This is a genomic window from Burkholderia sp. PvR073, from assembly GCF_054055695.1.
In genome coordinates, this window is the sequence record NZ_JBSRXO010000009.1 from 170,203 (window position 1) to 224,382 (window position 54,180).

Consider the following 54,180-nt stretch of genomic DNA (forward strand, 5'->3'; position numbering starts at 1 on the left):
AAGCCGATCGCCATCTCGTCGTCGGTCGACGTGAGCCGGCTCGTGCTGTCGACGCTGCGCGCGATCGGCACCAATGACGCGGTGCCGCTCGGTTCGCCGTATCCGGACCCGAGCCTGTTTCCGTTCGAGAAGCTGAACCGCTATGCGTATGCAGCCGGCCGCGACAAGTCGCTGTGGGGCGTGACGGACGGGCTGCCGCCGGGCCATCCGCGCCTGATCCGGCAGATCGCACGGCGCTATCTGGAAAACGGGATGTCGGTCGATCCGAACGAGATCATCGTGACGGTCGGCGCGACGGAGGCGATCAATCTGTGCCTGCAGGCAGTCGCGAAACCGGGTGACACGATCGCGGTGGAGTCGCCAACGTTCTACGCGATGCTGCACGCGATCGAGCGGATGGGGATGAAGGCGATCGAGGTCGCGACGCACCCGGAATACGGAATCGACATCGCGGCGCTGGCGGCTATTGCGAAGTCGCAGCCGATCGCCGCGTGCATGGTGATGCCGAATTTCCAGAACCCGCTCGGCTTCCAGATGCCCGACGAGCGCAAGCGTGAACTGGTTGAGTTCGCAACCAAAGCCGACATGCCGATCATCGAGAACGGCGTGTACAACGAATTGTATTTCGGCCATGCACACCCGAGCGCGCTGAAGGCGTTCGACCGCAACGGCATCGTGCTGCACTGCTCATCGTTCTCGAAGAGCCTGACGGCCGCCTATCGGATCGGCTGGGCATTGCCGGGCCGCTATCGCGAACAGGTCGAGAAGCTGAAATTCCTGAACACGCTGGCGACGCCATCGCTGCCGCAGCTCGCGATCGCCGAGTTTCTCGAGCGCGACGGCTACGAGCATCACCTGCGGCGGATTCGCAAGGCGTATGCGCAGCAGGCGAACCTGATGCGCGCGATGGTGTCGCGGTTCTTCCCGGAAGGCACGCGCATCTCGAGCCCGGCAGGCGGTTACGTGCTGTGGGTCGAGCTGCCGGCCCAGGTTGACGCAATGCGCCTGTACCAGCTCGCGCTGGAGCAGGGCATCACGATCGGCCCCGGCTACATGTTCTCGATCGCGGACACCTACCGCAATTTCATCCGGCTGAACTACAGCAGCCCGTGGTCGCCGGAGATCGAGCGGGCGCTCGTCACGGTCGGCAAGCTCGCGGCGACCTGCATGGATTGAGGGTGCCGCGGCGCATCACGCGAAGTCACGTCGGGTCGCATCACACATCGCCGCCGGAGCCGGCGAGTTCGCCATCGCGTCGCTCCGCGTGTGACGCGATGAAGGCGGCGGCATGCCGATTGCGCCGGTCGTCGGACCCCGCATATGTTCATCCGGCGTGTTGCGCCGCAACGTGGATGACGTTGTACGCCGGTCGCGGATCGCATACGAGCCACGTTCCGCGTTTGCATGCGCCGCGGAGTCGTCTGTACCTGTTCTTTTCAGGAAGGACGCCGATAATGGGACCGTTACCCCACCTCCCGGGAGCCATGCCATGTCCGCAAGTGACGCCTCGTCTTCACGTCCCGATCTCGCGCAGGGCATCGCGCTCGACGACATCGCCGACGGCGCGATGATCGAAGGCCGGGTCGGCGACGCACCGGTGCTGCTGGTGCGCCGCGCCGACGAACTGTTTGCCGTGGGCGCGCAATGCCCGCACTACGGCGCACCGCTGGCCGACGGGCTGCTCGTCGGCGACACGATCCGCTGCCCGTGGCATCACGCGGCGTTCTGTTTGCGCACCGGCGCACTGCTGCGTGCGCCGGCGCTCGACGGCCTGACGTGCTGGCGCGTCGAGCGCCGCGATGGCCGCGCGGTCGTGCTCGATGCACGGCCCGCCGAGTCGCCGCCCGTCCTGAAAGCGGCCGGGCTGCCCGAATCGGTGGTGATCGTCGGCGGCGGCGCGGCCGCGATCGCGGCGGCCGTGACGCTGCGGCAGGAAGGCTATCCGCACGCGATCACGCTGCTGAGCGCGGACAGCGAGCCGCCGTACGACCGGCCGAACCTGTCGAAGGATTATCTGGCCGGCACGGCCGAAGCCGACTGGCTGCCGCTGCGCGGTGCGTCGTTCTATACCGAGCAGCGCATCGACGTGCGCTGCGGCACGCGCGTCGCGCGGATCGATCCTGCGGGGCACGCGGTCGAACTTGCGGACGGCAGCCGCGTCGGCTACGGCGCGCTGTTGCTCGCGACTGGCGCCGAGCCGAACCGGCTGACCGTGCCGGGCGCCGAGCTGCCGCACGTGCGTGTGCTGCGCTCGCGCGCCGATTGCGATGCGCTGATCGGCACGCTGAAGAATGCGCAGCGCTGCGTCGTGGTCGGCGCGAGCTTCATCGGCCTCGAGGCGGCCGCCGCGCTGCGCACGCGCGGGCTCGACGTGCAGGTGGTCGCGCCCGATGCGCAGCCGATGGCGCGCGTGCTCGGCGAGGCGCTCGGCGACACGATTCGCGCGCTGCACGAGTCGCACGGCGTGACGTTCCATCTCGGCGTGACGCCCGCGCAGATCACGCCGGACCGCGTGACGCTATCGAACGGCGACGTGCTGCCGGCCGACGTCGTGGTGGTCGGCATCGGCGTGCACCCGGACGTCGCGCTCGCGCAGGACGCGGGGCTGGCTGTCGATCGCGGCGTGACGGTCGACCGCTTCCTGCAGACGAGCGCACCGGACATCTACGCGGCCGGCGACATCGCGCGCTGGCCCGATCCGTTGACGGGCGAACGCATTCGCGTCGAGCACTGGGTCGTCGCGGAGCGGCAGGGCATCGCGGCGGCGCGCAACATGCTCGGCCAGCAGCGGCCATTCGACGCGGTGCCGTTCTTCTGGAGCCAGCACTACGATCTGACCGTCCGCTATGTGGGACATGCGGAGCAATGGGACCGCGTCGAGATCGACGGCGACCTGCGCGCGCACGACGGTTCGGTGACGTACTGGCGCGGCGACAAGCGGCTCGCAGTCGCGACGATTGGCCGCGATCTCGATTGCCTGCGGGCGGAAGAGGCGCTCGAGCAGCAGGGTGCGGCAAAGTCGCGCTGACGGCCGCGTTCGGGTGGCATTGACCGCGTCGCGCGGCGGTTGAACCCGCGCCGCCGGGGCCGACCGGCCGCGCACACGCACACGCGCACACGCACACGCGGCAAGCACGCCAAGCACGCCAAGCACGACAAGCACGACAAGCACGACAAGCACGACAAGCACGACAAGCACGACAAGCACGACAAGCACGACAAGCACGACAAGCACGACAAGCATGACATGCGCGGCACGCGCCGACGGGCGAGCACCTTGCTAGCACAGCGCGACGGTACCTGCACCGGTCCCGCCTTCGACAAAGAGGGCCCGACATGAAAGCAGTGGTATTTCATGGCATCGGCGACATTCGCATCGATACGGTACCCGACCCGGAAGTCGCGCAAGCGACCGACGCGGTCGTGTCCGTGCTCACGTGCCGCGAGCCGCTGACGAACGCGATCGACGCGTACCGCGCGTTCGACGCGCGCGAGCCCGGCTGGAGGAAAGTGAAGCCGACGCCATGACGATCCGAACTGGAACGAGGAGCGCTGCGATGAGCGAAACGAATGCTTGCTATGACAACTGCATGGCCGCGTGCGACGCGTGCGCGCAGGCCTGCGACGCCTGCGCGGCCGGATGCCTGGCGGAGCCCGACGCACACAAACTGGCCGACTGCATTGCGCTGGACATCGAATGCGCGCAGCTGTGCCGCTTCGCGTCGGGCGTGATGGCGCGCCGCAGCGTGCTCGCGCCGCGTGTGTGTGCGCTGTGCGCGCAGGTATGCGAGCTGTGCGCGGTCGAATGCCTGCGCCATCTGCACGAACATTGCCGCCGCTGCGCACTGGCGTGCGACGCGTGCGCGGCAATGTGCCGCGCGATGGCTTGAGTGAGCACCTACGTGAGGGCTTGAGCGATAGCGTAAACGTTCATGGCGCGCCATGCACCGTGCGCGCGACACGCTGCAGCAGGGCGTCGAGCACCGCCATCTCGAGCGGTTTCACGAGGTGATCGTCGAAGCCTTCGCGCGCCGTGCGCGCGAGATCCGATGAGCTGGCATGACCGGACAGCGCGACACAGGTCATGCCGCCCACCGTGTCGATCGCGCGCAGTTCGTGCAGCAGCGTGTAGCCGTCGACGTCGGGCATCGACAGGTCGATGAGCATCAGATGCGGAACGGTATCGCGCACGAGCGCCAGCGCGTCGTTCGCGTTGTACGCGACGCGCGGCGCGTGCCCCTTCAGCTGCAGCAGCACGGCGAGCGTGTCGGCCGAGTCGCGGTTGTCGTCGACGACGATGATGTTCAGCGGCGCGGCGGCCGGCTTCCCGGCGCGCGGCGCGGGCGCTTCGACCCGTGCCGTTTGCGCATGGTGCTCGACGGGCAACCGTACCGTAAATGTCGCACCTTGGCCGGGACCCTCGCTTTCGGCGGAGATCCTGCCGCCATGCAGCTCGACGAACGACCGGCAGATCGCAAGGCCGAGCCCGAAGCCGTCGACCGGACGCCGGCCCGGCACGCCGTCCTGGTCGAACAGGTCGAAGATCGTTTCGAGCGAATCCGCCGCGATGCCGACGCCGTGATCGGTCACGCGGATCGCGACGGTGGAACCCTCGCGGTCGGCGGCGACGTCGATCCGCCCGCCGGGCGGCGAGAACTTGGACGCGTTGTCGAGCAGGTTGTGCAGCACCTGCACGAGCCGCGCGGCGTCGCCACGCACCACCACCGGTTCGGACGGCAGTTCGACGCGAAGATGCTGCTGGCGTGTGGCCAGCTTCGGCTGGATGCTCTCCACGCCGCGGCACACGACGTCGCGCACCGTCACCGGCGCGTTGTCGAGCTCGACCTTGCCGGCCGTGATGCGCCCGACGTCGAGCAGATCGTCGACGAGCCGCGTCAGCTGTCCGACCTGACGGTGCACGGCGTCGCGGCATTGCGCGAGCATTGGCACCGGATCGGGCAGCGTTTGCAGCACGCTGACGGAGTGGCGCAGCGGCGCGAGATGGTTGCGCAGTTCGTGCGCGAGCATCGCGATGAATACGCTGAGCCGGTGCGTCGACATTTCCAGTTCGGCGAGCCGCTTGCGCTCGGTCATGTCGCGCGTGATCTTGATGAAGCCGGCCAGCTGGCCCCCATGATCGCGAACGGCCGTGATCGTCACGCTGGCCCAGAACAGCGAACCATCCTTGCGCACGCGCCAGCCTTCGTCCTCGAAGCGGCCGCGCACGGTCGCTTCGTGGAGCCCGAACGCGGGCCGGCCCGCGGCGATCGCGTCGGGCGGATAGAAGCGCGAGAAATGGTGGCCGATGATCTCGGCGGTGCGATAGCCCTTGATGCGCTCCGCGCCCGCGTTCCACGTCGCGACGTTGCCTTGCGGGTCGAGCATGAATACCGCGTAGTCGGTGATCGCCCCGACGACGGTTTCGAAGCGGAACTCGGCGAAGCGGTGTACCAGATCGCGTGCATCGTCGGGGCCAAGCGGCGGATGTAACTCGGATATGGCGTCGTCTGTCTTCATCGAACGGTAAGTCAAATGAGGGTAGCCTCAGGCCGCCCGGCCGCGCCTGGCGGAGCCGGTTGCGGCGATTCGAACCGGATTGAGTCGCTCGAAAGCATACGGGAACCCGATTCACCAGATCAATGGGTGCGCATTGTGCGTGCCGCGTGTCGCCTGATCCGGCCGATCGGGCTGCCGGCGGCCCGATCGCCGTCGGCGCGGCATGCCGATTGCGCGGTCGTCCGACCCGCGCTACACGGGCACATCGGGCACGCCAGCGGTCCTGCAGCCCCGCGGAACACGAGGACATCGATATGAACAGTACACTGAATCCCGACAACGAATCGGCCGGCCCGGACGACGAGAACGCGCGGCGCGGCCGCGACGGCCGCGCGCTGGGGCCGAGCGACTCGTCCGACAGCGGCAGCGACACGGCCGGCGCGCGGCGCTATCCGTTCGACGTCGATTCACCGCTCGACGAGCACGCGCTGGAACGCGGCGACGCGGCGCTCGACAGCGATACGGACCGCGCTGGCACCGGCGAGCGCGCGTCCGCGGACGGCGATGCGGGGCTCGAGGACGCCGCCGATATCGAGCCGGATCGCACCGAACGGCTCGACGAGGCCGGCCTCATTGACGACCCCGACGATCCGGACGAGCCGACCGGCTCGGGCATGGGCGGCGCATAGGGCCCGATACGGCGCCGTTCCGCGCAAAAACTGCAATCGCGTTGCAGATAGGGGCGGCGGCCGGCGCCGGCCACCGGTGCCGGCGACTGACGCTCGACAGGAGCTTCCCAAAGAGAACCAGGAAGGGGCGACGGCGCGAATCGATGAACCGCGCCGCGTCGCCCGCCCGTCTCGCGGTGTCGGCCCCGGCTGCGAACGCGGCACGCGATTTGCAACCGTCCGAACGACGCGCGCCGCGATGCGGCATGGAGCCGTGCGCGGCACTGGGGCGCGCAAGGAGGACACGATGCAACGACGATATCCGGGACGGCAAGCCGAACGCAGCGGGCCGCCCGACTGGCAGGAACGCGGCGAGCGCGACTTTCGAGGCGGCGAATCCGAGCGGCACGACGCCGACTATGAATCCGCATACCGGCGCTTCGCGAGCGAGAACGTCGGCCCGGAAGACTGGGGCAGCGAGTGGAGCGAACGCTCGGCGCGCACGTCGGCCGAGCAGCGTCCGGACTGGCGCGACGCGCCGGGCGGTTCGCGCGAACCGGAGTGGGAAGCCGAACGCGGTTACGGCAACCGCAGTCGTCGCGCGGAAGGCGGCGAGGGTCGTGAAGGCCGGTATGGCAGCGATCAGCCGGGATTCCGCGGTCATCACCGGATGGGCTGGTACGGCGGCGAGCGCGACTATGATCCACGCGATCCGCGCCGTACCGATGCGCAACGCGAGGCCATGCGCCAGCGCCGCGGCCTGAAAGGCTATACGCGCTCGGACGAGCGCATTCGCGAGGACGTCTGCGAGCGGCTCACGCATGCGCTCGACATCGACGTGAGCGACGTCACCGTGCAGGTGCGCGACGGCCGCGTCGAGCTGGACGGCACCGTGCCGTCGCGCTGGATGAAGCACGACATCGAGGACATCGCCGACGGCTGCATGTGCGTGCGCGACGTCGAGAACCGCGTGCGGGTGCGCCGCGACGACGAGCACGAACCGGGCACGGTGCTGCATCCGTCCCAACGCACCGTCACGCCGACGCAGCCCGCCGTGCGCGACCCTGAACCGGGCAGCGGCACCGGCCGCGAATCGCATCATTGACGGCGCGATGCGCGGGATGACCCGACCACGGACCCAGGCCTCGCGCGCATGACGGCCGGCACCGACGAGCTGGCGCGCGACGGCCGCGCGCCGCTCGACGCGCTCACGTTGTCCGGCCATACGCGCGAGCGCGACCGCGACCGCACACGCGCGCTCGAAGGATTTCCCTGCCTACCTGACCCAGCCCGCCCTAGCGGACGACCTGATCGCGGCGCTGCGCGCGCTCGCGTTTTCCTCCGGAGACCTCCATGCCGAACCTTCTGCATCCGACGCCACCCGCCACCCTGACCGAGCGTCGCGGCGGTAGCGCGTTCGCCGATCGCCAGGCCGCGGTCGCGGCCGTCGAGCTGCTGCTGCCGACGTTGTCGGCCGCGTTGCAGAGCGACTTCGTCGGCGACAGCGGCTGTCTGCACATCGTGATCATGGATCCGGCGCTCGGGCCGCGCGACGCCGCGTTCGAGGACGCCATTCTTTACGAGTTCTCGCTGCCCGACCCGAAGGACTGGGATGCCGACTATCGGGCCTACGCACGCGCGAAGGCGCGGCTGTCGTGGGAAACCGGCCGCGACGGCCACGTCGTGCAGGCGCTGGAGCCGTACCGGCTGCGCGCGGGCGACACGAACCTGTGGGGCGGTGTCGCGCAGCACGGGATCGTGGTCGGCGTGTCGGGCGCGCAACCGTGGTTCGACGAGGCGTTCGCGGGCTGCGTCGCGCACTGCCTGCGCGCGCTCGCCAAGCACCGCGCGCAGGCGACGCCGGACGCGCTCGCGATCGGAACGTAGGCGAGCGGGCACGTTTTTACAGCCTGTTATAAAAAAGCCAGCGACCCCGAGCCGGCCCCTGGCACGGCGCGGGCGCGCGCAGACGGGCATGGTTCTCGCTGTACCCCTGTACCGACGCTTGTCGCGACAAGTGTTACGGCCACGAATCCGACGATTCTTCGGACGCATACAGGAGATGCAGGTGAACGCGACTCACGATCCCGCTGGCCCGTCGCTCGCCGGCCGCGCCGCGCTCGTGACGGGCGGCGGCCGCGGCCTGGGCGAAGCCATCTGCGAGGAGCTTGCACAACACGGCGCGCACGTGATCGTCGCCGATCTCGACGGCGATCGCGCGGCGGCCGTCGCGCGACGCCTCGAGCGGCATGGCGGCCACGCGGTCGGACGGCCGCTCGACGTGCGCGACGAAGCGTCGGTGCTGCAGGTCGTGCACGACGCGCGCGAGGCGCTCGGCGATCTCGACGTGATCGTGAACAACGCGGCGATCGACGTGACCGCGCCGATCGACGACGTCAGCGTCGCGGCGTGGCGGCAGGTGCTGATGACCAACCTGTTCGGCCCATACCTGATGTGCCACGCGGCCGTGCCGATGATGAAGGCGCGCGGCAGCGGCCATATCGTCAACATCGCGTCGACGGCGTCCAAGCGCGCGTGGCCGAATGCCTCCGCGTATCACGCGACGAAGTGGGGGCTGCTCGGGCTGTCGCATGCGCTGCATGCGGAGTTGCGGCCGGCCGGCGTGAGCGTGTCGGCGATCGTCGCGGGCGGGATGCGCACGCCGTTCCTGCTCGACCGTTTCCCCGACATCGACGAGGACACGCTGCAGCCGCCGGAGCATGTCGCGGCCGCCGTGCGTTTCGTGCTGACGCAGCCGCCGGGCACTGTCGTGCCGGAGCTGATGGTGTTGCCGATGAAGGAGACGTCATGGCCCTGAAGCGCGAACGGCGGCTGCCCGGCGCCGTGCTGCTCGACAAGGACGGCACGCTGCTCGAGAACGTGCCGTACAACGTCGACCCCACGCGGATGAAACTCGCGCCGGGCGCGAAGCGCGCGTTGCGCACGCTCGGCGCGACAGGCATACCGATCGTGGTCGTGTCGAACCAGCCGGGCGTCGCGCTCGGCCGCTTTACCGAACCCGAGCTTGGCGCGGTCCGCCAGCGTCTCGCCGAACTGTTTGAAGCGAACGGCGCGGCGCTGGCGGGCTTTTTTTACTGCCCGCATCACCCGGCGGGCAGCGTGCCGCGCTATACCTGCGACTGCATCTGTCGCAAGCCGCGCCCCGGCATGGTGCGCCGCGCGCTCGCTACGCTCGGCGCGGTCGCCGAATGGAGCTGGATGATCGGCGACATTCTCGATGATGTCGAGGCCGGCCGCGCCGCACGCTGCGGCACGATCCTCGTCGACCGCGGCAACGAGACCGAATGGCGGCTCGATGCCAGGCGCACGCCGCACCACGTGGTGCCCCGACTCGATCTCGCCGCCGACCTCGTCGTGCGCGACGCCGTGCGCCGTCACGGTTCGTGGGTGCGGCGATGAGCGCGGCATGGGATCGTGCACGCCGGATCCTGTGCGTGCGGCTCGACAGCCTCGGCGACGTGCTGATGACGACGCCCGCGCTGCGCGCGCTGAAGGAGAGCGGGCACGGCCGCCGGCTCATCCTGCTGACGTCGCGCAGCGGCGCCGCGCTGTCAAAGCATCTGCCGATGGTCGACGACGTGTGGGCGTATGACGCGCCATGGGTCAAGCATCCCGGCGCGCGCGGCGATCCGGTCGTCGATCTCGACATGATCGGCCGGCTGCTGGCCGGCCACTTCGACGCGGCCGTGATCTTCACCGTGTACAGCCAGAGTCCGCTGCCGGCCGCGATGATGTGCTGGCTCGCGGGCATCCCGCTGCGGCTCGCGCATTGTCGCGAGAATCCGTATGAACTATTGACCGACCGCGTGCCGGAACTCGAGCCGGAATCGTATGTGCGCCACGAGGTCGCGCGCCAGCTTGCGCTGGTGCGCTCGATCGGTGCGAAGACGTCCGACTGGCGGATGGCGTTCGAGCCCGGCGACGTGGCGCGGCACGCGCTGCACGCACGGCTGCGTGCCGCGTTGCAGCGGATCGGCGGCCCGCGCCGGCCCGGGGCGGCGCGTGCGCGCTGGCTCGTCGTGCATCCGGGTGCGAGTGCGGCATCGCGACGCTGGCCGGCCGAGCGCTTCGGCGCCGCGGCCGCGCGGCTCGCGCCGCTGTTCGACGGGATCGCGGTGACGGGCAGCGCCGACGAGCGCGCGCTGGTCGAGGCGGTGTGTGAACACGCGGGGCCGCGCGCGGTGCCGCTCGCCGGTGTGCTGGCGCTCGGCGAACTCGGCGCGCTGATCGAGACGGCCGATCTGCTGCTGTCGAACAACAGCGGCCCCGTGCATCTCGCGGCCGCGCTCGGCACGCCGGTCGTCGACCTGTACGCACTGACCAACCCGCAGCACACGCCGTGGCGCGTGCCGCATCGCGCGTTGAACGTCGATGTGCCGTGTCGCAACTGCTATCGGAGCGTATGCAACCAGCCGGGGCATCCGTGCCTGCTCGGTGTGAGCGTCGACGACGTCGTCGCGGCGACGCACGCGCTGCTGCGCGGCAACGAGCGCGATGCGCAACGCGCGGCCGCGCGGGCCGCCGTGCGCGGCGTGGAGCCGGTCGCCGCGAACGCATCGAACGTGATTCCCTTCGCGCACGTCATCACCAGGAGCTGACGTATGCCCGACTCCACTTACACGCTCGGCATCAACGCCGCGTTCCACGACAGCGCCGCGTGCCTCGTGCGCGACGGTGTCGTGCTCGCCGCGGCCGAGGAGGAACGCTTCACGCACGTGAAGCACGCGAAGCGGCCGGTGCCGTTTTCGACCTGGGAGCTGCCGTATCACGCGATCGACTACTGTCTCGCGGAAGCGGACCTCGTGCTGGCGGAGGTCGACCATGTCGCGTATTCGTACGATCCGTGGCTCGAACTCGATCGGCACGGCAATGCGCCCGAGCTGACGCTGCCGCTGGCGCCGTCCGCGCACGCGCCGCGCGCCGGCAGCGCGTCGCCGTGGCATCCGCTGTTCCTGTCGTCGATCGTGAACGCGCCGCGCCAGCTCGCGGGCGGCGCACCGCATCACCTGCAGCGGCGCTTTCGCGGCGTCGCGCACGACGGGCCGTTCCGCTGGCACTTCATCGAGCACCATCTCGCGCACGAGGCGAGCGCGTTTCTCGCGGCGCCGTTCGACCACTGCGCGGTGATGACGCTGGACGGGCGCGGCGAACGCGCGACGACGAGCTACGGCGTGTTCGACGGCCAGGCTTACCGGCGGCTCGGCCAGGTCAACCTGCCGCATTCGCTCGGCCTGCTGTACGAGCACGTGACGCACTATCTCGGCTTCCTGCATTCGTCCGACGAGTACAAGGTGATGGCGCTCGCGGCGTACGGCAAGCCGGGGCTCGCCGACGAGATGCGCAAGCTGGTGAGCTACAACGGCGAAGGCCGCTACGAGGTCGTCGAAGCCGATCTCGCCGCGCGGTTCGGCGCGCCGCGCGAACGCGGCGGCCCGATCGAGCCGCATCACTGCGACATCGCGCATGCGCTGCAGGTGGTGCTCGAGGAAACGGTGTTGCAGGCAGTCGACTGGCTCGCTGCCGAGAGCGGCGAGAAGCAGCTCGCGATGGCGGGCGGCGTCGCGCTGAACTGCGTGATGAACGCGAAGATCCGCGATCGTGGGCCGTTCGACGATGTGTGGGTACAGCCGGCCGCTGGCGACGCGGGCACCGCGCTCGGCGCCGCGTTGTGGACCGACTTCCGGATGCGCGGGATGCGCGGCGACTGGCGGATGGACCATGCGTATCTCGGGCCGTCGTACAGCGACGACGCGATCGAGGCGTTCCTGAAGGAGGCGCAGTTGCCGTACCGGCGGCTGGCCGACGTCGCCGCGCAGACGGCCGCGCTGCTCGCGGCGAACCGCGTGATCGGCTGGTTCCAGGGCCGCATGGAGTTCGGGCCGCGCGCGCTCGGCGCCCGCTCGATCCTCGCGTCGCCGATCGATCCGGACATGCAGCGCAAGCTGAACAGGATCAAGGATCGCGAGGACTTCCGGCCGGTCGCGCCGGTCGTGCTCGAAAGCCGCGCGCATCAGTGGTTCAACGGCGGCCGGCGCACACCGCTGCGCGCGCCGTTCATGCTGTTCGCGTACGACGTCGCGCCCGGTGCGGAAGCGAAGATTCCGGCGGTGCGCCACATCGACGGCACCGCGCGCGTGCAGACCGTCGACGAAGCGCAGCATCCGCTGCTGCATGCGCTGTTGTCCGAGTTTGACGCGCTCACCGGCGTGCCGGTGCTCGTCAACACGTCGTTCAACACGCGCGGCGAGCCGATCGTCTGTTCGCCGCGCGACGCGATCGAATGCTTCTGGACCTCGCCGCTCGACGCGCTCGTGATCGGCTCGTTCCTGCTGGAGAAGCCGAGATGAACATGCGCGCCACGCAACTGCCGCCGGTCGTGTCGGTCGTCGTGCCGACCTACCGGCGGCCCGACCTGCTCGAGCGCTGCCTCGACGCGCTGTGCGCGCAGGTGTTCGATCCGACGACCTACGAGATCGTCGTCGTCGACGACGACCCGGCCGGCAGCGCGTGGGCCGCCGTCGACGCGTGCCGTGCACGCATGGCCGACATACCGGTGATCCGCTACATGACCGCGCCCGATACCCAGGGGCCGGCCGGCGCGCGCAACGTCGGCTGGCGCAGCGCGCGCGGCGCGCTGATCGCGTTCACCGACGACGACACGATTCCCGATCCGACCTGGCTGCGCTACGGCGCGGCCGCGCTGCTGGCCGAACCGTCGGCAGCGGCGGCGGCCGGGCGCATCGACGTGCCGCTGCGGCCGCGCCCGACCGACTACGAACGCGACGTGGCCGGCCTTGCGCGGGCGGAGTTCGCGACTGCGAACTGCTTCGTGCGGCGCACGGCGCTCGAACGCGTCGGCGGTTTCGACGAACGCTTCACGCGCGCGTGGCGCGAGGACGCCGACCTGATGTTCGCGCTGCGCGAGCATGCGGGGCCGATCGTCGAGGTCGACGCCGCGCGGATCGTGCATCCGGTGCGCCCCGCGCGCTGGGGTGCGAGCATCGGCCAGCAATCGAAGGTGTATTTCGACGCGCTGCTGTACAAGAAGCATCGCGCGACCTACCGGCGTCATATCCGGCCGATGCCGCCGTGGAACTACTACGCGGCCGTGCTGTTCGCGCTCGGCGCGCTCGGTTGTTTCGCGCTCGGCGCGCTCGGTTGTTTCGCGGCCGGCTGGCGCGCGGCGGGCATCGCGTGCGCGCTCGCCTGGGCCGTGATCACCGCCGCGTTCTGCGCGAAGCGGCTGCGCGGCACGCGGCTCACGCCGTCGCATGTCGCCGAGATGATCGTCACGTCGATCGCGATTCCGCCCGTGTCGCTGTACTGGCGCATGCGCGGCGCGCTTCACTTCCGGGTGTTCTTCCTATGAGTTTCGATTCCGCTTCATCGTCCGGTCCGAGCCGCATCGCGGTATTTCGCGCGCTGCAGCTCGGCGACATGCTGTGCGCGGTGCCGGCGCTGCGCGCGCTGCGGCGCGGCGAACCGGATGCACGCATCACGCTGATCGGGCTGCCGTGGGCACGCGAATTCGCGTCGCGCTTTTCCGACTACATCGACAACTTCATCGCGTTTCCCGGCGCGCCGGGCCTCGGCGAGCAGCCGGACGCCGAGCCGTCCGCGCGCGAGGCGTTCGTCGCGGAATGCCGTGCGCGCGACTTCGATCTCGCGATCCAGCTGCACGGCAGCGGCGCGCAGACCAACGCGATCGTCGCATCGCTCGGCGCGACGCGCACCGCCGGCTTCGTGCCGACCGACGGCGGCACGACCGCGCTCGATTGTCCGGTCGCCTGGCGTGACGGCGAACCCGAGGTCACGCGCTGCCTGTCGCTCACGCGCAAGCTCGGCTATCCGGACTGGGGCGACTACCTCGAATTCCCGCTCGGCGGCCTCGACTACGCGCTCTGGCATGTGCTGTGCGAAGAATACGCGCTCGATCCGGGCCGCTACGTGATCGTCCATCCGGGCGCGCGGATGGCATCGCGGCGCTGGCCGGTCGAGCGTTTCGCGAGCGCCGCGCGGCAGCTAGCGGCCGACGGCTGGCAGATCGTGCTGACCGGCACGCGCGCGGAAATCGCGCTGGCCGCCGCATTCGCCGAGCAGCTCGCGCGGCCGTGCGTGAACCTGTGCGGGCGCACGCCGCTCGGCGCGCTGGCCGCGCTGATCGGTCGCGCACGGCTGCTGCTGTGCAACGACACGGGCGTGTCGCATGTCGCGGCGGCGCTCGGTACGCCGAGCATCGTCATCGCCTGCGGCAGCGACACGGCCCGCTGGGCGCCGCTCGACGCCGAACGTCATCGCGTGATCGCGAACTACCCGGCGTGCCGGCCGTGCATGTTCGACACCTGCCCGTACGGGCACGAATGCGCGAGCGCGATCAGCGTCGACGACGTGATGGATCGGGCGGGCGAACTGCTCGCGGAGGAGAGGCGTCATGTCACGTAAGCGGTTGCGCGTGCTCACCTGGCACGTGCATGGCAACTATTTGTATTACCTGTCGCAGGCGCCGCACGATTTCTACCTCGTGACGAAGCCGCAGCATCCGCCCGGCTATGCGGGGCGGGTCGGGCATCTGCCGTGGGGTGACAACGTGCACGAGGTGAGCGTCGAATGCGTGCGCGACACCGAGTTCGATTGCGTGCTGTACCAGCATCACCGTCACTACGAGCAAGACCGGATGCGACTGCTGAGCGACGCGCAGCGTGCGTTGCCCGCGCTGTTCGTCGAGCACGATCCGCCGCGCGAGCATCCGACCGACACGCTGCATCCGGTGCAGGATCCGAACATGTTGCTGGTGCACGTGACGCCGTTCAACGCGCTGATGTGGGACAACGGCGTCACGCCGACGCGCGTGATCGAGCACGGCGTGCTGCTACCCGACGGCATCGAGTATCGCGGCACGCTGCCCAAGGGCGTGACGGTCGTGAACAACCTCGCGCGGCGCGGGCGGCGTCTCGGCGCGGACCTGTTCGAGGTGGTGCGCCACAGCGTGCCGCTCGATCTGGTCGGAATGGGCTCGGCCGAACTCGGCGGCATCGGTGAAGTGCCGAACCCGGCGCTGCCGCAGTTCCTGTCGCACTACCGGTTCTTCTTCAATCCGATCCGCTACACGAGCCTCGGGCTCGCGGTGATCGAGGCGATGATGATCGGGCTGCCGATCGTCGCGCTCGCGACGACCGAGATGGCGCAGCTCGTGAGGAGCGGTTACAACGGTGTCGCCGATACGCGGCCCGACGCGTTGATCGACGCGATGCGCATGCTGATTCGCGATCCGGAACGCGCGCGCGAGTGGGGCGCGGCGGCGAAGCGCGACGCGTGCGAGCGGTTCGGCATCGAGCGCTTCGCGCGCGACTGGGACAACGCGTTGCGCGACGTCGCGTGCTAGCGTGAACGGGCCCTGATCGACGCGGCGCTTGAAGCGGGCGCGCTTACGCGCTCGGCGGGCTCGCCGGCGTGGGCGCGCTCGCGGCAGCGCTGGTGCTGCTGGTGCTGCTGGTGCTGCTGGTGCCGTTGGTGCCGTTGGTGCCATTGGCGCCACTGGTGCTCGACGTCGGCGCGGCGGCGCCGTTCATCGCGTTGCGCTCGTGTTCGGGCAGCAACGCGAGGCGGTTGTAGAGTGTCTTCAGGCTGATGCCGAGCGCCTTCGCGGTGCGCGGCTTGTCGCCGTTGAAATGGCGCAGCGACGCGACGATGAAGCGCTGCTGCGTATGCGCGAGCGTCGTGCCGATATGCAGCGTCATCGCGTTGTGACGTACTTCCTCGCGCGGCGGCAGGCGGCGCGGCAGCTGCAGTTCGATCTGCTCGTCCGCGAGGATGAACGCACGCTCCAGCGCGTTGCGCAACTCGCGCACGTTGCCGGGCCACGTATAGGTGCGCAGCGCCTTCATCGCCTGCATCGACAGACGCTTGCGCGTGCGGTGCCGCGCGTTCAGCCGCTCGACGATCTGCAGCGCGATGTCGCCGACATCGTCCTCGCGCTGCCGCAGCGCGGGCACGTGCAGCGCGATCGTCGCGATCCGGTAGAACAGGTCTTCGCGCAGCCGGCCGCTGCGCACGGCCTCGACCGGATCGTGATGGGTGGCCGCGACGATCCGCACATCGAGCGGAATCGCTTCGTGGCCGCCGACCCGCACGATCGTGTTCGATTCGAGCGTGCGCAGCAGTTTCACCTGCAATTCCGCGGGCATTTCCGCGATTTCGTCGAGAAACAGCGTGCCGCCGCGCGCGGCTTCGAACATGCCCACATGTTGTGCAACGGCGCCGGTGAAGCTGCCTTTTTCATGTCCGAACAAATGGGACTCCGCGATGTCTTTCGGAATCGCACCGCAGTTGACGGGCACGAACGGGCCGCGCCGGCGCGGGCTCATGTCGTGGATGAGTCGCGCGACGATGTCCTTGCCGGCACCGCTTTCGCCGACCACGAGCACACTCACGCGCGTTGCGGCCACGCGCGAAATTTTCAACATCAAGTCCTGGATTGTTCGCGAACGGCCGAACAGCCGCGTGCCGTCATCGTCGGATTTCGACATGAGTGATATCGCATTTGGGAAGTTTTGACCGAAGCCGTCGAGACAAGATGAAAAAATGACGTGGCATGCGCCGTTTTTCACGTAGAAAGCATACCTCTTATACCGAAGGCCGCAGATTGAATCTGGCAATGCCACCGTCGCGGGCGGATAGATTTATTCGATGAGCGGCGAATGCACAGCGCGCCTCTTCTATACTGCTAGACAGTCGTTTGTCATGGCAGGACTACTTGTCTGCTCGTTCGTATGCGGTGCGATCGTATTGCCGGATGCCCGGCGTCGTACCCCGCATCGCATGCCCGCCGCGGTTTCGGCCGATGCTCCAGCCGGGCCGCATCACAAGGAGCTTCGATGCCTTACGTCCTGATCGTCGAAGACGATGCCGATACGCGAGCGATGCTCGCGGCACTCGCGCAGGCGCAGCAGCTTGCGTGCGACACGGCCGCGACGCTCGAAGAAGCGCGCACGCTCGTCTCGACGAATACCCCCGATCTCGTGCTGTGCGACCTCGTGCTGCCGGACGGCAACGGAATGGATCTGTTCGACGCATTGCCCAAGCGCGCGCATTGCGAAATGGTGCTGACCACCGGTCACGCGAGCCTTGAAACCGCGATCGACGCATTGCGGCGCGGCGCGACCGATTACCTGGTGAAGCCGCTGAACATGCAGCGGCTGAACAGCATCTTCGCGCGCGTGCCGCGCACCACCGCGCTGCATGAGGAAATCGCCGAGCTGCGCTCCGAATTGCAGCGCCTCGGCCGCTTCGGCCGGATGCTTGGCAGCTCGCCCGCGATGCAGGCCGTCTACGACGCGATAGGCCGCGTCGCGCGCACCGAAGCGTCAGTGCTGCTCACTGGCGAATCGGGTACCGGCAAGGAACTCGCCGCGCAAACCGTGCACGACCTGAGCCTGCGCCGCCGCGGCCCGTTCCTCGCGGTGAACTGCGGCGCGATTGCCGCGAACCTCGTCGAAAGCGAGATGTTCGGCCACGACCGCGGCAGCTTCACCGGCGCGGAGCGGCAGCACAAGGGCTTCTTCGAGCGCGCGGACGGCGGCACGCTGTTCCTCGACGAAATCACCGAGATGCCGGTCGAATCGCAGGTCAAGCTGCTGCGCGTGCTTGAAACCGGGCGGCTCACGCGGCTCGGCTCGACGCGCGAGATCGACGTCGACGTGCGCATCGTCGCCGCGACCAACCGCGATCCGGAAGCCGCGATGGCGGACGGCAAGCTGCGGCCCGACCTGTTTCATCGGATCAACGTGTTTCCGATCCCGCTGCCGTCGCTCAGAGAGCGCGGTGACGACATCCCGATGCTCGCCGACGCGTTCCTGCAACGCTACAACGAGGAAAGCGGCCGCAACCTGCGCTTCGCGCCGGCCGCGCGCGACGCACTGAAGACCTACGCATGGCCCGGCAACGTGCGCGAGCTGCGCAACTTCGTGCAGCGCGCGAGCATCTTCAGCGACACCGACGTGATCGACACGTTGCCGCCGCCGATCATGGACGAGTTGTCGAGCATGGTCGAGTCGCACGAAGATCGCGTGACGGTGCCGTTCGGCACGCCGCTCGAGGAGGTCGACCGCAAGCTGATCCTCGGCACGATCGCGCAATGCGGCGGCGTGAAGGCGCAGGCCGCCGAGGTGCTCGACGTCAGCCTGAAAACGATTTACAACCGGCTCGCCCAATTGGAAGACGAAACGGAAAAGCCGGACTCCTGATGCGCCGACCGCCGCGGTCATGCGCGCGTACGTATGCGCCGACGCGCAGCGTCGTCGACCCGGCGACGCAGGCGTTCGACCTTCGGCGGAATCGCATGCTCGCGCAGGATCCACGGCAGCCCGGCGAGCGCATGCGTGACGCCGCGTTCACGCCACAGGCGCGGCAGCATGCGCAGCGTATGCGCGAGCGCGGCGCCGGCCGGCCATCCGAGCCATGCGGTCCGCACCGCGTTGCGGGTCGACACACTCACGCGCGTGTGCACGTCGCGCTGCATCGAAGGGTAATGATGAACCGTCAGGTGCGGTGCATACACGCGCCACGCGCCCGCGCGATACAGGTCGAGCGCGAGCAACGCTGCCTCGCCGCCGAGGAAGTCGCGCGGGTAATAGCCGCCCGCTTTCACGAACACGTCGCGCCGGCCAGCAGCCCGAGGGCATGCAGGCAAGCATGCGGCATGCCGGTCCGTTCACCCGTTGGCGGCCGCCGCCGACCTTCCGGCAGGAGCGTGTCCGATGAGTGAACGTGCACGGCCGCAGGCCGGAAATTACGCAACCGCCGTGATGCTCGTCGCGACCGCGACCGTGCTGCAAACGTTGGCGATCCGGTTCGGCGGCGTGAATCTGCCGCTGATCCTGTACTACCCGCTGCTCGCCGGCGCCGCGTGGGCGACGTCGTTCCTGTTCGGAATCCTGTCGACCGTGATCAGCGGGCTGCTGGTCTGGACGCTATTCCTGTCCGATGCGGCCGCGTATACCGGGCCGCTGCCCGACCGCCTCGTGCGGCTCGGCACCTTCATGCTGGTCGGCGTGCTGGTGTGCGCGGTCGCGGCGATGCTGCGGCACGCGCGGCTCATGAACGAGCGCGCGCACCGGCGCGAGGCCGCCGCGCGGCGGCAGCTCGACGCCGTGCTGCAGGCGTTGCCGCATGGCGTGATCGCGACCGATGCGAAAGGCCGCGTGACCTACGTGAACGCGGTGGCGGCCGCGCTGGCGGGCGGCGGCCTCGACGACGCGACGGGCCGTCCCGTGCGCGACGTGCTGCACGTATTCGATCGCGACGACCGGCGCGTGCAGACGACGCCGCTCGAGCGCGCGCTCGGCGGCGCGCATGCGCTGTCCGACCGGCACTGGCTGCACGGCGCCGACGGCGGCCCGCCGGTACCGATCGTCGAGGCCGCGTCGCCGATCGTCGACGCGCACGGCAACCTCGACGGCGCGGTGCTGTTGCTGCGCGATGCCGGCACGGAGCGCGCGTCGGCGGACGTGTCGCGCCTGCAGCGCGCGGTGGTCGATGCGTCGCCGGACGCGATCGTCGGGATCGACCGGCAGGGCCGTATCGTCAGCTGGAACCCGGCCGCGCAGCGGATCTTCGGGTATGACGAAGCCGACGCGCGCGGGCGTCCGCTCGAAACGCTGGTCGCGATGCGCTGGCTGCGGCGCAACCCGCTCGCCGATTCGTTCGACGCGATGCGCGAAGCGGTCGGCCCGCTCGAATTGCTGTGTGTGCGCCGCGACGGCCGGCGCTTTCGCGCAACGGTGTCCGCCGGCCCGGTGCGCGGCGATGCGCGCAGCTGCGTCGCGCTGTCGCTCACGCTGCGCGAGACGGGCGCGCAGCGCCGGCACGACCTGCGCACGCAGCGCTCGCTGCAGGGCGCGCGCGACGCGCGCGACCGGGCCGATACGTCGAATCGTCTGAAGGACGAATTGCTCGCGACCGTGTCGCACGAACTGCGCACCCCGCTGAACGTGATCTACGGCTGGATCGAGGTGCTGCGCAATACGCGCGACGACGCGCTGGAGCAGCAGGCGATCGATGCGATCGACCGCAGCGCGCGTTCGCTGACGCGCATGGTGGGCGACATCCTCGATGCGTCGTCGCTCGCGACCGGCAAGCTGCGGATCGACCCGATGCCGGTCGACGTGGTGCGGCTCTTCTCCGATGCGGTAGGCGCCTTCCAGACGGCTGCGTCGGCGGCCGGCATCGTGCTCGAATTCGAGTGCACGGCGAACGCATGCGTGGTGTCGGGCGACTCGGAACGCCTGCGGCAGATGCTCGCGAACCTCGTGTCGAACGCGCTGAAATTCACGCCGGGCGGCGGTGCGGTGACGGTCGCGCTGTCGCGCGACGACGCGCATGCGGTGCTGGTCGTGACGGACACCGGGCAAGGCATTCCGCCCGCGTTCATTCCCCATGTATTCGACATGTTCCGCCGCGCGGACGGTTCGCCCGCGTCGCCGCGGCGCGGGCTCGGGCTCGGCCTGTCGATCGTGCGCCACATCGCCGAGCTGCACGGCGGCCAGGTGCATGTCGAGAGCGCGGGCCGCAATCGCGGCGCGACCTTCACGGTGACGCTGCCGGCCGGCTGGCAGCCGACGGGCGTGATGGCATGGGGCATCGCGCAGGCCGATGGCCGGCGCGATCCGCTGATGCTCGATGCGCAGCGCATCCTGATCGTCGACGACGATGCGACCACGCGCGCGAGCCTGACGGCCGCGCTGACGACGCTCGGCGCGGCCGTCGCGATCGCCTCCTCGGGTCGCGAAGCGCTCGCGGTCATCGCCGACCTGCAGCCGACCGTCGTGCTGTCCGATCTCGCGATGCCCGACGGCGACGGCTTCTGGCTGCTCGACGCGTTGCGGCACGGCGGGGCGAACGGCGCGACGCCGCGCGACCTGCGCGTGCTGGCCGTGACGGCGCACGCGGGCCCCGCCGACGAGCGGCGCGCGCTCGAAGCGGGTTTCGACGCCTTTCTGTGCAAGCCGGTCGACGTGCGCGAGCTGGCGCACAAGATCGCGCACGCGACGCAGCGCGACGGCTGACGCGTGACGCGCATCGGCCGTCGCGGCAGCGCGGGCCGTGACGCCGGGTCAAGTCATCGCGTTCCTCCTCATGTCGCCGCCGCCGGCCGGTTCCGCGTGTTGATCCCCGCGAGCATGTGCGACGCGATCCGCGTGCTGCGCACCAGGTCGCCCGGCTCATGATGCACCGCCTGCCGATGGATGAAATACCGCGCGGTATGCGCGATCCCGGTCGAGAGCGGTGTCGTCGCGCGCCAGCCGAGGCGCCGGTGCGCGACGTCGAGATCGGGCCGCCGCTGGCGCGGATCGTCGGACGGCAGCGGGCGGAACTCGATCGCGACCGTCGCGCCGACGATCCTCACGACCTCGCGTGCGATATCGATCATCGCGATCTCGTCGTCGCTGCCGAGGTTCACCGGCTCGCACGCGTCGCCGGGTTCGTCCATCAGCCGGATCAGCGCGTCGACCATGTCGTCGACATAGCAGAACGAGCGCGTCTGCCGGCCGTCGCCGTAGACGGTCAGCGGCTCGCCGGCCAGCGCCTGCGTGATGAAGTTCGACACGACGCGCCCGTCGGCCGGATGCATGCGCGGCCCGTACGTATTGAAGATGCGCGCGATCCGCACGTCGACGCCGTACTGCCGGTGATAGTCCGTGAACAGCGTTTCCGCGCAGCGCTTGCCTTCGTCGTAGCACGCGCGCAGGCCGATCGGGTTCACGCGGCCGCAGTAGTGCTCGTCCTGCGGGTGCACGTCGGGGTCGCCGTACACCTCGCTCGTCGACGCCTGCAGGATGCGCGCCTTCACGCGCTTCGCCAGGCCGAGCAGGTTGATCGCGCCGTGCACGCTGGTCTTGGTCGTCTGCACCGGGTCGCGCTGGTAATGCACGGGCGACGCGGGGCACGCCAGGTTGTAGATCTCGTCGACCTCGACGTACAGCGGAAACGTCACGTCGTGGCGCATCAGCTCGAAGTTCGGCGCGTCGAGCAGGTGAGCAATGTTGTCCTTCGTCCCCGTGTCGAAATTGTCGACGCACAGCACGTCGTGCCCGGCCGTCACGAGGCGTTCGCACAGATGCGAGCCGAGAAAGCCGGCGCCCCCGGTGACGAGGACGCGTTTGCGATCGTAGCCCTTCATCATGCATTCTCCTTGCGGTGCGCGAGGAGCCCCGGCGTGGCGGCGACGGGCGTGCGCCGGCCGCTGGCCGCCGTGCCGGCACGCTGCGGATGCGCGACGTCGCGATAGATGTCGACGAGGCGGTCGGTCACGCCGCGCCACGTATAGAAGCGGTGCGCGCGCAGATAGCCGGCGCGGCCGAGCGCGTCGCACAGGTCGGGCCGCGCACGCAGCTGCATGAGCCGCTGGGCGAGCGCGGCCGGATCGCGTGGCGGCACCAGGTAGCCGGTGACGCCGTCGTCGACCGTGGTGCGGATGCCGCCGACGTCGCTGCCGATCACCGGCGTCGCGCATGCCATCGCCTCGACCGGCGTGATGCCGAACGGCTCGTACCACGGCGTCGTCACGAACACGTCGGCCGCGCTGTAGTACAGGTGCAGCACCTCGCGCTCGCGCCGGCCGACGAAGATCACGCGTTCCGCGATGCCGGTGTCGTGCGCGAGCGCGGCGAGCCGCGCGAGTTCCGGGTCGCGTGCCGGATCGGGCGTTGCCTGGCTGCCGCCGACAATGTAGAGCCGCGTCGGCCGCTGCGGGTCGCGCGGCATCCGCGCCAGTGCGTCGATCACGGTATCGATCCCCTTGCGCGGCACGAGCCGCCCGAGCTGCAGCACGGCGAACGCATTCTGCGGCCAGCCGAGCCGCGCACGCGCGTCGGCACGCGGCACCGGCCGGAATTCGCGCGCATCGAACCCGCACGGCACGATCTCGATGCGCGCGGCGTCCGCGTGGTAGTGCGTGGTCAGGTCCAGCGCGTCCTGCGGGGATTCGGCGATCAACCGGTCGGAGCGGCGAGCGAGCGTGTCCTCGATCGCGAAACGTTCATCGGGAAAGCCGTCGGCCGCGCCCTGATGCAGCCGCCGCACGCGCCCGAGCGCATGGAACGTCGTGACGAGCGGAATGCCGAGACGCTTCTTCACGCGCAGCGCGGCCTCGCCCGACATGAAGAAGTTCGCGTGCATCACGTCGACCGGATCGGGTTCGCGCCGCATGCGCGCGATCATGTGGTCCGCGAACGCACCCATGTACGGCAGCAGCCGCTCCTTCGGCACGTCGACGGGCGGGCCGGCCGGCACGTGGATCACGCGCATGCGCGAGCCGATCTCCACGACTTCGGGCAGGTGCGGATGGTCGCAACGCGTGTAGACGTCGACGTCGAGGCCGCGCTCGGCCAGCTGCTTCGCGACGTTCGCGACGTAGACGTTCTGCCCGCCCGCATCCACGCCGCCGATCACCCCCAGCGGCGACGCATGTTCACTGATCAACGCAATTCTCTGCATGGTGTTGCTCCGGTGGTCGAGGCCCGCGCCGGCGGGTCCCGTTGCGTCCCGGTTCGGCAATCGGCATGCCCGGGTTTTTGCGCGCGAAGCCGCCCGCCGGTGCGCCGAAAAAATTACAACGCGTTGGATGAAAGGGCGTCCGATCGGCGTGCCGCGCGCCCATGCAGCGTACTGCGCGCGGCACGCGATTTGCGCCGTGCGGATACCCGCCGGCCATGCCGGCCCCCACGAAAGGAGGTCACGATGAAGGTATTCCCGCTGCAAGCCCGCGCACCGCGCTTGCGCCGTCATCCCGCGACGCGCCTCGGCATGGCGGTCGCGATCGCCGCCGCCGCCGTCTGCACGGCCGTCGCGCCGAACGTGTTCGCCGCCGGCGACGACGGCGCGTCATCGTCATCCATGTCGTCGTCGACGCATACGAGCACCGGCGCGAAGATCCGCGACGCAACCATCACGACCAAGGCCAAGGCCGAGCTGGTCGGCACCAGCGGCCTGTCGGCCGGCGACATTCACGTGAAGACGCGTCGCGGCGTCGTGATGCTCACCGGCAGCGTGCCGGACGAACAGCAGCGCACGCAGGCGGTGAGTGTCGTCAGGCAGATCGAAGGCGTGCAGGACGTGCGCGATCAGCTGACCATCCGCCCGAAATAACCGCGTCCCGTGAAAGGAGTCCCCTGATGAAGTGCATGCTCAAACCGGTCGGCGAGCAGACGATCGTGATCACGGGCGCCACGAGCGGCATCGGCCTCGTCACCGCGCGCAAGGCGGCACGGCGCGGCGCGAAGCTGGTGCTGTTCGCGCGCAACGAGGCCGCGCTGAACACGCTGTGCGACGAAATTCGCCAGCATGGCGGCCTCGCGGTGCCGGTCGCCGGCGACGTCGGCAATGTCGAGGATCTGCAGCGCGCGGCCGCGAAGGCGGCCGATACCTATGGCGGCTTCGACACGTGGATCAACAACGCGGGTGTGTCGATCTTCGGCACGGCGGCCGCGGTGCCGCTCGAGGATCAGCGCCGGCTGTTCGACACCAACTACTGGGGCGTCGTGCATGGCTCGCTCGTCGCATCGGACCATTTCCGGCGCAAGAGCGATTTCCACGGCGGCGCGATCATCAACATGGGCAGCGAGGCGTCCGACGCACCGGTGCCGCTGCAAAGCGCATACGCCGCATCGAAGCACGCGGTGAAGGGCTTCACCGATTCGCTGCGGCTCGAGCTGGAGTCGGATCACCTGCCGGTGTCCGTCACGCTGATCAAGCCGGCCGCGATCGACACGATGTTCGTGATGCACGCAAAGAACTACATGAACGTCGAGGCGAAGCTGGCGCCGCCGATCTACGACCCCGACCTCGTCGCCGACGCGATCCTGTTCGCGGCCGCGCATCCGCGCCGCACGCTGTTCGTCGGCGGCGCCGCGAAGTTCACGTCGGCCAGCGCGTACCACGCGCCGCGGCTGTTCGATCGCGTCGCGGCCACGCTGTTCTCGCGCGGCCAGCGCACGGTGCGCCCCGCGCGGCCGCGCGACGACAACGCGCTGTACGAGTCGCGCCACGCGTTGCACGAGCGCGAAGGGATGGAGGGGCACGTGCTGCGCGGTTGCGCGTACAACGCGGTGGTGCAGCGGCCGAAGGTCGCCGGTGCGATCGCGCTGGGCGCGGCGGCGCTGGCGGTCGCCGCATTCACGCGCGCGCGCCGCGCGCCGACGTGATCGCGCGCCTTTCCGTTATTTCATTCGAAGGAGGTTTCCATGTCATCCCGACAACATACGGGCCATGAATACAGCCACTCGCGCGCGAACGAAGGCGAGCGGGTGCAGCAGGACCACGACAAGGGCGGCCACCAGACGGGGCACGGCAAGGCGCCGAGCCCCGTCGACGTGCAGAAGGCGCTCAAGGGGATGGACTATCCGGCCAGCAAGGCGGACATCGTCGAGTGCGCGGAACGCTCGCATGCGGATCCGGGTGTGCTCGACATGCTGCGGAAGATCCCCGATCGCGAATACGGCACGCCCGCATCGATATCGAAGGAACTCGGGCGGTTGATGTGAGCGCTGCCGCGTCGCGCCGTGCGTGCCGTCGCGTGCACGGCGCCTCATCATCACCGTCACCGTCACGAGGAGGAGCATGAGCATGGCGATGATCGTCGCAGGCCGCTTCACGACCTTCGATGAAGCGGAAGGTGGGGCGCGCCACCTTTACGAGCGCGCGTTCGGCCCGGACGACGTGTCGATCTTCTTCCTGAACCCGGGCGGTCAGCACGCGCGCTTTCCGATCGGCGGCGACGTGTATGCCGATACGGCCGCGAAGCCGGGCGGCCGCGGCGCGATGATCGGCGCACTGCGCGGGCTGCTGATCGGCGCGGTCGTCGGGATGATCGTCTATGCGGTCGGCGTGCGGTACTGGTTCGTGCCGGCCGCCGGCGCACTCGCCGGCGCGTATCTCGGCGCATTCGGCGGCGCGCTCGGCCGGATGCGCGGCCAGCAGGCCGAAGGCAAGGGCACGCTCGCGCACAGCGAGACCGGCGTGATCCTGGCCGCGCGCGTGACGGCGACGACGGCGGCCGCCGCGGAAGACGTGCTGCGCGCGACTGGCGCCCAATCGATCGAGCGCGTCGAAGGCGACTGGCAGGACGGCCAGTGGCGCGACTTTGATCCCGTGCGCCGGCCGGACGGCACCACCCAGGGCAGCCCGCGTTGAGCGCGCCGTTTCTTCACGCGCTTGCAATGCGGTGCGCGGCTCGGGCCGTATCACCCTGCGCGGGCCGGTGCGCCGTGCGCGGCACGCGGTTTGCGACGTGTCGCCGGCACCCGTTCAAGGAGGAACTCATGACCACGGCAAAGACCCCGCCGCCCCAGAAGCAGACGCAGCAGCCGGGCCGCGAGCGGGACATGCATCCGAAGCCGCGCGACGAGGCGGCCGATTACGTCGGCAGCGGCAAGCTCGCCGGCAAGGTCGCGCTCGTGACGGGCGGCGACAGCGGGATCGGCCGCGCGGTCGCGATCGGCTTCGCGAAGGAGGGTGCGGACGTCGCGATCGTCTACCTGAACGAATCGGACGATGCCGCGCATACGAAGCGCCTGATCGAACAGGCCGGCCGGCGCTGCGAGGCGATCGCGTGCGACATCGGCGAACGCCGCCAGGCGCGCGATGCCGTGGCGCGCACCGTCGACAAGCTCGGGCGGCTCGACGTGCTCGTGAACAACGCGGGCGAACAGCATCCGCAACCCGGCATCGAGGACGTGACCGAGGAACAGCTCGAGCGCACGTTCCGCACCAACGTGTACGGGATGATCTTCTGCACGCAGGCGGCGCTGCCGCACATGAAGCCGGGCGCACGCATCGTCAACACCGCGTCGGTCACTGCGTATCACGGCAGCCCGAAGCTGCTCGACTACTCGGCGACCAAGGGGGCGATCGTCGCGTTCACGCGCTCGCTGTCGATCGAGCTGGCCGGGCGCGACATCCGCGTGAACGCCGTCGCGCCGGGGCCGATCTGGACGCCGCTGATCCCGTCGACCTTCAGCGCCGAGGAAGTGGCGAAGTTCGGCTCGAACGTGCCGCTGAAGCGGCCGGGGCAGCCGGACGAGCTGATCGGCTGCTACGTGCTGCTCGCGTCGGAAGGCGCGAGCTACATGACGGGACAGACATTGCATCCGAACGGCGGCTCGATCGTCGGCGGCTGACGGCTCCCCCCCACGCAAGGAGAAAGCGCATGAAGCAACCCAACTGGACGATCGCGGCGCTCGCCGCGGGCGTGCTCGCCGTGTCGGGACTCGCGCACGCCCAGATGCCGAGCGAGCCGCCCGCATCGAATTCGCATGTGCCGGGCGGCGTGATCAACCCGTCGTCGGGCGGCGCCATGGGCGACGCCGGCATCGCGAAGGCGCCGCAGGGCGGCGACGCGGAATTCATCGACAAGGCCGCCATGGCAGGCAAGGCCGAGGTGCAGGCGAGCCAGCTCGCGTTGAAGCAGGCGCGCTCGCCGGACGTGCGCGCGTTCGCGAAACGCATGGTGGCCGATCACGGCAACGCGAATGCGAAGCTGACCGAGATCGCCGCGCGCAAGGGCATGAAGCCGCAGGTCGAGCAGATCACGGATCCGGACGTCGAGGCGCTGCGCGGCAAGAGCGGCCACGACTTCGACACCGCGTATGTCGCGGCGGCCGGCCCCGACGCGCACCGCAAGGCGGTCGCGCTGTTCGAAGGCGAGGCGCGCGACGGCAAGGACCCGCAGCTGCGCGCGTTCGCTCAATCCACGCTGCCGACGCTCAAGCATCACCTGAGCATGGCGGAGACGCTCCAACGCAAGGTGGGCGCGCAGTAACGCGCGCCCGGTTCAACCCCAGGGCCGCGTGGGCGGCCCGCTTTTTCGGAGAAGCAGTCATGGCCCAACGGCAATCGAAGCACGAAGGCATCCTCGAACTGCTCTGCCAGGCATACGAGACCGAGCTTGGCGGGGCGAAGATCTATGAGGCCGCGATCAAGTGCGCGACCGACGCGGACCTGCACAAGGAATGGGAGAAGTACCACCGCGAGACGATGCATCACCAGGAGGTACTGCGCAAGGTATTCAAAACGCTCGGTCTCGATCCGGACACGCAGTCGCCGGGGCGTGCCGCGGTGGCGGCGACCGGCAAGTCGCTGGTGCAGGTGATCGAGCAGGCGAAGAAGCAGGCCGACCCGGCGGTCGCGCAGGTCGTCGCGGCCGAATGCGTGGTGCTCGCCGAAACCAAGGATCACCTGAACTGGGAGCTGATCGGCTATGCGGCCGACCAGTTGCGCGACAGCGACGCGGCGAAGGCGCTGAAGGCCGCGCACGATGAGGTCGAGGCCGACGAGGACCATCACCTGTATCACACCCGCGGCTGGGCGCGCGAGATGTGGATCGAGTCGATGGGCTTCAAGGCCGTGCTGCCGCCGCCGGAGGAAGTGAAGAAGGTCGAATCGGCGGCCGATGCGGCGCGTGCCGAACGTTCGCGCGGCAAGATGATGTAACCGCGCCGGGCCGGCAACCGGGACGTGCCGCATGCGCGGCAGCCCGGTTGGCCGGCTTTTCTATTCCGCGCTCTTGCTTTTCGCTTGAATGGTTGCGCACGCAACCGCATCGTCACGATCAGGTTGGGCGCGTCCGATGAACGCCGACGCGAGCGGCACGGCCACCATCATCGGCAGCGCGACGACGGGCATCCACAGCATGTGGAAGCCGAACGGGCTGCCGGCCCGCGCATAGACCGCGACGTTGCTCGGGTCGGCGTCCGACGCGCCCGCGAGCAGGCCGGGGCCGAGGCGCCTGTACCACGGCGTCGCGGCGGGCGCGGCGGCAGCGGCGGCACCGGTGTCGCGCGACGCGTCGTCGCGGCGCAGGTCGCTCATTCGGCGTCGCCCCGTGCGCCGTGCGTGCTGCCGCTGCCGCGCGCGAGGCGCGACGCGGTGCGCAGCGCGTCGACGAGCGTCCGGTACGCGTGCTCGCGCGAATCGGCGCCGCGTGTGCGCAGCACGTAGGACGGGTGATAGGTCGCGACGACGAGACAGCCGTCAGGCGAGCGCACGGGCTTGCGCGTGCGCTCCAGCGTCGCGTCGTTGTCCTGCAGCACGGCACGCAGCGCCGTCGCGCCGAGCGCGACGATCACGCGCGGGCCCAGCGCGGCGAGCTCGCGTTCGAGCCAGTAATGGCACGCGGCGACCTCGCGCTGCGCGGGCGTCTTGTGCAGCCGCCGCTTGCCGCGCGGTTCCCACTTGAAGTGCTTGACCGCGTTGGTCACGTAGACGCTCGCGCGCTCGATGCCGGCTTCGTCGAGCGCGCGGTCGAGCATGCGGCCCGCCGCGCCGACGAACGGGATGCCGGTGCGGTCTTCCTGATCGCCCGGCTGCTCGCCGACCAGCATGATGCGCGCGTCGGCGGGCCCCGCGCCGGGCACCGGCTGCGTCGCGTGTTCCCACAGCCCGCAGCGGCGGCAGGCGTCGAGCGTGGCCGGCGCGTCGTCGTCGGCCGTGGCGGGCTTCACGGGCGCGTGGCGCGTCATGCGCGGCCTCCCGCGCAGGCTGGCGCCGCGCCGGTATAACGGTGCGTTCGCCGGCGGGCTGCAGGCGAATCGAAGTCCTTGCCGGGTCGGAACATTGGCGGTGCGCGCATCGACGGCTCCCCTATCGAATCGACGATATCGACGACCTGCAGCAACCGGCATGCCGCATGCAGGCGATATCTGCGATATGGGCGCGCGGTTTGCGCCGCGGCCATCTCCGATTACCGGGAGAAACGCGATGCAAACCACCCCCGGCGACGATCCGGCGGCCGACGACGTGCTGCTATGGCGCACGCCCGATAGCGTGCCGCGACGGCCGTGCCGCGTGCTGGTCGTCGACGACTATCGCGACGCGGCTGATGCGCTGCGGTTGCTGCTCCAGGCGCGCGGTTTCGACTGCCGCGTCGGGGACGATCCGTTCGCCGTCTGCGATCTCGCGCGCGACTGGCAGCCGTTCGCGATCGTGCTGGACATCGCGATGCCGGGCCTCGACGGCTTGCAGCTCGCGACGCGGCTGCGCGGCGACCCGCGCACCGCACCGCCGACATGCTGCTCATCGCGTGCAGCGCATTCGCGTCGCAGAACGATCGCGACCGTGCGCGGCAAGCCGGCTTCGACGCGCACTGCGCGAAGCCGCTGACGCCGCACCGGCTGCTGCGTTATCTGGACGCCGCATTCGGCGGTGCGCGGCCGGGCGCGGGCGTTACACGGCGTGTGTAAAAAAACCGAGTCGGCGGGCGGGGCACGTCACGCGCGCGCGGGGGCCTCGGCGCGTAATGCGGCTCGCGCCGCCAGCGCCGCCAACCCGCCGGCAACGACGAGCAGGCCCGCGCTCAGCCCGAACGTCGCGCGATAGCCGTACAGGTCGAACAGCACGCCGCCGCCTGTCGCGCCGAGCGCGATCGCGAGCTGCACGACCGCCACCATCAGGCCGCCGCCGGCTTCCGCGTCACGCGGCAGCGCACGGGCCAGCCACGTCCACCAGCCGACCGGCGCCGCGGTGCCGAGCAGCCCCCAGACCGCCAGCAGCGCGGCGGTCGCGACGATCGAGTGGCCGAACGCGATCAGCGCGACGGCGACCGCCGCCATCAGGCCGGGGATGACGATCAACGTCCGGTACAGCCCGCGTTGCAGGAACGTGCCGATCAGGATCGTCCCCGCGAACCCCGCGACGCCGATCACGAGCAGCAGCACCGACAACCCGGCGGCCCCCGCGTGCGTCACGGCTTCGAGGAAGGGCCGCAAGTACGTGAACAGCGTGAACTGCCCCATGAAAAAGACGCTGACCGCCGTCATGCCGAGCGCGACCGGCGCGCTCGCCAGCAGTGCGAACGCGCGCCCGGGCGTGGCGCTGCCGTGCGCGGCGTGCATGCGCGGCAGGCTCGCGACCTTCCAGCCGAACGCGATCGCGGCGACCGGCACGACGCAGAAGAACGCCCATCGCCAGCCGACGATGCCGCCGAGGAAACTGCCCAGCGGCGCGGCGACGACGGTGGCCAGCGCGTTGCCGCCGTTGACGATCGCCAGCGCGCGCGGAACCTGCCGGTCCGGCACGAGGCGCATCGCGGTGGCCGCCGACATCGACCAGAACCCGCCGATGGCGACGCCGATCAGCGCGCGCCCCGCGATGAACACCAGATAGTTCGGCGCAAATGCGACGACCGTGCCGGACACGATCATCAGCAGCGTGAGCGACAGCAGGACCCGCTTGCGGTCGCGCCGCCCGGCCAGCGACGAGATGAACAGGCTCGTCAGCAGCGCGAACGCGCCCGACACGGAGATGGCCTGGCCCGCCTGCCCTTCGCTGATCCGCAGATCGTGCGCGATCGGCGTCAGCAGGCTGACCGGCACGAATTCGGACGCGACGAGCGCGAACGCGCCGAGCGCCATCGCGAGGACGGCGCCCCATGCGGCGGTGTGAACGGGCGCGGGCCCGCGATCGGAAGGGGAAACGGCTTGCATCGTTGAATCGGGAAGAATGCGGAGCGGTGGCGTCGGCGATGGGCTCGTCAGTCGCAATGCGCGACGACGGCCGTGCCGCGATCGGCCAACGACGTGCGGCCGTCGGTATCGCGCGCCGCCGTCACGCGGGTGGACGCCACCCGCGCATCGTCGACCCACGTGCGCGGATTGGCGCGCGCTGGATTGAAGCCGGCGGCTTCGTAGCGAATCATGTCTTCGCGCACCTGCTCGCGCGTCAGGCCCTGCGCATGGGCGAGCAACGGAGCGGAAACGGCAAGTGCGGCGACAAAAAGGCGAAGTAGGGATTTCACGAGACGGACTCCGGGAAGAATGCGTGGGCGGTTCCCGAGGCCGGCTGCGGGCGCACGGGAGCCTGAACGCTTCGCAGTCTATCGGCCCCGGCTCGATCGATTAAGTAGCGCGGCGCGCTTGGATTTATAAGCTGCACCGATTAATCGGCCGAGCGGGCGGCGGGCGGCACGGGGCGGTGTCGGTGCTAGGATGGGCGTCCGTTTCGACAGGAGCCGCCCGACATGCCGCGCGAAAACCTCAACGATCTGCTCGTGTTTCTGGCGGTGGCGCGCGACCGGAGCTTCACGCGCGCGGCGGCGCGGCTCGGCGTGTCGCAATCGGCGCTGAGCCAGACGGTCCGCGATCTCGAGACGCGCCTCGGCGTGCGACTGCTGACGCGCACGACGCGCAGCGTGTCGACGACCGAAGCGGGCGAGGAACTGTTTCAGGCCGTCGCGCCGCGCATCGACGAGATCGAGATGAAGCTCGCCGCGGTGGCCGATTTCCGGGACAAGCCGGCCGGCGTCGTGCGGATCACGGCCACCGAGCATCCGATCGACACGATCATCTGGCCGAAGCTCAGGCGGGTGCTGCCTGATTACCCCGACATTCGCGTCGAGCTGTCGGTCGACTACGGGCTGTCGAACATCGTCGAGGAGCGCTACGACATCGGTGTGCGCTACGGCGACCAGGTCGCGAAGGACATGATCGCCGTGCGCATCAGCCCGGACATCCGGATGGTGATGGTCGCGTCGCCGGCCTATCTCGACGGCCGCAAGCCGCCGAAGACACCTCAGGATCTGCTCGATCACGACTGCGTGACGCTGCGGCTCGCGACCGCGAAGGGCATCTATGCGTGGGAGCTGAAGAAGGGCAGGAACGAGATCCAGGCGCGCGTGAGCGGCCGGATCACCTGCAATACGCAACCGCATCTGGTGCGGGCGGCGCTCGACGGATTCGGCATTGCGTTCGTCACCGAGGACATCGTGCTCGACCACGTGCGCAGCGGGCAACTGCGGATCGTGATGCCGGACTGGTGCCCGGTGTTTCCCGGCTATCACGCGTACTACCCGAGCCGCCGCCAGGCATCGCGCGCGTTCTCGATCGTGATCGATGCGTTGCGGCATCGGGCATAGCAGGAAGGCGGGACGGCGGAGCCGGGCATCCCCCGGCTGGGTGGGCTTGCCCGGATCATGCACAATACGCGGCATCTGAGATGGGGAGACTGGCCCGTGGGAATCAACTTCGATTTGACCGACTTGCAGGCGTTTCGCGCGGTGGTGGAGCTGGGCAGCTTCCGGAAGGCCGCTGACGCGATCAGCATTTCGCAACCCGCGTTGAGTCGGCGGATCGACAAACTGGAGGAAGCGCTCGGCGTGCGTCTGTTCGAGCGCACCACGCGCAGCGTCACGCTGACCACCGTCGGGCGCGTATTCGCGCCGAGTGCCGAGCAACTGCTGGACGATCTCGACGTCGCGCTGCTCGGCATCCGCGACGTGTCATCGAGCCGCCTCGGTCATGTGACGATCGCGTGCGTGCCGTCGGTGGCCTACTACTTCTTGCCCAACGTGATCGCGAGCTATCATCGCCGCTTTCCGCGTATCCGGGTCAAGCTGCTGGATGCCGGCGCGAACGAGGTGCTGAGCGCCGTGATCAGCGGCGAGGCCGATTTCGGCGTGAGCTTCATGGGCAGCCAGGAACCCGAGATCGACTTCAAGCTGCTGCTGCAGGAGCGGTTCGTTGCCGCGTGCCGGCGCGACCATCCGCTCGCGCGCAAGAAGCGCGTGACCTGGAACGAGCTTTACGAGTACGAGTATGTGTCGGTGGACAAGACTTCCGGCAACCGCCTGTTGCTCGACCAGGCGCTGACGACCGTCGCGCCGCGTGCGCCGAGCGTATGCGAGACGCGCCACGTGACGACCCTGCTCGGGTTGATCGAAGCCGGGCTCGGCGTCGCCGCGGTGCCGTCGATGGCGATGCCCGGACACGACCATCCGCTGCTCACGAGCGTGCCGCTCGTCGAACCGGTGGTCAAGCGCCGGGTAGGCATCGTGAAACGGCGCGGGCGCCCGCTGATGCCGGCCGCGGAGGAGTTTCACCGCGCCATCGTCGACGCCAAACGTGCCGGCACCGGCGCCGCACGCAGCGACGGATCGACGTGACGAATACAAAATATCCGATCAATACGACCGGAACATCGAGGAAGACAGCATCGTGAGGTTGGCAAGACCGCTTCGTTCGCTCTACGTGCAGGTTCTGCTGGCGATGGTGCTCGGCGTGAGCGTCGGGCACTTCTGGCCGTCGGTGGGCGCGACGCTCAAGCCGCTCAGCGATGCATTCGTCGGTCTCGTGCGGATGATGATCGCGCCGATCGTGTTCTGCACGATCGTCTCCGGCATCACGTCGCTGGCGAACGGCAAGGCCATCGGGCGCACGATCGTCCACGCGCTGCTGCTGTTCTATCTGCTGACCGCCGTCGCGCTCGCATTCGGGCTCGTCACCGCGTTCGTGCTGCGGCCCGGCGCCGGCATGCACGTCGACGTGCACCATCTCGACCCGCGCATCCTGGCGCAATATGCGCCGCACGCGCAACCGAACGGGCTCGTCGAGTTCGCGTTGAGCGTGATCCCCGATACGATGCTCGGCGCGTTCCAGAAGGGCGAGGTGCTGCCCGTGCTGCTGCTGTCGCTGCTGTTCGGCTTTTCGCTGAATGCGTATCCGCAGGCCGGTCGGCCCGTGCTGGCGCTGATCGACGGCGTCGCGCAGGTTGTCTTTCGCGTGCTCGCGATGGTCATGCGGCTCGCCCCGCTCGGCGCATTCGGCGCGATGGCGTTCACGGTGGGACGCTTCGGCATCGGCTCGGTCGGCTCGCTTGCGTGGCTGATGGTGTCGTTCTACGTGGCCTGCGTGCTGTTCGTCGCGCTGGTGCTCGCGCCGCTCGCACGGCTGCACGGCTTCGCGTTGTGGCGGCTGTTGCGCTACCTGCGCGAGGAACTGCTGATCGTCCTCGCGACGTCGTCCACGGAGCCGGTCTTGCCGCGGCTGATCGTCAAGCTGGAGTCGCTGGGTTGCGACAAGGGCGTGGTCGGCCTCGTGCTGCCCGCCGGCTACTCGTTCAACCTGGACGGCACGGCGATCTACCTGACGCTCGCGGCGTTGTTCATCGCGCAGGCGTGTGATGTGCCGCTGTCCGCGCCGCAAATCGCCGCGATGCTGGCCGTGATGCTGCTGACGTCGAAGGGCGCGGCAGGCGTGTCCGGCAGCGGACTCGTCGCGCTCGTCGCGACGCTCGCCGTGATGCCCGATCTGCCCGTGGCCGGCGTCGCGCTTCTGGTGGGTATCGATCGCTTCATGTCGGAGGCGCGTGCGCTGACGAGCGTGATCAGCAACGCGTGTGCGGTGATCTTCGTCTCGTCGTGGGAAGGGGCGTGCGATCGCGCGCGTCTCGCACGGATGCTGAACGGGGCCGGGCCCGCGAGCCCGAATGGCGCCAACGATGCCGAGGCCGACGCCGACGCCGCGCGCGACGGGAAGACGGTCTGACGCACGCCTTCCCGTGGGTCGTGCTCAGTGTGTGGAGACGGAATCCAGTCCGGTCGATTTCACGTCCGACTGCACGTCGGGCGACGCGAGATAGTCGAGCAGCGCCTTCGCTTCCTTCGGATGTTGCGCGCCGACGGGGATGCCGGCGGCGAAACGCGTGACCGACTGCAGCGATTCGGGAATCTTGCCGACGAAGGTCGCGCCCTTGACGGGCAGCAGTTCGCTGACCTGCTGGAAGCCGATTTCGTAGTCGCCATTCGCGACCACGGACGCGACCGGAATCCGCGGAACCATCTTCGCCTTCGATTTCACCTGATCCTCGATGCCGAGCTTCTTGAACAATTCCCGCTCGATGTACACGCCGCTCGCGCTGTCCGAATAGGCGATCGACTTCGCGTGCAGCAGAACCTGCTTCAGGCCGTTGGCCGAGCTGATGTCGGGTTTCGCCGCGCCGTCGCGCACGACCATGCCGATGCGCGAATCGGCCAGCTCGACGCGCGATCCGGGGATCACCTTGCCTTGCTTGATCAGGTCGTCGAGCGCGTAGCCGACCATGATCACCGCGTCGGCAGGCTCGCCGCGCGCGAGCCGGTTCGGAATCGCTTCGGGCGACTTGCCCATCGACGGGCCGAGCGCGGTCGCGAGCGTGTTGCCCGTGCTGGACGCGAACTGCGGGCCGAGCAGCTTGTAGGCGGCGGTGAAGCCGCCCGAGCTCATCACGTGCAGGTCGGCGGCCTGCACGTTCGCGCTGACCGCGGTGGTGGCGACGAACGCGGTCGCACACAGTTTCAGAAGCAGGTTTTTCATCGTCAGGGTCGTTGTCATGGTCCGGGTCGTACGGAGTCGGGGCAGATCGTTCGGCATCAGGCGTCAGTGCGCGGGCGTCAGCGTCGCCGGGTGGCGGCGATAGAGCGCGAACGTCGCAAGCAGCGCGCACACCGCGGCGAGGCTCATCCAGTAGCCCGGTGCGGCCTTGTCGCCGGTCATGTGAATGAGCGCGGTCGAGATGGCGGGCGTGAAGCCGCCGAACACGGCCGTCGCGAGGCTGTAGGCGAGCGAGAAGCCCGCGACGCGCACCTCCACCGGCATCACTTCCGTGAGCGCGACGACCATCGCACCGTTGTAGATCCCGTACATGAACGACAGCCACAGGAGCACGAGCAGCATGTTGACGAACGACGGCGCATGAGCGAGCAGCGACAGCGCGGGATAGGCGGTCGCGATCGCGAGCACCGTCATGCCGACGAGCAGCGGCCGGCGGCCGATGCGATCGGACAGCGCGCCGCCGATCGGCAGCCATACGAAATTCGACAGGCCGACGCACAGCGTCACGAGCAGGCTGTCGGCGGTGCTCAGGTGCAGGACGGTCTTGCCGAAGGTCGGCGCATAGACGGTGATCAAATAGAAGCTCGTCGTGGTCATCGCGACCAGCATCATGCCGGCGAGCACGACGCGCCAGTTATGCATCAGCGTGGTGAAGACTTCCTTCATGCTCGGACGATGCCGGCGTGCCTTGAACTCCTGCGTTTCCTCCAGGTTGCGGCGCAGCATGAAGATGAACGGCACGATCATGCAGCCGACGAAGAACGGGACGCGCCAGCCCCACGCGGCGATCGCCGATGCGCTGAGCCACTGATTGAGCGCGAAGCCGAGGGCCGCCGCGACGACGATCGCGACCTGCTGGCTGGCGGACTGCCAGCTCGTGAAGAAGCCCTTGCGGCCGGGCGTGGCCATTTCGGCGAGATAGACCGACACGCCGCCCAGCTCGGCACCCGCCGAAAAGCCCTGCAGCAGGCGCCCGAGCAGCACGAGCGCGGGCGCGAGCAGGCCGATCGTCGCGTAGCCGGGCACGAACGCGATCAGGATGGTGCCGCTCGCCATGATCGCCAGCGTGACGATGAGGCCCTTGCGGCGGCCGACGTCGTCGATGTACGCGCCCAGCACGATCGCACCCAGCGGCCGCATCAGGAAGCCGGCGCCGAACACGGCGAACGTCATCATCAGGGACGCGAACTCGCTCGCGGCGGGAAAGAACACGGCCGCGATCTGGGTGGCGTAGAAGCCGAACAGGAAGAAGTCGAACTGCTCGAGGAAGTTGCCGGCCGTCACGCGGAATACCGCGGCGGCCTTCGAACGTCCGGTCGGAAGGCTGGGCGAGGGGTGCATCTGGGTGTCTCCAGGAAATCGGGAAAATGCGCGGGAGCGGTTGATTGTCGTTTTCGCCATGTTCGCTCGGCGACAGGGAAACGATAAGTGCGATTTTTGGAAGGATTGATGTTGTTTGGTTATCAATGGGAGGCCGGGTCGGGCGGGCCGGGCCGGCAGCGGAATCCCGCGAAACAACCGAAAAATGCCGAAAAAAAGCCCCGCATTGCGCGGGGCCCGTCGGCTAATTCACCGGCAAATCGTGAACGGTTTTAATGCGTGCCGCGGGTGCGCGGATCGTTGAGGTCCTCGGTCGGATCGGTCAGCCCGAGCTCGTCGCCCGCGCTCCAGTACGGCGTGCTGCCGTAGTACTCGTGCAGCGGCTCGGCCCATTGCGGGTCGGCCATCGCCGGCCAGTGATCCTTGTCGAAGCCGGGTGCGTTCTTGATCCGCTCGGACGATACCGACAGCAAGAAGCACTTGCGTTCGGTATCGAGCGTGAGCGCGCTCCATGGAATCGCGAGCAGCTTGTCGCCGATGCCGAGCAGGCCGCCGCTCGAGAGCACCGCATACGCGATGCGGCCCGAGCGCACGTCGAGCATGATGTCCTTGATCTTGCCGACGTCGTCGCCATCGGTCGTATAGACCTTGTCGCCTTCCAGCGTGTCGGCCGCCATCACGTCGGGGCCGGGGCCCGCCGCCGTCGCGGCGCCCTTGCCGATGATGCGGGTCCGTCCTTGATCGGGAGTCTGCATGGTTGTCCTCCTGGCTGCATGGGGCGCGACCGTGCCCGGGATGGGCCCTGGGGGTCGCGCGGGTTGTCGGGCGAGGCGAGGATCGCCCCGTCACGTCCGCTTCGGTTGCGACACGCCTTCCAGCGTGTTCGCGACTTCATCGCGCGCCGGGCCGGCCGTGCGCGTCGCGATGTCCGCGAGCGACAGCATGCCGACGAGGCGCTGGTCGTGATCGACGACCGGCAGGCGGCGCAACTGCGCGTCCGCCATGTAATGCTGGATCTCGTCCAGCGGATCGTCCTCGAAACACCATTCGATCGGGCCCGACGCCACTTCCTGAATCCGCGTTTCCGGCGGCTTGCCGGCCGAGATCGCGCGCACCGTGAGGTCGCGGTCCGTGACCATGCCGATCAGCCGGTTGTTGTCGCACACGGGCAGCGCGCCGATGTCGTAGCGCTCCATCAGTTGCGCGGCATGACGGATCGAGTCGGTCGGCGCGATATGCACGATGTCCTGCGACATGATTTCGTTCACGCGATGCATCAGGTTCTCCTTCCGGGTTGAAGCGGGGCCATTCGATTCAGCAAGCGGCGTGCCGCGACGCACGCGGCGGCCGCTCCGCGTCGGCCGTCATTTATCGCGACGTTTGGCCGGGTCCTGCCACGGGCCGTCGTCGTGCGTGCCCGGCGGCGTGTCGGGCTCGATGCGCGTGACGCCGCCGGTCGCGGGCGGATCGCTCGCGGGGAACGTGTCCTCGAGCTGCTTGTCGATATGCCGCTCCGAGTGGCGCGTCTTCGTCTGATCCTGGTGCTTCAGCGGCGGCGACGTATCGGGTTGCTCGTGCGCCGGCGCGTCGCGGCCGGACCGGGTCGAATCCTTCATGGCAAGCCTCCGTGTCGGTGACGATGATGCGCTGAGCGCGCAACGGCCGTGCCCGCTGCGTGCGGGCGGCACGCGACTTGCCGCTTCGGCGGCCGACGACGACGTGCGGCGCAATCCGCCGCGCATGCACACACATGCACATCAACCAGGAGGCACGATGACGAGTCCCAAACAGCGGCCAGGGGTGCGCTATGAAGTCAACGTATGCGGCGGCGGGTTCGATTCGGTGAAGAGCCATTTCAGCACGTGGAAACACGAGCCGCTGATCTACCGGCCCGATCGCCGGATGTTCGAAGGCAAGGCCGACGTGCGGCCGCTCGGCGACGAGACGTTCGGCTCGACCGAGCCGGCGCGCTTGGCGCTGCAGCGCGCGTGCGAGCCGGCCGATCCGTATGCGCTCGCCGCGCGGGTGCGCGACGACGGCCGCGAGCTGTGGCTCGTGATGGCCGCCTACGAAGGGTAGTGCGGCGCACTTGAAAGAATTGCAGCGCGCGGTGTAGCGAAGGCACGACGCGCTGTCCGGCGGCATGCGCGGCCGTGCGGATGGCGCCGCACGCGGACGGCACGCGGACGGCACGCGGACGGCAAGCGGACGGCAAGCAGACGGCAAGCAGACGGCAAGCAGACGGCAAGCAGACGGCAAGCGACGGCACGCGGCTTGCGGCGTGCGTAGACCCTCGAGCGGCGCGCGCACGCGCGCCACCGGGCCGATCCCTTGAGGAGCGACATGATCGAATGCCCATGAACCGAGACCCCGCCCAGTCGTTGCACCGGCCCGAGCCGCCGCCGCCCGGTATCACACCGGAGCCCGAGCCGTCCGAGCCGGACATCGTCCCGCCCGGCACGCCGCAACCGTTTCAGGATCCGGAGGGTGACCCGCCGGTGCACCCGCCGCCGGAACGCGAGCCGCCGACCCGGGAGCCGCCGATTCACGCGCTGCCGACGGGTATGCCGCCGGCGGCGTTCATCCTATCCACGGAGGGCCCACGATGAGCATCAGCGTGAAACCCGGCATGCTGCGCGACGTGGCCGAGACGCTCGGCCGCCATTTCGAGGCGCGCGCAATGCCGTTCCATGTCGAGGAGCAGCCGGCCGGCGCGCTGCATTTCGGCTTTCGCGTCGACGGCCATCAGGCGTCACTGACCATCACCTTCGACGCCGACGCATTCGCGGCGCTCGAACAGGCCGGTACCGAGCGGCAACGCGGCGCACTGACGCGCGTCGCGGCCGAATTCGACACGATGATGGCGCGCCGCGCGCCGACCGCGTTTGCGGGCGATTTCCATTTCAACCGGCTCTGAGCCGGGCCGCGATGGCCGGCCAGCGCCGCCCATTCCACGGAGGATTCCGATGAAGCCGATCCAGACGATACGCGTGGGCGCCTGTGCGTTTGCCGCCGCGTGCGCGCTGGGCGCATGCACGCAACCGCAGGGCACCTATGGCACGCGCGGCGCACCGCCGGCGCCGCCGGGCGCTCAGGGCGCGTCGCCGACCACGACCATGCCGGACGCGAATACGCGCTACGACACGCGTCCGTCGCCGCACAACACGATGCCTCCAGGCGCGACCGGCGGCGCGGCGGTCGACGTGCCGCAGCCGGGGCCGAACGGCGTGGCGGGCGACCGGCCGCTGCCGGGCACGCCGCCGCCGATGCAGTACTGACTCGACGGACTCGCCGCGGCTCGCATCGCCGGGTATGGACCGGTGGCGAACGGGAGGCTGGCGAGCGACGAAGCGGTGAAGGACGCGATGGCCGTCCATGCATTCCGGCCTGCGCGTGCCCGGCGCGAATTTCGTGCCCCCTAACTTCCCGGCGCTTGTAAAAAAGCGGCTTCGAGGCTCCCGGATCGAGGGGTGCGCAGCGACGAAAGCCGCGCCGGATGGCGGTTCTCCGTCCTGGCATGAAAGCTGCATGGATCCCTGCACGTGAATTTCGCACACAGTCAGGAGGGGCATCGATGTCCGTCACGCTTGCGCTCCAGATGCGACAGCATCTGGCACTCACCCCGAGGCTGCAGCAATCACTGCGTCTGCTGCAGCTGTCTTCGCTCGAATTCCAGCAGGAATTGCGGCAGGCGCTCGACTCGAATCCGTTTCTCGAAGATGGCCAGGGCGACGACGAAGCCGCCGCCGAGGCCGACGCGCCCGAACATCCGGTCGAAGCCGCCGCACCCGAGCCCGTGCCCGAGGGCGATGACGTGCGTCCGCCCGACGGCGACGTGTCGTACACGGCCGCCCCGGCGCCGCGCACCACGAGCCGGCAGGGCGACGACGTGAGCGACCTGTCGCCCGGCGAATGGATGGCCGCCGAGCCATCGCTGCACCAGCAGCTGCACGACGCGCTGCGTCTCTATCCGCTGAACCGGCGCGACCGCGAGGCCGCGCGCATCGTGATCGACGCGCTCGACGAGGACGGCTATCTGCGTCAGGAGCTGTCCGAACTGCTGGTCGCGGCCGATCCCGCGCTGCTGCTGTCGGAACAGGATCTCGGGGTCGCGCTGCGGCTCGTGCAGATGCTCGACCGGCCGGGGATCGCCGCCCGCTCGCTATCCGAATGCCTGCTGCTGCAGCTCGACGCGATTCCCGCCGGCACGCCGGCGCTCGCGGAAGCGAAGGTGATCGCGCGCGAACATCTCGAACGGCTCGCCCGGCGCGAGACCGCCGAGATCCAGCGGCGCGTCGGCTGCAACCAGGCGACGATGCAGGCCGCGTGCGCACTGGTACGCGGGCTCGATCCGCGCCCGGGCAACCACTATGGCAGCACGCGCGGCGACTATGTGGTGCCCGACGTGATCGTGCGCCAGGTGCGCGACGAATGGATCGTGACGATCAACCCGGCCGTGCTGCCGCGCGCGCGGCTGCACGAACGCTATGCGACGCTGTTCGCGCAGTCGAGCGGCGAGCGCGATTCGCCGCTCGGCCAGCAGTTGCAGGAAGCCCGCTGGCTGATCCGCAACGTGCAGAAGCGCTTCGACACGATCCAGCGCGTCGGCGAATGCATCGTCGCGCGGCAGCGCGACTTCTTCCGCTACGGCGAGATCGCGATGAAGCCGCTCGTGCTGCGCGACATCGCGGAAGAGCTCGACCTGCACGAATCGACCGTGTCGCGCGCGACGGGCAACAAGTACATGGCCACGCCGCACGGCACGTTCGAGTTCAAGCACTTCTTCCCGCGCAAGCTGGAAGCGGCCGGCAAGGGCGTGTGCTCGGCATCGGCCGCGAAGGTGCTGATTCGCGACATGATCGCGGCCGAGCGCCATACCGACCCGCTGTCCGATGTCGCGCTCGCGCAGAACCTCGCGGGCCGCGGCATCCTTCTTGCGCGTCGTACGGTGACCAAGTATCGCCAGGCCATGAAGATCCCGCCGGCCGAACTGCGTCGGCGCGACGCCGCCTGACGATACCGTCCGAACTGCGCGCGGCCCGCGATGCGACCGCCGCGCGCGCCACCGAAAGGAGGAAAGCCATGCCAGCCAAGTCCCAAGCACAGCAGCGCGCGGCGGGGGCCGCCCTGTCGGCCAAGCGCGGTGACACGAAAATGAAGGACCTGAAGGCGCCGTCAAAGTCGATGGCCAAGTCGATGAGCGAGAAGGAGCTCGAAAAAATGGCGTCGACGCCGGTCCACGGCAAACCCAAGCACAAGCATTGATCGGCGACGACGCGCGCCGACGATCGTCGTTCTTCAGGACTCCAGGAGGAATTCATGCTGAGATATGCCATCATCTTCTTCATCATCGCGATCATCGCGGCCGTGTTCGGCTTCGGCGGCATCGCGGCCGGTGCGGCCGAGATCGCGAAGATCCTGTTCTACATCTTCGTCGTGATCTTCCTGGTCACGTTGTTGCTGGGTGTCGTACGCCGATGACGGCCACCCCCGACCGTTCGCAGCGCATCGTGGAACTCGAGAATGCGCTCGCGAACGGCTTTCCATCGGAGTCGACCCTCGTCGTGCATACGGACGACGCCTCGGGCCGACTGACGATTCAGGTGTCATGGGTGCGGCTGCCGGCCGATGAAAGCGCGCGTCAGTGGCGCTGCGTGGTCGACCTGCGCTTCGATCCCGACGTGCTCACGCGCTATGCGTCGCTCGGCGCGGACGACCGGCTGCGCGTGCGCACCCGGCTGTGCGACCTCGCGCGGCGCGCGGTGGACGAACAAAAGCCGCGCGTCGAGGACGCCGAGATCGAATGCAACGTCGAACTCGACGTGACGCGCGACGAACTCGATAGCGCGTTGCGCGCGCCCTGACGCAGGCGCCGCAGCCTGCAGTGACACCGCAGGCGGGCCGCCGCGGCATACGCCGCGCGGCTCGCCCGTTTTCCGTGCCGGCAGCCGTGTGCGCCGCTACGCGGTCGTGCACGTCGCCGCCCTTCATCGAACCGAACCGAGACGAGGACGCGCGCATGACGAATCCCCCGCAATCCGGCAATCCGCCGCCCAACCCGCAGCAATCCGACAGCGCCAAGTCGCGCCAGCTCGACGAGAATCGGCTGCGGCCCGACGGCCAGGCGTTGCGCACCAACCAGGGCGTGCGCATCGCCGACAACCAGAACACGCTGCGCGCCGGTGCGCGCGGCCCGTCGCTGCTCGAAGACTTCATCATGCGCGAGAAGATCACGCACTTCGATCACGAACGGATTCCCGAACGGGTCGTGCATGCGCGCGGCTCGGCCGCGCACGGCGTGTTTCGCGTCTACGAGCCGATGGCCGACTATACGAAGGCCGCGTTCCTGCAGGACCCGGCCGCCGAAACGCCGGTGTACGTGCGCTTTTCCACCGTGCAGGGCCCGCGCGGCTCGGCCGACACGGTGCGCGACGTGCGCGGCTTCGCGGTGAAGTTCTATACCGAAGAGGGCAACTACGACCTGGTCGGCAACAACATGCCGGTCTTCTTCATCCAGGATGCGATCAAGTTTCCCGACTTCGTGCATGCGGTGAAGCCCGAGGCGCCGAACGAGATGCCGACCGGCGCGTCCGCGCACGACACGTTCTGGGACTTCGTGTCGCTCGTGCCCGAAACCACGCATACGGTGCTGTGGTTGATGTCCGACCGCGCGCTGCCCGCGAGCTTTCGCGCGATGGACGGCTTCGGCGTGCACACGTTCCGCTTCGTGAACGCGGCCGGCGCCGAGCATTTCGTGAAGTTCCACTGGCGGCCCGTGAGCGGCGCGTATTCGCTGCTGTGGGATGAAGCGCAGCGCATCGCCGGCCACGACCCCGACTTCAACCGGCGCGACCTGTGGATGGCGATCGAGCGCGGCGACTATCCGGAGTTCGAGCTCGGCGTGCAGCTGATCGATCCCGCCGACGCGCACACGTTCGACTTCGACCTGCTCGACCCGACCAAGCTGGTGCCGGAGGAACTCGTGCCGGTGCGGCCGATCGGCCGCATGACGCTGAACCGCAACCCGGACAACTTCTTCGCGGAGACCGAGCAGGTCGCGTTTCATCCGGGGCACGTGGTGCCCGGCATCGACTTCACGAACGATCCGCTGCTGCAGGGGCGCCTGTTCTCGTACACCGACACGCAGTTGAGCCGGCTCGGCGGCCCGAATTTTCACGAGATTCCGATCAACCGGCCGGTGTGCCCGTTCGCCAACAACCAGCGCGATGCGCTGCACCGGCAGACGATCGCGGTCGGGCAGGCGTCGTACGAACCGAATTCGCTGAACGGCGGCTGGCCGCGCGAGACGCCGCCCGCGCCGTCCGGCGGCGGCTTCGAGACGGTGCACGAACCGCTCGAAGGCGACAAGGTGCGCGTGCGCAGCGAAACGTTCGCCGACCATTTCTCGCAGGCGGCGCTGTTCTACCAGAGCATGACCGAGATCGAGCAGCGGCATATCCGTGACGCGTACTGCTTCGAGCTCGGCAAGGTGACGAAGCCGGAGATTCGCGAACGCGTGGTCAACGAGATCATCGCGCGGTTCGACGCGGGGCTGGCCGCGCAGGTCGCCGAGCGGCTCGGGCTGCCGGTCCCGCAAACGGCCACGACGCCGGTCGTCAAGCAGCGTGCGCCGTCGTTGAGCCTGATCGGCCGGTCGAAGCCCGATATCCGCTCGCGCAAGATCGCGCTGATCGCGACGCCCGGCGTGAGCCAGACGCTGGTCGAGGAGGTGCGCGGCGCGCTGACGGCCGCGGGCGCGGTGCCGACGATCGTCGCGCCGACCCTCGCGCCGATCGGCAGCATCGTGCCGCAGGCGACGCTCGCCGGGATGCCGTCGGTGATGTTCGACGCGGTGTTCGTGTGCGGCGGCGACGGCGACGGTCGAAATCTCGCGCACAGTGCCGACGCGCGGCACTTCGTGCGCGAGGCGTTCAAGCACCTGAAGCCGATCGCGGCGGTCGGCTCCGGGCGTCAGTTGCTGAGCGCCGCGCACCTGCCGGATCCGGCCGAGGGCGTGTGTGTCGCGCAAGCGGCCGATCTCGACGCGCTGCTTCGCACGTTTTCGGACGAGATCGGCCGGCATCGGGTCTGGTCGCGCGAGCAGCAGGCGGCCGAGCTGCCGGCGTAGCGTCGCACGGCGCCTGCTCCTTCGGGGGCGGGCGCGGTGGCGGCAAGGAGGACAGGCATGGCACCGCGAATGATATGGAAAGGCGCGATCAGTTTCGGGCTCGTTCACGTGCCCGTGCAGCTGTTCCCGGCGACACGCACCGTGAAGCCGTCGTTCCGGCTGCTCGACAAGCGCTCGATGGATCCGGTCGGCTATCGGCAGATCAACAAGCGCACCGGCAAGGAGGTCACGCGCGAGGACATCGTGCGCGGCTACGAGTACGAGAAGGAACGCTACGTCGTGCTGACCGACGACGAGATTCGCGCGGCGAACCCCGAATCGACGCAGACGGTCGACATTCTCACGTTCGTCGACGCGGACGCGGTGTCGTTCCTGTATCTCGACACGCCGTACTACCTCGTGCCGGACCGCAAGGGCGAGAAGGTCTATGCGCTGCTGCGCGACGCGCTGAAGGACAGCGGCAAGATCGGCATCGCGCTCGTCGTGATGCGCGACCGCCAGCATCTCGGCGCGCTGATTCCGGTCGGGCCGCTGCTCGCGCTCGACACGTTGCGCTGGCAGGAGGAACTGCGCCCGCTCGACGAACTGTCGGTGCCGACGGACGACGCGAAGCACGCGGGCGTGACCGCGCGCGAGCTGGCGATGGCGAAGAAGCTGATCGACGACATGGCGGGCAAGTGGACGCCCGACGAGTATCACGACACGTTCCGCGACGACATCCTCGAACTGGTCGAGCGCAAGGTGCGCTCGGGCAAGATCGAGGAGATCGAGGAGCGGCCGCCACAGACGGGCCGCGCCGCGACCAACGTGGTCGACCTGACCGAGCTGCTCAAGCGCAGCCTGAAGGGAGGCGGCGGCGCGCGTGCGGCGGACCTGCGCGACGAACGCGAGGAACAGGAGGCCGAGACGTCGTCGCCCACGGGCGCACGTCGCAAGCCGGCCGCGAAAACTGCGTCGAAAGGCGCGGCCGCGAAGACCGCGGCGAAGCGGCCGGCCGCGAAACGCGCCGCGACGGGCGAGCCTGCGGCGAAGAAATCCGCCGCGCGCCGCAAGCACGCGGCATGATGCCGCACGACGCGAGGTGATGCGATGGCCGGCAAGCTCGATCCGTATCGGCGCAAGCGCCACTTCGGCGCGACACCGGAACCCGAAGGCGCGCACGGGCGGCGTGCGAAGGTGGACGCGAAGCCGGCCGCGCGCACGGCCGCGCGGCCCCGTCACCCGCTGCGCTTCGTGATCCAGGAGCACCACGCGCGGCGGCTGCACTACGACTTCCGGCTCGAACTCGACGGCACGCTGAAGTCGTGGGCCGTGCCGAAGGGGCCGAGCTTCGATCCGTCGGTGAAGCGCCTCGCCGTGCACGTCGAGGACCATCCGCTCGAATACGCATCCTTCGAAGGCGAGATTCCGGAGGGGCACTACGGTGCGGGCTCGGTCGTCGTCTGGGACGAAGGCACGTGGACGCCCGATGGCGGGCTCGCGCAGGCCCGCGACGGCTATCGCGCGGGCAAGCTGACGTTCCGGCTCGACGGTGAAAAGCTGCACGGCGGCTGGGCGCTCGTGCGCAGCGGGCGGCAGCAGGGGCGGCAGGAGCAGTGGTTGCTGATCAAGGAGCGCGATGACGACGCGCGCAGCATGGATGAATTCGACGTCGTCGGCGAGCGGCCGGGGAGCGTGCACGACGGCGCGGCGGCGGCGCGTGCGGACGCGAAGGATGGCTCGACTCGCGCGCGCGGGTCGCGAAGAGGGCAGCGCGAGAAGCCCGCCACGCACGCCGCGCGGCATGACGAGCCGGGCCACGACGACCACGCCGGCGCGCCCGCCGATCCTTCCCGGATCGAAGGCGCGGTGCGCGCGCCGCTGCCCGAGCACGTCGCGCCGCAACTCGCGACGCTGGTCGACGGGGCTCCGGCGCAGGGCGACTGGCGCTATGAACTGAAGTTCGACGGCTACCGGATCCTTGCCCGCATTTCCGGCAAGGGCGCGCGCCGGCATGTGAAGCTGATGACGCGCGAAGGCCGCGACTGGACCGCGAAGCTGCGCGCGCAACGCGACGCGCTCGCGGCACTCGACGTCGACGCCGCATGGCTCGACGGCGAGGCCGTCGTGCTCGGCAAGAACGGCCTGCCCGATTTCCAGGCGCTGCAGAACGCATTCGGCGCGGGGCATTCGGACGAGATCACGCTGTTCGTCTTCGACTTGCCTTATCTCGACGGTTACGACCTGCGCGACGCGCCGCTCACCGCGCGCCGCGCGCTGCTCGAACCGCTGCTCGCCGACCGCGACCCCGTGCGGCTGCGCTTTTCGCCCGATCTCGGCGACGACGTCGCATCGCTGATCGCGAGCGCATGCGATACCGGTCTCGAAGGGCTGATCGGCAAGCGCGCCGAGTCGCGCTATCGCGCCGGACGTTCGCCCGCGTGGATCAAGCTCAAGTGCCGGCGCCGGCAGGAGTTCGTGATCGGCGGCTATACCGAGCCGTCGGGCAGCCGGCACGGCTTCGGCGCGCTGCTGCTCGGCGTGCACGAACCGGCCGCGGACGGCAAGCGGCGGCGCGGGCCGGGGCCGCTGCGCTACGTCGGCCGCGTCGGCACCGGCTTCGACACACGGATGCTCGACCGGCTTACCCCCATCCTGCGCAAGCACGAGCGCGACACGATGCCTTTCGATCCGCCGCCGCGCGAACGCTCGCGCACGCCCGTGCACTGGATCGAGCCCACGCTCGTCGCCGAATGCGAATTCGCGGAATGGACCGGCGACGGCATCGTGCGGCAGGCCGCGTTCATCGCGCTGCGCGAGGACAAGCCGGCGGCACGGATCGTCCGCGAGGTGCCGAAGCATACGGAAACGGAGGTGCAGATGGATCAGCGTCAAACCGCGCACGATGAAAGACACAAACCCAGGCACGCCGAGCGTGACAAGAGCGAAACGGGCGACACGAGCGACGGCAAGCACCCCGCGCGCTCACGCGGAGCCCGTCGCGCCGCGGCCGACGATACCGGCCCCGACCAGCTCGGCCGCGTGCGCATCACCCATCCCGATCGCGTGCTCGATCCGCACAGCGGCACGCGCAAGATCGATCTGGCACGCTACTGGCAATGGGTCGCGCCGTGGCTGCTGCCGGACCTGAAGGGCCGGCCCGTGTCGCTCGTGCGCGCGCCGGGCGACATCGCGGGCGAGCTGTTCTTCCAGAAGCACGCGGAGCGCCGCGAGATCCCGTTCGTTACGCAGCACGACGGGCTCGATCCGGGCCACGGCCCGCTGCTGTCGCTCGACAGTGTCGACGCGCTGCTCGGCGCCGCGCAGATGGGCACGATCGAGCTGCATACGTGGAATGCGCACGCGTCCAACATCGAGCGGCCCGACCGGATCGTGTTCGACCTCGATCCCGATCCGGCGCTGCCGTGGAGCGCGATGATCGAGGCCGCGCAACTCGTGCGCGGGCTGCTCGACGAACTGGGTCTCACATCGTTCTGCAAGACGAGCGGCGGCAAGGGGCTGCACGTCGTCGTGCCGATCACGCGGCACATGGGATGGGACGACGTGAAGGCCTTCTCGCGTGCAGTCGCGCAGCATGTCGCGGGTGCGTTGCCCGATCGCTTCACCGCGACGATGGGGCCGAAGCACCGGCGCGGCAAGATCTTCATCGACTACCTGCGCAACGGCCGCGGCGCCAGCACGATCGCCGCGTATTCGGTGCGCGCGCGGCCCGGCCTCGGCGTGTCGGTGCCGCTGCGCTGGGACGAGGTGCCCGACACGACGGGCGGCGCGCAATGGACGATCGACACGCTGCACGAACGCCTCGATCGACTGAAGCGCGATCCGTGGGATGGCTATGACGACACGCGCCAGCGGATCACCGCACAAATGCGCGCGCGGCTCGGCACGTCGTGACGCCGTCAGCGCCGATGCTGCAGCCGGTAGTACCAGTCCATCAGCGGCGTCGCGGAGATCCCGTGCGCGATCACCGACGCCACCACGACGGCGAGCACCGGCGCCGCGAGCGGCCGCACGGTGCTGGATGGCCCGTGTTCGAGCGCGAACAGCAGGTAGTAGAACGAACCGATCCCGCGTATTCCGAACCAGGCCATCAGCCGCCGCTGGGCAAGCGTCGCGTGCGAACCGGTGAGCGTCAGCAGCACCGCGAACGGCCGCACGGCGACGAACAGCACGAGCGCCAGCGCAATCGCGCCCCACGTGACGAGCGGGGCCGACAGCGTGCCGAGCACGCTGCCGATCATCGTCATCACGAGCGCCTCGGCGATCCGCTCGAGCTCGATCGTGAAATCGAGCACCGATTCGGCCATGAATGCGTGGACTTTCTCCGGATGTTTCTCGGTCGCGCTCACGTCCTCCGAATCGACCTGGCCGATCACTTCGCGCGGCGGGCGGTCGCCGCTCGCACGATGCTCGATGCGACGCATCGCGACGCCCGCGGCGAACGTCGCGATGAAGCCGAACGTATGCGCGAACTGCGCGGCGCCGAATGACAGCACGATCAGCGCGAGCGCGAAGAAGCCTTCGAAGCCGAGCGCCTGCGCATAGCGGCTGCGCAATCGACCGATCGCCTTGGTCGTTGCCGCGCCGAGCAGGCCGCCGATCGCGGCCGCGCCCGCGATGCCCCACAGCGCGGCCAGCGCGAACGTGCCGGACAACGGCGGCGGCCCGTGCGGCGTATCGGGCACGCCGCACAGCGCGAGGCCCGCGAGCGCGAACGGTAGCGCGATCCCGTCGTTCATCCCGCCTTCGCCGGACAGCGCGAAGCGCACCAGATCGCGGTCGCCGGGATCGTGCACCTGCACGTCGTGCGCGAGCACCGGGTCGGTCGGCGCGAGGATCGCCGCGAGCAGCAGCGCGGGGCCCCAGTCGAGGCCGAGCGTCAGCACCGCGCAGCCGGCGAGCAGCGGCACGGTGACGAGCATCGCGAGCAGGCCGAGCCGGCACGGCACGAGCCACAGCTTGTCGGACAGCGGCACGCGCAGCCGCAGCCCGATCGCGAACAGCGACACCAGCAGCGCGACCTCGACGATCTCGCGCAGCAGCCGCGCGTCGCGCGCGATGTCGAGGTGGAGGAGCCCGACGCCGGACGGACCGAGCGCGACGCCGAGCGCGAGATAGATCATCGCGGTGCTGCACGGCAGCCGGCGCAGCGCCGAGGTGGCGACGCCCATGGCCATCAGCACCGCGCCGATGATCAGATACCACAGCGTTTCATGCATGCGAGCCAGCGGAGCAGGTCGATACGAAGCAGGCGTGGGCCGTCACGGCTTGCGGCCGAACGCCTCGCGCAGTTTGCGCTTCGCGCGTTCGAGCGTCGTGCGGCGCGTTTTCGGCAGGGTGCGGCCCGCGCGGTTCACGTAGAAGTTCAGCATCGACATCGCCGACTGGAACGGCGTGGCCTTGCGACGGCGGCTATGTTGGGCCGAGCGCTTGAGGGACGCGGCGATCTCGCCCGGATCGTCTGACTTGAAAATCTCGGGCTCGATGTCGAGCGCATCGCTTTTTTGCATGACGTCCGCGGACCAGCGCTTGCGGGGATGCGAAGCGTTGCTGCGGGTGCGCCCCGGACGGCGTGTCGCGCGTTTGCCGTGCGGATGAGAGGCAGAAGCTGAAGGCATGGCAGGGCTCCGTACGGGATCGGGATGACGGGTGACGGGGCCGCAAGCCGCGTGCCGCGCCCCGCTGACCGGCACGGGCCTTGCTGAATCGCATGGGCAGGACATTCCACGACCAGCGATTCCATTGACGGAGAACGCTCCATGAAACCAGCATCCGAATCGAAAGCTGCCGCGCGCCGGATCGTCGCCTGCGCGGCCGTCGCGCTCCTCGGCGCGGCGCCGGCCGCGTGGGCACAGAATTCGCAGCGTCCGGGCGAGGGCACCGGCGCACCCATCCTGTCGCCGCCGGACGACACGTCGGCGCAGGGAACGGGCGGCATGTCGAGCGGCAATACCGCGGCGCCGGCGACCCGCATGCAGGGGCCGCGCGGCGCCTCGCACGTCCGCCCGCCCGTGCGAACCAAGCCGGGCGGCCCGAGCGGCGCCGGGACCGGCGGCAGCGGCAGCACGGGAGGCGGCGGCAGCGCAGGCAGCGGTGGCGCGGGCGGCACCGGCGGCGCGGGTTCCAGCGGTTACTGACGATCACGGTGTCGCGCCGGCCCGGCCGGCGCGGACGGGATGGCGGCCGGCGGCCACGCGGCCGTCACGCCGCCGCCACGCAGGAGGACATCATGCAATCGAATTACCGAACTTCGTTCGACGCAATCGACCTCGACCCCGACGAGGTCGAGAACGACGATCTCGATACGGGGGTGAACCTCGACGTCGAGACCGGCAGGATCACGTTTCATGCGGCGTGGGCGCTCGCCCCCCATGCACCGCAGGGCACCGCGCGGCACTCGGTCGTGCTCGCGCTCGACTGCGACACGATGGCGCGCTACGCGGACCTCGACGACGGCGCACGGATGCGCGTGCACGCGATGCTGCACGACAGCGTGCAGGCCACGCTCGAGTCGCTGCCGGAGGACACCGAGGACCTGACGGTGACGGTCGAGCTGACCGACGCGATGCTCGACGCCGCGCGTCACTTGCAATGAGGGCGGCGCGCGCCGCGTCGCACGAAAACACCGGGGGTCCCGCCCCACGCGGTCGCGTTACATATTCCGTTGAAATCTTTGCAGACGCCGCGCCGGCCGACGTGCCGCGAACGGCGCGCACCACGCGGCGGCCTACCCGTGCGCCGTCGTTTGCCGATACCGGGGTCGTGCCCTGTCGGGCTGGGTCGTATGGTCTGCACCGACGGGACGCGGCACGCCGCTTGCTACGCCACGGGCATGGCACCACCGGTGCCGCAACACAACAGGGAGCACTCCATGACCGGCAAGCTGGACCATTGCAAGGTAGCGATACTCGCGGTCGACGGCTTCGAGGAAGCCGAGCTCGTCGAACCGCAGCGCGCGCTGGAGGCGGAAGGCGCGCAGGTCGACGTGATCTCGCAGAAGCCCGGCGAGATCCAGGGGCTCAGGCACGTCGACAAGGGCGATCGCGTGAAGGTCGACCACACGTTCGACGATGCGCGCATCGGCGATTACGACGCGGTCGTGCTGCCGGGCGGCGTCGTCAACGGCGACGCGATCCGGATGCTGCCGGCCGCGCGCGAATTCGTGACCGCGGCCGTCGGCGCGGGCAAGCCGATCGCGGCGATTTGCCATGGCGGCTGGCTGCTCGTATCGTCGGGGCTGGTCGAAGGCCGCACGCTGACGAGCTGGCCGAGCCTGCAGGACGACATCCGCAACGCAGGTGGCAAGTGGGTCGACCAGGAGGTCGTGCGTGACGGCAACCTGATCACGAGCCGCAAGCCCGCCGACCTGCCTGCATTCAACGGCGCGCTGGTGCAGTCCCTCGCGTCGCGGGGAGCGTGAGCGATGCCGACCGATTCCGTTCATCGCGTGACACTGACCGACGCGCCGCCGGAGTTCGACGGCGCGGTGCTGCAGATGCGCTTCGTCGTCGAGGTCGACGGGAAGCCGCAAATCTGCGCGATTACGGTCGAGGCGCTCGAGGATCATTTCGGCGCGCGCTCCGCGCTCGAAGCCGACCTGCGCGACGCGTTCGAACGCGGCCGTGCACGCATCGAAGCCGCGTGCGCGGAAGTGCTCGCCGACGGCAAGGGCGGCACCGAGCTGCACAGCGGCTACTTCCGCGTGCAAGACAAGGCGGCGGGCAATACCGCACGCGCCGGCATGGCCCGCTCGCGGAAATCGTAAGTCGCGTCGGGGCCACTCGGGCGCACGCCGTATCGTGCTCGCCGTCGCGCCGGCGTTGCAGTTCCGTTACACGTGGTTGAAAACTTTGCAGCGGCCCTTACGCGATTCGCGGGGACACATCGCGCCGCGTGCCGGCCGCGCGCGGGGCGGCTGCGTCCCACATACTGGCACGCTCCCTGCATGTAGCTTCCGTTGTGGGCGACCGATGCGCGCCCGCGCCGACGCGATGCGCCGCTGCATCGCACGAAGCTGTACAAGGGGGAGACAAATATGCTGACCGCCCATGAATTTGCCGCGCTGTTCCTGGTGTACCGCGCACCGGAACAGATCCAGAGCGACCGCGACGACGTCGTCGCGCTGGTCGAACAACAGTTGATCGAGATACGTCGCGACGCGTCGGGCGCGAGCCGTCCCGCGCTGACCGCCGACGGTCTGTCGATCGTGCAGTGCATGCAACGGCACGGCGGCGCCGATGCGTGATGCAATCGCGCGATCGTGCAATCGCAATCCGGCACCGGCCCGCACGCGGTTCAGCGCGTGATCGCGACCGACGCGTTGACCTGCACGACCGGCGTATCGTCATCGAACGGCGGCGCGTACAGGAAGTGGTCGATCACGCCGGGTTCGAACAGCAGGCAGTAGGTCGAG

58 protein-coding genes and 4 pseudogenes (2 of these 62 cut by a window edge) are annotated in these 54,180 nt (G+C 69.3%); 45 read left to right on the forward strand and 17 right to left on the reverse strand.

Translation table 11 applies throughout. The features are described from left to right. The 5 genes from ACVK00_RS24870 to ACVK00_RS24890 all read left to right on the forward strand — a co-directional run. Positions 1–1,176 carry the 3' portion of an aminotransferase-like domain-containing protein gene (locus ACVK00_RS24870; protein WP_284900878.1) on the forward strand. Its footprint begins 249 nt before the window's first position, so the window shows 1,176 of its 1,425 coding nt (coding positions 250–1,425); its start codon lies beyond the left edge, outside the window; the stop codon is at positions 1,174–1,176. A 313-nt stretch (positions 1,177–1,489) separates the two neighbouring features. Next, entirely contained in the window at positions 1,490–3,028 is a 1,539-nt protein-coding gene (locus tag ACVK00_RS24875; protein ID WP_354123313.1) for an FAD-dependent oxidoreductase, read from the forward strand. 39 nt (positions 3,029–3,067) lie between these two features. Then, positions 3,068–3,340 carry a hypothetical protein gene (locus ACVK00_RS24880; RefSeq protein ID WP_354123314.1) on the forward strand — a complete coding sequence of 91 codons (273 nt, stop codon included), beginning with the start codon at positions 3,068–3,070 and terminating at the stop codon, positions 3,338–3,340. Continuing rightward, the gene (locus ACVK00_RS24885; RefSeq protein WP_350227448.1) at positions 3,337–3,528 is read left to right on the forward strand and encodes a hypothetical protein; all 192 of its coding nucleotides are present in this window, start codon (positions 3,337–3,339) and stop codon (positions 3,526–3,528) included. Before ACVK00_RS24880 ends, ACVK00_RS24885 begins: the two co-directional genes overlap by 4 nt. A 29-nt stretch (positions 3,529–3,557) precedes the next feature. Then, entirely contained in the window at positions 3,558–3,890 is a 333-nt protein-coding gene (locus ACVK00_RS24890) for a four-helix bundle copper-binding protein (protein ID WP_228910684.1), read from the forward strand. A 40-nt stretch (positions 3,891–3,930) separates the two neighbouring features. On the opposite strand, the gene ACVK00_RS24895 is transcribed toward ACVK00_RS24890, so the two are convergent. Beyond that, on the reverse strand, positions 3,931–5,517 hold the full coding sequence (locus ACVK00_RS24895) for a PAS domain-containing hybrid sensor histidine kinase/response regulator (protein ID WP_284898827.1): 1,587 nt from the start codon (positions 5,515–5,517) through the stop codon (positions 3,931–3,933). 293 nt (positions 5,518–5,810) lie between these two features. Here ACVK00_RS24895 and ACVK00_RS24900 point away from each other — a divergent pair, with 293 nt between their 5' ends. From ACVK00_RS24900 to ACVK00_RS24950, 11 genes and pseudogenes are all read left to right on the forward strand, one after another. After that, the gene (locus ACVK00_RS24900) at positions 5,811–6,185 is read left to right on the forward strand and encodes a chemotaxis protein (protein ID WP_228910686.1); all 375 of its coding nucleotides are present in this window, start codon (positions 5,811–5,813) and stop codon (positions 6,183–6,185) included. A gap of 286 nt (positions 6,186–6,471) precedes the next feature. Continuing rightward, positions 6,472–7,269 carry a BON domain-containing protein gene (locus ACVK00_RS24905; protein ID WP_284898821.1) on the forward strand — a complete coding sequence of 266 codons (798 nt, stop codon included), beginning with the start codon at positions 6,472–6,474 and terminating at the stop codon, positions 7,267–7,269. A 75-nt stretch (positions 7,270–7,344) separates the two neighbouring features. Beyond that, a pseudogene (locus tag ACVK00_RS24910) lies at positions 7,345–7,576 on the forward strand (response regulator); the annotation flags it as partial. Next, positions 7,518–8,051 carry a hypothetical protein gene (locus tag ACVK00_RS24915; RefSeq protein WP_284898819.1) on the forward strand — a complete coding sequence of 178 codons (534 nt, stop codon included), beginning with the start codon at positions 7,518–7,520 and terminating at the stop codon, positions 8,049–8,051. The pseudogene ACVK00_RS24910 and the gene ACVK00_RS24915, both read left to right, overlap by 59 nt. A 175-nt stretch (positions 8,052–8,226) precedes the next feature. Beyond that, positions 8,227–8,982: an SDR family oxidoreductase gene (locus ACVK00_RS24920; RefSeq protein ID WP_284898817.1), complete on the forward strand. Its 756-nt coding sequence runs from the start codon at positions 8,227–8,229 to the stop codon at positions 8,980–8,982. Further along, positions 8,973–9,584 carry a D-glycero-alpha-D-manno-heptose-1,7-bisphosphate 7-phosphatase gene (locus ACVK00_RS24925; RefSeq protein WP_284898814.1) on the forward strand — a complete coding sequence of 204 codons (612 nt, stop codon included), beginning with the start codon at positions 8,973–8,975 and terminating at the stop codon, positions 9,582–9,584. The genes ACVK00_RS24920 and ACVK00_RS24925 overlap by 10 nt, the downstream gene beginning before the upstream one ends. Then, positions 9,581–10,783 carry a glycosyltransferase family 9 protein gene (locus ACVK00_RS24930; RefSeq protein WP_228910690.1) on the forward strand — a complete coding sequence of 401 codons (1,203 nt, stop codon included), beginning with the start codon at positions 9,581–9,583 and terminating at the stop codon, positions 10,781–10,783. Before ACVK00_RS24925 ends, ACVK00_RS24930 begins: the two co-directional genes overlap by 4 nt. A 3-nt stretch (positions 10,784–10,786) precedes the next feature. Continuing rightward, a complete protein-coding gene (locus ACVK00_RS24935; RefSeq protein ID WP_284898810.1) occupies positions 10,787–12,532 on the forward strand; it encodes a carbamoyltransferase family protein in 1,746 nt (581 codons plus the stop codon). After that, positions 12,529–13,554: a glycosyltransferase family 2 protein gene (locus ACVK00_RS24940; RefSeq protein WP_354123315.1), complete on the forward strand. Its 1,026-nt coding sequence runs from the start codon at positions 12,529–12,531 to the stop codon at positions 13,552–13,554. The genes ACVK00_RS24935 and ACVK00_RS24940 overlap by 4 nt, the downstream gene beginning before the upstream one ends. Further along, complete coding sequence (locus ACVK00_RS24945) at positions 13,551–14,627, forward strand: glycosyltransferase family 9 protein (RefSeq protein WP_284898805.1); 1,077 nt, start codon at positions 13,551–13,553, stop codon at positions 14,625–14,627. The genes ACVK00_RS24940 and ACVK00_RS24945 overlap by 4 nt, the downstream gene beginning before the upstream one ends. Further along, positions 14,617–15,567, forward strand: coding sequence for a glycosyltransferase (locus tag ACVK00_RS24950; protein WP_228910694.1), 951 nt, complete (start codon positions 14,617–14,619; stop codon positions 15,565–15,567). Before ACVK00_RS24945 ends, ACVK00_RS24950 begins: the two co-directional genes overlap by 11 nt. A gap of 43 nt (positions 15,568–15,610) precedes the next feature. On the opposite strand, the gene ACVK00_RS24955 is transcribed toward ACVK00_RS24950, so the two are convergent. After that, on the reverse strand, positions 15,611–16,711 hold the full coding sequence (locus tag ACVK00_RS24955) for a sigma-54 interaction domain-containing protein (RefSeq protein WP_354123405.1): 1,101 nt from the start codon (positions 16,709–16,711) through the stop codon (positions 15,611–15,613). Between the two features lie 348 nt (positions 16,712–17,059). Between ACVK00_RS24955 and ACVK00_RS24960 the strand changes: the two genes are divergently transcribed. Continuing rightward, on the forward strand, positions 17,060–18,427 hold the full coding sequence (locus ACVK00_RS24960; protein ID WP_228910695.1) for a sigma-54-dependent transcriptional regulator: 1,368 nt from the start codon (positions 17,060–17,062) through the stop codon (positions 18,425–18,427). 17 nt (positions 18,428–18,444) lie between these two features. On the opposite strand, the pseudogene ACVK00_RS24965 reads toward ACVK00_RS24960, so the two are convergent. After that, positions 18,445–18,852, reverse strand: a pseudogene (locus tag ACVK00_RS24965) (glycosyltransferase family 2 protein); the annotation flags it as partial. Between the two features lie 88 nt (positions 18,853–18,940). Between ACVK00_RS24965 and ACVK00_RS24970 the strand changes: the two are divergent. Further along, positions 18,941–21,247 (forward strand): hybrid sensor histidine kinase/response regulator, encoded by a 2,307-nt coding sequence (locus tag ACVK00_RS24970; RefSeq protein WP_284898800.1) that lies wholly within the window; start codon positions 18,941–18,943, stop codon positions 21,245–21,247. A 68-nt stretch (positions 21,248–21,315) separates the two neighbouring features. Here ACVK00_RS24970 and ACVK00_RS24975 read toward each other — a convergent pair whose 3' ends face one another. Both ACVK00_RS24975 and ACVK00_RS24980 read right to left on the reverse strand, forming a co-directional pair. Next, positions 21,316–22,362, reverse strand: coding sequence for a UDP-glucuronic acid decarboxylase family protein (locus tag ACVK00_RS24975; protein WP_284898834.1), 1,047 nt, complete (start codon positions 22,360–22,362; stop codon positions 21,316–21,318). Then, on the reverse strand, positions 22,362–23,678 hold the full coding sequence (locus tag ACVK00_RS24980) for a glycosyltransferase family 4 protein (protein WP_284898797.1): 1,317 nt from the start codon (positions 23,676–23,678) through the stop codon (positions 22,362–22,364). The genes ACVK00_RS24975 and ACVK00_RS24980 overlap by 1 nt, the downstream gene beginning before the upstream one ends. A gap of 243 nt (positions 23,679–23,921) precedes the next feature. Here ACVK00_RS24980 and ACVK00_RS24985 point away from each other — a divergent pair, with 243 nt between their 5' ends. The 7 genes from ACVK00_RS24985 to ACVK00_RS25015 all read left to right on the forward strand — a co-directional run bounded on the left by ACVK00_RS24985 (position 23,922) and on the right by ACVK00_RS25015 (position 28,670). After that, a complete protein-coding gene (locus tag ACVK00_RS24985; RefSeq protein WP_284898795.1) occupies positions 23,922–24,329 on the forward strand; it encodes a BON domain-containing protein in 408 nt (135 codons plus the stop codon). A gap of 26 nt (positions 24,330–24,355) precedes the next feature. After that, a complete protein-coding gene (locus ACVK00_RS24990; RefSeq protein WP_284898793.1) occupies positions 24,356–25,384 on the forward strand; it encodes an SDR family oxidoreductase in 1,029 nt (342 codons plus the stop codon). Between the two features lie 39 nt (positions 25,385–25,423). Beyond that, positions 25,424–25,723 carry a DUF2795 domain-containing protein gene (locus tag ACVK00_RS24995; RefSeq protein ID WP_228910700.1) on the forward strand — a complete coding sequence of 100 codons (300 nt, stop codon included), beginning with the start codon at positions 25,424–25,426 and terminating at the stop codon, positions 25,721–25,723. Between the two features lie 82 nt (positions 25,724–25,805). After that, on the forward strand, positions 25,806–26,372 hold the full coding sequence (locus ACVK00_RS25000; protein WP_284898831.1) for a hypothetical protein: 567 nt from the start codon (positions 25,806–25,808) through the stop codon (positions 26,370–26,372). 128 nt (positions 26,373–26,500) lie between these two features. Beyond that, positions 26,501–27,358, forward strand: coding sequence for an SDR family oxidoreductase (locus ACVK00_RS25005; protein WP_284898791.1), 858 nt, complete (start codon positions 26,501–26,503; stop codon positions 27,356–27,358). 29 nt (positions 27,359–27,387) lie between these two features. After that, positions 27,388–27,999 (forward strand): DUF4142 domain-containing protein, encoded by a 612-nt coding sequence (locus ACVK00_RS25010; protein ID WP_284898790.1) that lies wholly within the window; start codon positions 27,388–27,390, stop codon positions 27,997–27,999. A gap of 59 nt (positions 28,000–28,058) precedes the next feature. Beyond that, on the forward strand, positions 28,059–28,670 hold the full coding sequence (locus ACVK00_RS25015; RefSeq protein WP_166726246.1) for a DUF892 family protein: 612 nt from the start codon (positions 28,059–28,061) through the stop codon (positions 28,668–28,670). Positions 28,671–28,796: 126 nt separating this feature from the next. Here ACVK00_RS25015 and ACVK00_RS25020 read toward each other — a convergent pair. Continuing rightward, a pseudogene (locus ACVK00_RS25020) lies at positions 28,797–29,048 on the reverse strand (divalent metal cation transporter); the annotation flags it as partial. Further along, the gene (locus ACVK00_RS25025) at positions 29,045–29,698 is read right to left on the reverse strand and encodes a UdgX family uracil-DNA binding protein (protein WP_284898786.1); all 654 of its coding nucleotides are present in this window, start codon (positions 29,696–29,698) and stop codon (positions 29,045–29,047) included. The pseudogene ACVK00_RS25020 and the gene ACVK00_RS25025, both read right to left, overlap by 4 nt. 238 nt (positions 29,699–29,936) lie before the next feature. On the opposite strand from ACVK00_RS25025, the pseudogene ACVK00_RS25030 reads away from it, so the two are divergent. Continuing rightward, positions 29,937–30,418, forward strand: a pseudogene (locus ACVK00_RS25030) (response regulator). Between the two features lie 27 nt (positions 30,419–30,445). On the opposite strand, the gene ACVK00_RS25035 reads toward ACVK00_RS25030, so the two are convergent. Beyond that, positions 30,446–31,660, reverse strand: coding sequence for an MFS transporter (locus ACVK00_RS25035; protein WP_284898784.1), 1,215 nt, complete (start codon positions 31,658–31,660; stop codon positions 30,446–30,448). Positions 31,661–31,707: 47 nt separating this feature from the next. Beyond that, the gene (locus ACVK00_RS25040; protein ID WP_284898782.1) at positions 31,708–31,971 is read right to left on the reverse strand and encodes a DUF4148 domain-containing protein; all 264 of its coding nucleotides are present in this window, start codon (positions 31,969–31,971) and stop codon (positions 31,708–31,710) included. A gap of 222 nt (positions 31,972–32,193) precedes the next feature. Here ACVK00_RS25040 and ACVK00_RS25045 point away from each other — a divergent pair, with 222 nt between their 5' ends. The 3 genes from ACVK00_RS25045 to dctA all read left to right on the forward strand — a co-directional run bounded on the left by ACVK00_RS25045 (position 32,194) and on the right by dctA (position 35,494). Beyond that, entirely contained in the window at positions 32,194–33,087 is an 894-nt protein-coding gene (locus tag ACVK00_RS25045) for a LysR family transcriptional regulator (RefSeq protein ID WP_284898780.1), read from the forward strand. A 96-nt stretch (positions 33,088–33,183) separates the two neighbouring features. Beyond that, the gene (locus tag ACVK00_RS25050; RefSeq protein WP_284898778.1) at positions 33,184–34,113 is read left to right on the forward strand and encodes a LysR family transcriptional regulator; all 930 of its coding nucleotides are present in this window, start codon (positions 33,184–33,186) and stop codon (positions 34,111–34,113) included. A gap of 52 nt (positions 34,114–34,165) precedes the next feature. Beyond that, a complete protein-coding gene (gene dctA, locus ACVK00_RS25055; RefSeq protein ID WP_284898775.1) occupies positions 34,166–35,494 on the forward strand; it encodes a C4-dicarboxylate transporter DctA in 1,329 nt (442 codons plus the stop codon). A gap of 24 nt (positions 35,495–35,518) precedes the next feature. On the opposite strand, the gene ACVK00_RS25060 is transcribed toward dctA, so the two are convergent. The 5 genes from ACVK00_RS25060 to ACVK00_RS25080 all read right to left on the reverse strand — a co-directional run bounded on the left by ACVK00_RS25060 (position 35,519) and on the right by ACVK00_RS25080 (position 39,255). Then, the gene (locus ACVK00_RS25060; RefSeq protein WP_284898772.1) at positions 35,519–36,301 is read right to left on the reverse strand and encodes a substrate-binding domain-containing protein; all 783 of its coding nucleotides are present in this window, start codon (positions 36,299–36,301) and stop codon (positions 35,519–35,521) included. 63 nt (positions 36,302–36,364) lie between these two features. Beyond that, positions 36,365–37,660: an MFS transporter gene (gene tcuC, locus ACVK00_RS25065; RefSeq protein ID WP_284898769.1), complete on the reverse strand. Its 1,296-nt coding sequence runs from the start codon at positions 37,658–37,660 to the stop codon at positions 36,365–36,367. Positions 37,661–37,911: 251 nt separating this feature from the next. Beyond that, complete coding sequence (locus tag ACVK00_RS25070) at positions 37,912–38,394, reverse strand: PRC-barrel domain-containing protein (RefSeq protein WP_006753979.1); 483 nt, start codon at positions 38,392–38,394, stop codon at positions 37,912–37,914. 90 nt (positions 38,395–38,484) lie between these two features. After that, the gene (locus ACVK00_RS25075) at positions 38,485–38,916 is read right to left on the reverse strand and encodes a CBS domain-containing protein (RefSeq protein ID WP_284898764.1); all 432 of its coding nucleotides are present in this window, start codon (positions 38,914–38,916) and stop codon (positions 38,485–38,487) included. A gap of 87 nt (positions 38,917–39,003) precedes the next feature. Further along, positions 39,004–39,255, reverse strand: coding sequence for a hypothetical protein (locus tag ACVK00_RS25080; protein ID WP_006753981.1), 252 nt, complete (start codon positions 39,253–39,255; stop codon positions 39,004–39,006). 157 nt (positions 39,256–39,412) lie between these two features. Here ACVK00_RS25080 and ACVK00_RS25085 point away from each other — a divergent pair, with 157 nt between their 5' ends. The 11 genes from ACVK00_RS25085 (at position 39,413) to ligD (ending at position 49,661) form a co-directional block, all read left to right on the forward strand. Continuing rightward, positions 39,413–39,718 (forward strand): hypothetical protein, encoded by a 306-nt coding sequence (locus tag ACVK00_RS25085; RefSeq protein WP_228910730.1) that lies wholly within the window; start codon positions 39,413–39,415, stop codon positions 39,716–39,718. Between the two features lie 272 nt (positions 39,719–39,990). Then, the gene (locus tag ACVK00_RS25090) at positions 39,991–40,248 is read left to right on the forward strand and encodes a hypothetical protein (protein ID WP_284898758.1); all 258 of its coding nucleotides are present in this window, start codon (positions 39,991–39,993) and stop codon (positions 40,246–40,248) included. After that, entirely contained in the window at positions 40,245–40,556 is a 312-nt protein-coding gene (locus tag ACVK00_RS25095; protein WP_228910732.1) for a hypothetical protein, read from the forward strand. Before ACVK00_RS25090 ends, ACVK00_RS25095 begins: the two co-directional genes overlap by 4 nt. 49 nt (positions 40,557–40,605) lie before the next feature. Continuing rightward, on the forward strand, positions 40,606–40,917 hold the full coding sequence (locus tag ACVK00_RS25100) for a hypothetical protein (protein WP_228910733.1): 312 nt from the start codon (positions 40,606–40,608) through the stop codon (positions 40,915–40,917). Between the two features lie 296 nt (positions 40,918–41,213). Further along, complete coding sequence (locus tag ACVK00_RS25105; RefSeq protein WP_284898753.1) at positions 41,214–42,653, forward strand: RNA polymerase factor sigma-54; 1,440 nt, start codon at positions 41,214–41,216, stop codon at positions 42,651–42,653. 68 nt (positions 42,654–42,721) lie between these two features. Beyond that, complete coding sequence (locus tag ACVK00_RS25110; protein ID WP_006753987.1) at positions 42,722–42,904, forward strand: DUF3008 family protein; 183 nt, start codon at positions 42,722–42,724, stop codon at positions 42,902–42,904. A 54-nt stretch (positions 42,905–42,958) separates the two neighbouring features. Then, on the forward strand, positions 42,959–43,120 hold the full coding sequence (locus ACVK00_RS25115) for a DUF1328 family protein (protein ID WP_006767422.1): 162 nt from the start codon (positions 42,959–42,961) through the stop codon (positions 43,118–43,120). Then, positions 43,117–43,503 carry a DUF3022 domain-containing protein gene (locus ACVK00_RS25120; RefSeq protein WP_284898704.1) on the forward strand — a complete coding sequence of 129 codons (387 nt, stop codon included), beginning with the start codon at positions 43,117–43,119 and terminating at the stop codon, positions 43,501–43,503. The genes ACVK00_RS25115 and ACVK00_RS25120 overlap by 4 nt, the downstream gene beginning before the upstream one ends. Positions 43,504–43,658: 155 nt before the next feature. Continuing rightward, positions 43,659–45,767, forward strand: coding sequence for a catalase HPII (katE, locus tag ACVK00_RS25125; RefSeq protein WP_354123316.1), 2,109 nt, complete (start codon positions 43,659–43,661; stop codon positions 45,765–45,767). Between the two features lie 57 nt (positions 45,768–45,824). After that, positions 45,825–46,832, forward strand: a complete 1,008-nt coding sequence (ku, locus tag ACVK00_RS25130; protein ID WP_354123317.1) for a non-homologous end joining protein Ku — start codon at positions 45,825–45,827, stop codon at positions 46,830–46,832. A gap of 24 nt (positions 46,833–46,856) precedes the next feature. Further along, positions 46,857–49,661, forward strand: a complete 2,805-nt coding sequence (ligD, locus tag ACVK00_RS25135) for a DNA ligase D (protein ID WP_284898697.1) — start codon at positions 46,857–46,859, stop codon at positions 49,659–49,661. 5 nt (positions 49,662–49,666) lie between these two features. Here the strand turns inward: ligD and ACVK00_RS25140 are convergent, their stop codons facing one another. After that, positions 49,667–50,986 (reverse strand): cation:proton antiporter, encoded by a 1,320-nt coding sequence (locus tag ACVK00_RS25140; protein WP_284898694.1) that lies wholly within the window; start codon positions 50,984–50,986, stop codon positions 49,667–49,669. A gap of 42 nt (positions 50,987–51,028) precedes the next feature. Continuing rightward, a complete protein-coding gene (locus tag ACVK00_RS25145) occupies positions 51,029–51,385 on the reverse strand; it encodes a DUF3175 domain-containing protein (protein ID WP_284898830.1) in 357 nt (118 codons plus the stop codon). Between the two features lie 141 nt (positions 51,386–51,526). Between ACVK00_RS25145 and ACVK00_RS25150 the strand changes: the two genes are divergently transcribed. From ACVK00_RS25150 to ACVK00_RS25170, 5 genes are all read left to right on the forward strand, one after another. Beyond that, on the forward strand, positions 51,527–51,904 hold the full coding sequence (locus ACVK00_RS25150) for a hypothetical protein (protein WP_284898691.1): 378 nt from the start codon (positions 51,527–51,529) through the stop codon (positions 51,902–51,904). A 92-nt stretch (positions 51,905–51,996) separates the two neighbouring features. Beyond that, complete coding sequence (locus ACVK00_RS25155) at positions 51,997–52,362, forward strand: DUF3022 domain-containing protein (protein ID WP_284898689.1); 366 nt, start codon at positions 51,997–51,999, stop codon at positions 52,360–52,362. A 276-nt stretch (positions 52,363–52,638) separates the two neighbouring features. Then, a complete protein-coding gene (locus ACVK00_RS25160; protein WP_284898685.1) occupies positions 52,639–53,187 on the forward strand; it encodes a type 1 glutamine amidotransferase domain-containing protein in 549 nt (182 codons plus the stop codon). Between the two features lie 3 nt (positions 53,188–53,190). Continuing rightward, positions 53,191–53,532, forward strand: coding sequence for a DUF1488 family protein (locus tag ACVK00_RS25165; protein ID WP_284898683.1), 342 nt, complete (start codon positions 53,191–53,193; stop codon positions 53,530–53,532). A gap of 270 nt (positions 53,533–53,802) precedes the next feature. Then, positions 53,803–54,012, forward strand: coding sequence for a hypothetical protein (locus ACVK00_RS25170; RefSeq protein ID WP_284898681.1), 210 nt, complete (start codon positions 53,803–53,805; stop codon positions 54,010–54,012). A 50-nt stretch (positions 54,013–54,062) separates the two neighbouring features. On the opposite strand, the gene ACVK00_RS25175 is transcribed toward ACVK00_RS25170, so the two are convergent. Further along, positions 54,063–54,180: the final stretch of a phosphatidylserine decarboxylase family protein gene (locus ACVK00_RS25175; protein ID WP_284898679.1), read on the reverse strand. Its footprint extends 1,133 nt past the window's final position; the window shows 118 of its 1,251 coding nt (coding positions 1,134–1,251); its start codon lies beyond the right edge, outside the window — the gene reads right to left on this strand; the stop codon is at positions 54,063–54,065.

Coding starts and splice junctions, on each gene's coding strand:
- ACVK00_RS25075 (WP_284898764.1), bottom strand. CDS start 38,916: ATGCATCGCGTGAACGAAATCATGTCGCAGGACATCGTGCATATCGCG.
- ACVK00_RS25155 (WP_284898689.1), top strand. CDS start 51,997: ATGCAATCGAATTACCGAACTTCGTTCGACGCAATCGACCTCGACCCC.
- ACVK00_RS25090 (WP_284898758.1), top strand. CDS start 39,991: ATGCCCATGAACCGAGACCCCGCCCAGTCGTTGCACCGGCCCGAGCCG.
- ACVK00_RS24940 (WP_354123315.1), top strand. CDS start 12,529: ATGAACATGCGCGCCACGCAACTGCCGCCGGTCGTGTCGGTCGTCGTG.
- ACVK00_RS24975 (WP_284898834.1), bottom strand. CDS start 22,362: ATGAAGGGCTACGATCGCAAACGCGTCCTCGTCACCGGGGGCGCCGGC.
- ACVK00_RS24950 (WP_228910694.1), top strand. CDS start 14,617: ATGTCACGTAAGCGGTTGCGCGTGCTCACCTGGCACGTGCATGGCAAC.
- ACVK00_RS25105 (WP_284898753.1), top strand. CDS start 41,214: ATGTCCGTCACGCTTGCGCTCCAGATGCGACAGCATCTGGCACTCACC.
- ACVK00_RS24945 (WP_284898805.1), top strand. CDS start 13,551: ATGAGTTTCGATTCCGCTTCATCGTCCGGTCCGAGCCGCATCGCGGTA.
- ACVK00_RS25145 (WP_284898830.1), bottom strand. CDS start 51,385: ATGCCTTCAGCTTCTGCCTCTCATCCGCACGGCAAACGCGCGACACGC.
- ACVK00_RS24925 (WP_284898814.1), top strand. CDS start 8,973: ATGGCCCTGAAGCGCGAACGGCGGCTGCCCGGCGCCGTGCTGCTCGAC.
- ACVK00_RS25170 (WP_284898681.1), top strand. CDS start 53,803: ATGCTGACCGCCCATGAATTTGCCGCGCTGTTCCTGGTGTACCGCGCA.
- ku (WP_354123317.1), top strand. CDS start 45,825: ATGGCACCGCGAATGATATGGAAAGGCGCGATCAGTTTCGGGCTCGTT.
- ACVK00_RS25095 (WP_228910732.1), top strand. CDS start 40,245: ATGAGCATCAGCGTGAAACCCGGCATGCTGCGCGACGTGGCCGAGACG.
- ACVK00_RS24970 (WP_284898800.1), top strand. CDS start 18,941: ATGAGTGAACGTGCACGGCCGCAGGCCGGAAATTACGCAACCGCCGTG.
- ACVK00_RS25045 (WP_284898780.1), top strand. CDS start 32,194: ATGCCGCGCGAAAACCTCAACGATCTGCTCGTGTTTCTGGCGGTGGCG.
- ACVK00_RS24930 (WP_228910690.1), top strand. CDS start 9,581: ATGAGCGCGGCATGGGATCGTGCACGCCGGATCCTGTGCGTGCGGCTC.
- ACVK00_RS25025 (WP_284898786.1), bottom strand. CDS start 29,698: ATGACGCGCCACGCGCCCGTGAAGCCCGCCACGGCCGACGACGACGCG.
- ACVK00_RS25140 (WP_284898694.1), bottom strand. CDS start 50,986: ATGCATGAAACGCTGTGGTATCTGATCATCGGCGCGGTGCTGATGGCC.
- ACVK00_RS24915 (WP_284898819.1), top strand. CDS start 7,518: ATGCCGAACCTTCTGCATCCGACGCCACCCGCCACCCTGACCGAGCGT.
- ACVK00_RS24890 (WP_228910684.1), top strand. CDS start 3,558: ATGAGCGAAACGAATGCTTGCTATGACAACTGCATGGCCGCGTGCGAC.
- ACVK00_RS24985 (WP_284898795.1), top strand. CDS start 23,922: ATGAAGGTATTCCCGCTGCAAGCCCGCGCACCGCGCTTGCGCCGTCAT.
- ACVK00_RS25100 (WP_228910733.1), top strand. CDS start 40,606: ATGAAGCCGATCCAGACGATACGCGTGGGCGCCTGTGCGTTTGCCGCC.
- ACVK00_RS25165 (WP_284898683.1), top strand. CDS start 53,191: ATGCCGACCGATTCCGTTCATCGCGTGACACTGACCGACGCGCCGCCG.
- ACVK00_RS25035 (WP_284898784.1), bottom strand. CDS start 31,660: ATGCAAGCCGTTTCCCCTTCCGATCGCGGGCCCGCGCCCGTTCACACC.
- ACVK00_RS24895 (WP_284898827.1), bottom strand. CDS start 5,517: ATGAAGACAGACGACGCCATATCCGAGTTACATCCGCCGCTTGGCCCC.
- ACVK00_RS24990 (WP_284898793.1), top strand. CDS start 24,356: ATGAAGTGCATGCTCAAACCGGTCGGCGAGCAGACGATCGTGATCACG.
- tcuC (WP_284898769.1), bottom strand. CDS start 37,660: ATGCACCCCTCGCCCAGCCTTCCGACCGGACGTTCGAAGGCCGCCGCG.
- ACVK00_RS25160 (WP_284898685.1), top strand. CDS start 52,639: ATGACCGGCAAGCTGGACCATTGCAAGGTAGCGATACTCGCGGTCGAC.
- ACVK00_RS24905 (WP_284898821.1), top strand. CDS start 6,472: ATGCAACGACGATATCCGGGACGGCAAGCCGAACGCAGCGGGCCGCCC.
- ACVK00_RS25070 (WP_006753979.1), bottom strand. CDS start 38,394: ATGCAGACTCCCGATCAAGGACGGACCCGCATCATCGGCAAGGGCGCC.
- ACVK00_RS25150 (WP_284898691.1), top strand. CDS start 51,527: ATGAAACCAGCATCCGAATCGAAAGCTGCCGCGCGCCGGATCGTCGCC.
- katE (WP_354123316.1), top strand. CDS start 43,659: ATGACGAATCCCCCGCAATCCGGCAATCCGCCGCCCAACCCGCAGCAA.
- ACVK00_RS25005 (WP_284898791.1), top strand. CDS start 26,501: ATGACCACGGCAAAGACCCCGCCGCCCCAGAAGCAGACGCAGCAGCCG.
- ACVK00_RS25000 (WP_284898831.1), top strand. CDS start 25,806: ATGGCGATGATCGTCGCAGGCCGCTTCACGACCTTCGATGAAGCGGAA.
- ACVK00_RS24955 (WP_354123405.1), bottom strand. CDS start 16,711: ATGTCGAAATCCGACGATGACGGCACGCGGCTGTTCGGCCGTTCGCGA.
- ACVK00_RS24900 (WP_228910686.1), top strand. CDS start 5,811: ATGAACAGTACACTGAATCCCGACAACGAATCGGCCGGCCCGGACGAC.
- ACVK00_RS25010 (WP_284898790.1), top strand. CDS start 27,388: ATGAAGCAACCCAACTGGACGATCGCGGCGCTCGCCGCGGGCGTGCTC.
- ACVK00_RS25115 (WP_006767422.1), top strand. CDS start 42,959: ATGCTGAGATATGCCATCATCTTCTTCATCATCGCGATCATCGCGGCC.
- ACVK00_RS24995 (WP_228910700.1), top strand. CDS start 25,424: ATGTCATCCCGACAACATACGGGCCATGAATACAGCCACTCGCGCGCG.
- ACVK00_RS24875 (WP_354123313.1), top strand. CDS start 1,490: ATGTCCGCAAGTGACGCCTCGTCTTCACGTCCCGATCTCGCGCAGGGC.
- ACVK00_RS24885 (WP_350227448.1), top strand. CDS start 3,337: ATGAAAGCAGTGGTATTTCATGGCATCGGCGACATTCGCATCGATACG.
- ACVK00_RS25085 (WP_228910730.1), top strand. CDS start 39,413: ATGACGAGTCCCAAACAGCGGCCAGGGGTGCGCTATGAAGTCAACGTA.
- ACVK00_RS25060 (WP_284898772.1), bottom strand. CDS start 36,301: ATGAAAAACCTGCTTCTGAAACTGTGTGCGACCGCGTTCGTCGCCACC.
- ACVK00_RS24960 (WP_228910695.1), top strand. CDS start 17,060: ATGCCTTACGTCCTGATCGTCGAAGACGATGCCGATACGCGAGCGATG.
- ligD (WP_284898697.1), top strand. CDS start 46,857: ATGGCCGGCAAGCTCGATCCGTATCGGCGCAAGCGCCACTTCGGCGCG.
- ACVK00_RS24980 (WP_284898797.1), bottom strand. CDS start 23,678: ATGCAGAGAATTGCGTTGATCAGTGAACATGCGTCGCCGCTGGGGGTG.
- ACVK00_RS25110 (WP_006753987.1), top strand. CDS start 42,722: ATGCCAGCCAAGTCCCAAGCACAGCAGCGCGCGGCGGGGGCCGCCCTG.
- ACVK00_RS25080 (WP_006753981.1), bottom strand. CDS start 39,255: ATGAAGGATTCGACCCGGTCCGGCCGCGACGCGCCGGCGCACGAGCAA.
- ACVK00_RS25120 (WP_284898704.1), top strand. CDS start 43,117: ATGACGGCCACCCCCGACCGTTCGCAGCGCATCGTGGAACTCGAGAAT.
- ACVK00_RS24935 (WP_284898810.1), top strand. CDS start 10,787: ATGCCCGACTCCACTTACACGCTCGGCATCAACGCCGCGTTCCACGAC.
- ACVK00_RS24920 (WP_284898817.1), top strand. CDS start 8,227: ATGCAGGTGAACGCGACTCACGATCCCGCTGGCCCGTCGCTCGCCGGC.
- ACVK00_RS25015 (WP_166726246.1), top strand. CDS start 28,059: ATGGCCCAACGGCAATCGAAGCACGAAGGCATCCTCGAACTGCTCTGC.